Genomic DNA, 54,214 nt, shown 5'->3' on the forward strand with positions numbered 1-54,214 from the left:
GCCAGGTGCAGCTAAGTACACTGCGCAGCAGGCGTTAATGCGGAGAGATAAAATGGTGAGCAGTTGGCGTGTGCAACAAGCCGCGCGTGAAATTCGGGCGGGTGCAGTCATTGCCTACCCGACGGAAGCGGTCTGGGGCCTGGGCTGCGACCCTTGGAACGAGGACGCGGTGTATCGCCTGCTGGCGCTCAAGTCGCGGCCTGTGGATAAAGGGTTGATCCTGATTGCCGACAATATCCGCCAGTTCGATTTCCTGTTCGAGGACTTCCCCGAGGACTGGATCGACCGCATGGGCAGCACCTGGCCTGGCCCGAACACTTGGCTGGTGCCGCACCAGGACTTGTTGCCTGAGTGGGTGACGGGCCAGCACGATACCGTGGCCTTGCGCGTCAGTGACCATCCATTGGTACGCGAGCTGTGCGCGCTGGTCGGGCCGCTGATCTCCACCTCTGCCAACCCCGGGGGGCGCCCGGCGGCCAAGAGCCGGTTGCGGGTGGAGCAATATTTCCATGGCGAGCTGGACCTGGTGCTCGGTGGGGCATTGGGCGGGCGGAAGAACCCGAGTGTGATTCGCAACCTGATCACCGGAGAAGTGGTTCGGCCGGGTTGACGCGGTAGGCCCGGCGAGGGCTTAAAGCATTCGCTGGAGCTGATTCGCTGCCTGTGAGATCGCGCGCCGCCCGCGCGGCGCATCGCGAGCTGCGCTCCAACCGAAGGCAATTTGAGCTTGTCCAGCACCATAGAGTCTCCCACAGGTACTGTGCAATCCGCAGGATTGGCGCAATCCCTGTGGGAGTGGGCTTGTCCCGCGATGGGCCGGGCAGCGGCCCCCGGGGTTCAGGGCAGTAGAATCGTCGAGCCCACGGTGCGCCGCGCTGACAGCTCCGCCTGGGCCTTGGCCGCTTCGCCCAGCGGATAGCGCTGCTGGATATCCACAACCAGCTTGCCGCTGGCGATCATGCTGAACAGATCGTCGGCCATGGCCTGGGTGTTTTCGGCATTGTTGGCATACGTCCCCAGCGTAGGCCGGGTGACGTACAGCGAACCCTTCTGCGAAAGAATGCCCAGGTTCACCCCGGTCACTGCACCCGACGCATTGCCGAAGCTCACCATCAGCCCCCGTGGACGCAGGCAATCCAGCGAGGTCAGCCAGGTGTCGGCGCCCACGCCGTCATAGACCACTGCGCACTTCTGGCCGTCGGTCAGCTCCAACACGCGCTTGGCTACGTCTTCATGGCTGTAATCGATGGTCGCCCAGGCGCCCAGCGCCTTGGCTCGCTGGGCCTTTTCGGCCGAGCTCACGGTACCGATCAGCCTGGCGCCGAGGGCCTTGGCCCATTGGCAGGCCAGGGAGCCGACGCCACCTGCCGCGGCATGGAACAGGATGAAATCACCGGGTTGCACGGCATAGGTCTGCTTGAGCAGGTACTGGGTGGTCAGGCCCTTGAGCATCACCGCAGCGGCTTGTTCGAAGCTGATCGCCTCCGGCAGCTTGACCAGGTTGGCCTCGGACAGGGTGTGCACGTCGCTGTAGGCGCCCAGTGGGCCGCCGGCATAGGCTACGCGGTCCCCGACCTTGAGCCGGCCGACGCCTTCCCCGACCGCTTCGACCACGCCGGCGCCTTCGGTACCCAGGCCCGAGGGTAGTGAGGGTGGCGGATACAGCCCGCTGCGGTAGTAGGTGTCGATGAAGTTCAGGCCGATCGCGTGGTTGCGCACGCGCACTTGCCCTGGGCCGGGCGGGGCCGGATCGAACTGGACCAGTTGCAGGACTTCCGGGCCGCCGTGCTGGCTGAACTGGATACGCTTGGCCATCTCACACTCCGTTGTCGTCGGGATCGGAAAAGGCCTTCTATCGGACGCCTTTGCTTGATCGCCGTCAACTGCGGCGTGGCGGCTGCCGGTGGTATGCTAGCCGGCGAATTTTCCTCCGTTCCTTCCAGGTGACCCGATGACCAGCCGCACCGAGGCCGTGAAAGCCTACCTGCTCGACCTGCAAGACCGCATCTGCTCTGCCCTCGAAACGGAAGACGGCGGCGCCCGCTTCGTCGAGGACGCGTGGGTGCGCGAAGCCGGTGGCGGTGGCCGCACACGAGTGATCGGTGAAGGCAAGGTGATCGAGAAAGGCGGCGTCAACTTCTCCCACGTATTCGGTGCCGGCCTGCCGCCGTCTGCCAGTGCCCACCGCCCGGAGCTGGCGGGCCGTGGCTTCGAGGCCCTGGGCGTGTCGCTGGTGATTCACCCGCACAACCCGCACGTGCCGACCTCCCATGCCAACGTGCGTTTCTTCATCGCCGAGAAGGAAGGCGAGGAGCCGGTGTGGTGGTTCGGTGGCGGCTTCGACCTGACCCCTTACTACGGCAACGAAGAAGATTGCATCCACTGGCACCGTGTCGCCGAGCAGGCTTGTGCGCCGTTCGGTGCCGACGTCTATCCACGCTACAAGGCCTGGTGCGACCGCTACTTCCACCTCAAGCACCGTGGCGAACCCCGTGGCATCGGCGGGTTGTTCTTCGACGACCTGAACGAGTGGGACTTCGACACCTGCTTCGCCTTCATCCGTGCGATCGGCGATGCCTACATCGAGGCCTACCTGCCCATCGTCCAGCGCCGCAAGGACACGCCGTACACTGCCCAGCAGCGTGAATTCCAGGAGTTCCGCCGCGGGCGCTACGTGGAGTTCAACCTGGTCTACGACCGTGGCACCCTGTTCGGCCTGCAATCGGGCGGCCGCACCGAGTCGATCCTTATGTCGCTGCCACCGCAGGTGCGTTGGGGCTACGATTGGAAGCCCGAGCCGGGCAGCGAGGAAGCGCGCCTGACCGAGTACTTCCTGCAAGACCGCGACTGGCTCGGCCAGTAAGCCCTGTGCCACCCCGAGGAACCCCCATGGACCAGTACGTCGTATTCGGCAACCCCATCGGCCACAGCAAGTCGCCATTGATCCACCGTCTGTTCGCCGACCAGACCGGTCAGGCCTTGGAGTACAGCACTCTGTTGGCGCCGCTGGATGATTTCAGCGATTGCGCCCGTGGGTTCTTCAAGCAAGGCAGCGGTGCCAACGTGACCGTGCCGTTCAAGGAAGAGGCCTACCGCCTGTGCGACAGCCTGACGCCACGGGCCCGGCGTGCCGGCGCGGTCAACACCCTGACCAAGCTCGCCGACGGTACTCTGCAGGGTGACAACACCGACGGCGCTGGCCTGGTGCGCGACTTGACGGTCAACGCCGGGGTCGAGCTGGCCGGCAAGCGTGTCCTCATCCTTGGCGCCGGTGGCGCCGTGCGAGGCGTGTTGGAGCCGATCCTGGCGCACAAGCCGCAATCGCTGGTAATCGCCAATCGCACCGTGGAGAAGGCCGAACAACTGGCGCGTGAATTCGATGAGCTGGGGCCGGTGGTCGCCAGTGGCTTTGCCTGGTTGCAAGAGCCGGTGGATGTGATCATCAACGCCACGTCGGCGAGCCTGGCCGGCGAGTTGCCGCCGATTGCCGAGAGCTTGGTCGAGGCCGGGCGCACCGTGTGCTACGACATGATGTATGGCAAAGAGCCGACACCGTTCTGCCAGTGGGCGAGCAAGCTGGGTGCGGCCAAGGTGCTGGATGGGTTGGGCATGCTGGCCGAACAGGCAGCCGAGGCGTTCTTCATTTGGCGTGGGGTACGGCCTGACACGGCGCCTGTGCTGGATGAACTGCGGCGGCAATTGGCGCGTGGTTGAGTTTGCCATGTCAGGGGTTAAAATGCGGGAAAAAGTATAAGTAGCGTCAGGATTTTTCTATAGCCCGTAGAGAAATATTGGCTATCCATTGGTTTCCTCATACTTGTAAGAGTACTTCGTTATTTTGCGTCATGGTTGACTAGGGGCTCATCTAACTGAGGAGTCCTTTGATATGAATGCAACGCTCAACCAAGCAGTAACCGTCGACTTCGACAACTTCCCCAATACCCACATTTCGGTGGGCGAGGAACTGGACCTGGGTTACTTCATCGTTCGTCATATTTCCAGCAAAACAAACGCGAAAATCGGCGTTGAACGGGCTAACGTGCAAGTTGCCGGGATGGCCGAAGGGCAGGCGCTGATTTTGGCCAAGAGCCAAAGTGGCGATGCGCAAGAAACACATATTGAAATGAAGTACAAAGTTTCTTCCATCCGCTTTGCACTGACTGAACTTCATTTCGAGGCCACGATTGGTTTCTATAATGGCAATGTTTGCCTTGAAACGCGGACACTGGGTTCCGGAACTGGCCGCCGTCGCTGGATCGATTTCGAAGCACCGGTGGGCCAGCGTCTGACGCGTATGGAAATTACGGTCAAGGACCATACCTATATCGACTTCGTCACACTGAATATCCACCACGACAATGCCTGAGCGTTACGAACATTCCTGATTTGCACGGATTGAGGCTATATCAGTAGCCCCCATCGCGGGACAAGCCCGCTCCCACAAGGGCCATTGCTTCACTTGTGGGAGCGGGCTTGTCCCGCGATGGGTTCACTCCTCGAACCGGATCGGACACAAAGCTGCCCCTTCCAGTTTCTGCAGCTCTTCGATCACCTGCGGCCGGGCACGATGCAGGGTCAGGCTTCCCCCATTGCGCTTCAGCCGTCGCGCCTCCCGGTGCAGCATGTCCACCCCGGAATAGTCGATGAAGTTGATTTGCCGCGCATCGACGACCACATTCGGCCCCTGGCAGCGTTGCAGGCGCACCTGCAGGTAATGCGCGGCGCCGAAGAAGATCGAGCCGCCTACCTTCAGTACATCCGTCTCCCCTTCCCGGCTCTGTTGCACCCGCGGCCGCGAGGTGCGTTTCAGGTAGAAGAACAGCGAGGCCAGCACGCCGGCGTAGATTGCTGTCTGCAACTCCAACAGCAGCGTGGCGGCGGCGGTCAGCGCCATGACCAGGAATTCCGAGCGGCTGACCCTGAACAGCGAGCGGATGGCCCGATGGTCCACCAGCCCCCAGCAGATCAGCAGGATGCTGCCGGCCATGGCCGGGATGGGCAGATGGGCGATCAGCCCGGCCCCGGCCACGGCGAACAGTGCCACCCACAGCGCCGAGAACACCCCAGCCAGTGGTGAGCGGGCGCCGGCGTCATAGCTCAGCCCCGAGCGGGTGAAGGAGCCTGAGGACAGGTAGCCGGAGAAAAACGCCCCAACCATGTTCGACAGGCCCTGGGCGCGGATTTCCTGGTCGGCGTCGATCAGTTGTTCGGAGCGTGCCGACAACGAACGGGCGATCGACAGGCTGGTGACCAGCCCCAGCATGCCCACCGCCACGGCACTGGGCAGCAGGCGCAGGATCAATTCGAGGTCCAGCAGCGGCAAGGGGCTCAGCGGCGGCAGCTGGCCGATGAACGCCGGTACCCGCTGTACATGGTCGAAGATGCCGGGCAGCAGCCAGGCGACCAGGCTCACCAGCACCAGGCTGATCAACAGGCTGGGCCAGCGCGGGCGCCAGAGCTTGAGCGCGATCCCGCCCAGCAATGTGGCCAGGCCTAGGGCCAGTGACGGCAAGTCGACCTCGCCGGCGTGCGCGAGCAGGTCCTGCAGGGTGCGCAGCGCCGTGGCCTGGCTCGGCAGGTCCATGCCCAGCAGGTTCGGCAATTGGCCCAGGGCAATGACCACCGCAGCGCCCAGCGTGAAGCCGAGTACCACCGAGTGGGAGACGAAATTGACCAGTGCGCCGAAGCGCAGCAGGCCCAGCAGCAACTGGAACACTCCACCGAGGAAGGTCAGTAGCAGGACCAGGGTGATGTAGTCGTCGCTGCCGGCCAGGGCCAGCGAACTGACGCTGGCGTAGAGCACGATGGAGATGGCGGCGGTCGGGCCACAGATCAGGTGCCAGGAGGAACCCCACAGGCATGCCACCAGTACCGGGACGATGGCGGCGTACAGGCCGTACTCGGCCGGCAGGCCGGCGATCAGGGCGTAGGCGATCGATTGTGGCAAGGCGAGGATCGCGCCGCTCAGGCCGACCAGCAGGTCCTGGCGCAGGCTACGGCCCGATTGGCGGGGGAGCCAGGAGAGGAAGGGCAGCAGGTGGGTCAGGCGGGGCATGGGCGATACAAATTCCTGAAGTGTTCATCAGCCCCTGTGGGAGCGGGTTTACCCGCGAAGCGACCGGCGCGGTGCATGGCACCGGCTTTGCCGGTACTCGCGGGCAGATCCGCTCCCCACAGGGGCATGTGCCGTAAAGAATCAGAGTCTAGCTTTTATGGCCTCCAAGGCATTACCACCCGCCTTGGTGGTCACCCCGGCCAACCAACCGTCCAGCACGTGCGGATGTGCCTTCACCCAGGCCTTGGCCGCTTCGTCGAAGCTGACCTTTCTATCCACCACCTCGGCCATGATGCTGTTCTCCATGTCCAGGCTGAAGCTCAGGTTGCCCAGCAGCTTCGCTGCATTCGGGCAGGTCTGTGGGTAACCGTTGCGCACCAGGGTATACACGTCACCTTTGCTGCCGAACCACTTCTCCCCGCCGGTCAGGTAATGCATTTTCAGCTTCACGTTCATCGGGTGCGGGGTCCAACCGAGGAAGGTGATGAACTGTTGTTTCTGTGTGGCCCGCTGCACCTGGGTGAGCATCGCCTGTTCGCTGGACTCCACCAGCTTCCAGTCACCCAGGCCGAACTCATTCTTGTCGATGATCTCCTTGAGTGACAGGTTGGCCGGCGCGCCTGAGCCGATGCCATAGAGCTTCTGGTCGAACTGGTCGGCATGTTTCTGCAGATCGGCGAAATCCTTTACACCGGCGTTCCAGACGTAGTCAGGCACTGCCAGGGTGAACTCGGTGCCCTGCAGGTTGCGGGCCAGGCGCTGGACATCGCCGCTGGCGACGAACTTGTCATGGAAGCCTTGCTGGGCGGGCATCCAGTTGCCGAGGAAGGCGTCCACCCGGCCATCCTTGAGGCCACCATAGATGATCGGCACGGCCAGGTTGTCGATCTTCACCCGGTAGCCGAGCCCTTCCAGGAGCAGGCGGGCGATGGCGTTGGTAGTGGCGATATCGCTCCAGCCAGGGTCGGCCATCTTCACGGTGGTGCATTGGGCATCGCTGTCGGCGTGGGCCGTGATGGCGGCCAGGCCCAAGGCCAGGGCGATCACGGTTGTGGAGAACTTCTTCATGGCGGCCTCTCTACTCAATCCAGGGGTGCGGGCTGTGGATAACGTGCCTTGCGCTCGAGGTCGTCGAGATCGATGTGGTTGCGCATGTACTGTTGGCTGGCATCCACCCATGGTTGGTGGTCCCAGCTCTTCAGCTTGCCGATGGCCAGTGCCTCGGCCACCAGGCGACGGCGCCGTTGGCTGGCCAGTACTTGCTCGCGCAGGGCGGGAATGTCCCAGCGTTGGCGGGCTTGATCGACAAATGCCTGCAGCAGCGCCTGGTGGTCCGGGCTGCCGGTGAGGTTCTCCCGCTCATGCGGGTCGCGGCTCAGGTCATAGAGTAAACAGGGGTCGTCTTCGCTGTACACAAACTTGTAGGGGCCACGGCGGATCATCATCAACGGGCCGACCGTGCCTTCGGCCATGTACTCCCCGATCACCTCGTCGTGCCCGCCCTGCCCCTGCAGGTGGCCGAGCAGCGAACGGCCATCGAGGTGCAGGTCTTTTTCCACTTCGCCGCCGGCCAGTTCCACCAGGGTCGGCAGCAGGTCGCAGGTGGACACGGCCGCGCTCACCCGTGCCGGGCCGAAGCGCTTGGGCGCGTGGACCAGCAGCGGCACCCGGGCCGACATCTCGAACCAGTGCATCTTGTACCAGAGCCCGCGCTCGCCAAGCATGTCGCCATGGTCGCCCGAGAAGACGATCAGGGTGTCGTCGGCCAGGTCGCATTCCTCGAGGGTCTGCAGCAGCTTGCCGATGTTGTCGTCGATATAGCTGCAGGCGCCGAAGTAGGCACGGCGAGCGTCGCGGATCTTGTGCGCGGGCAGCGGTTTGTCCCATAGGTCGTAGACCTTGAGCAGGCGTTGCGAGTGGGGGTCCTGTTCATCCTGGGCCAGGACCTCGCCCGGCAGGGGAATATCCACGCCTTCGTAGAGATCCCAGTAGGGCTTGGGAATGGTGTAGGGGTCGTGGGGGTGGGTCATGGACACGGTCAGGCAGAATGGCCGGCCATCGCCTTCGCGCACATGGTCGTAGAGGTACTGGCGGGCCTTGAACACCACCTCCTCGTCGAAATCCAGCTGGTTGGTACGCACGCAAGGGCCTGCCTGCAGCACCGACGACATGTTGTGGTACCAGCTGGGGCGCTGGTCGGGTGCGTCCCAGTTCACCGCCCAGCCGTAGTCGGCCGGGTAGATGTCGCTGGTCAGCCGCTCTTCATAGCCATGCAACTGGTCGGGGCCGCAGAAGTGCATCTTGCCCGACAGCGCGGTGCGATAGCCCAGGCGGCGCAGGTAATGGGCGTAGGTCGGCACATCGGCTGGGAAGTCCGCCGCGTTGTCGTAGGCGCCGATGCGGCTGGGCAACTGGCCACTGACCAGGGTGAAGCGCGACGGTGCGCACAGCGGGCTGTTGCAGTAGGCGGCATCGAATACCACCGCCTGTTCGGCCAGGCGGCTCAGGTGCGGCATCCTGATCGGTGATGGGTTGTAGATCGGCAGCAAGGGCGCGGCCATCTGGTCGGCCATGATGAACAGGATGTTGGGTCGCTTCATGGTTGCGTTCCATCGTTGAAGGTTATGGGAACCGCTTGCGAATCAGGATGCGACCGTGGATAACATGGGTAAAGCCCATGGCGGGCAATGAGTGGGATTAGTTGCGCTTATGTTTGAACACCTTGCCGACCTGTCCCTGGACACGCTGCGTGTCTTCGAGGCCGCAGCGCGCCAGCGCAGCTTCACCGCGGCCGCGCTTGAGCTGGGCACCACCCAGCCGGCGGTGAGCCAGCAGGTCAAGCGCCTGGAGGCGCAGTTGGGCACGCGCTTGTTCGACCGGATCTACCGGGGTATCGAGCTGACCGACGCCGGCCAGTTGCTGTTCGAGCAGGTCCATCAAGGCTTGCAGGCCATGGAAGAGGGCATCGGGCAGGCCAGTGGGCGTGCCCAACGCGAGGTGTTGCAGGTGGCCACCGACTTTGCCTTCGCTGCCTTCTGGCTGATGCCGCGCTTGCCTCGGTTCCACCAGGCCTACCCCCAGGTGGACGTGAGCCTGGTGACGGGCGAGCGCAGCCAGGCCATGCTGCGACCGGATATCGACGTGGCGGTGCTGTTTGGCGATGGGCGCTTCCACCAGGGCGAGAGCAGATGGTTGTTCGATGAGGAGGTTTTTCCGGTCTGCAGCCCCAAGCTGATTCATGGCAAACCCACGTCAGCCGTGGCTTTGCAACGATTGCCCCTGCTCCATCTGCGTGGCGAGCAGGCCAGCCGTTGGTTCGATTGGGCGGGGGTGTTCCGTGGCCTGGGCGTGACCAGCCCGCCTCCGCCTGGGCAGTTGCGGTTCGACAACTACACCTTGTTGATCCAGGCGGCGATTGCCGGGCAAGGGGTGGCGATCGGCTGGCGGCATCTGGTGGATGGATTGGTGGACCAGGGATTGCTGTGTCGACCGCTGGAAGGCAGCCTGCGCTCTGAGCGCGGGTATTACGTGGTGTTGCCGCCACGCAAGCGGCGCGGGGCGTTGATCCAGCGGTTCGTGGATTGGCTGGAGGCTGAGCGGGGAGCGTGACTGGGCTGCTGTGCAGCCCATCGCCGGCAAGCCGGCTCCTACCGGTACTGCGCTGTTTTCAGAGACACCGCCATACCTGTGGTCGGGGCAAGCAATTCAAGACAGTTGCCTCCACGTGTCATGTGTACCGCCTTATTGTGGGAGCCGGCTTGCCGGCGATGAGATCAAGGCACGAAGTTAAGGTGTTCCCCCTGGTGCAGGTTCAGCTCCAACGCATCCACCATCCCCGCCGCAACCCGCGCCAATCGTTGCAAAGGCCCGGCCAGCCCGGGCTCCAGGGTTCCGTCGAGGTTGCGAAAGTGCTCGATGCCCAGCGCTGGCACCTCGTCGGGTGCATTCACCAGTGTCCAGCGCAGTGCACTGCGTTGCAGCAGGTCGACGATGTGGTCCATGCATTCACGCGCTTCATCGCTGTGCCTGGCTGGCTCATCCAGTACGTTGAAATCGCCCACCAGCATCAGCCGGCGTATAGTCGTGCGCTGCAGGCCGGCCACCAGGGCCTCGGTCATCTGCCGCTGGGCCGGCAGGTCGCCAGGGGCCAGCGCCGACAGCAGGGCGATCACCGCCGAACCGCCGGCCGTGCTCTGCTCGGCCTGGTAGGTATTTCCCAGCCCACCTATCTTGAAATGCAGGCCCGGGCGTGGGGCATGGCGGTTGAGATCGTCGACCACGGCCGTGACTTCGTGCTGGCGCGACAGCAGCTCCACAGCCAAGGCACTGCCCAGGCTGCTTTCGATCCCGAACAGGACCAGTTTGAACACTGGGGTTTCGGCATTTTTCACCAGATCACTCCCTCTGCTGGCAAGTGATCGTTTGACCCCTTTCAGGAGTAATCGTGCAAAGGATCAAGGGCTACCATGCCCACGTGTACTACGACGCATCGACCATGGCGCAGGCCCGGCAGTTGTGCGAGGAAGCGGCCCGGTTGTTTCCCGTGACCATGGGGCGCATGCACCAGAAGCCGGTCGGACCGCACCCGGACTGGAGCTGCCAGCTGGCCTTCGGGCCGGAAGTGGTGGGGGTGTTGTTGCCGTGGCTGGCGCTGTACCGCAAGGGGTTAGTGGTGTTCCTGCATCCGCTGACGGGGGATGAGCTGGCGGATCACCGGGACCATGCGATCTGGATGGGGGCCGTGCGGCCTTTGGACCTTTCGATCTTTGGGGGATAGTGGGGCCGCTTTGCGGCCCTTTCGCTGCGCAAGGCCGTTCCTACAGGAAGCGGTGATCGCCTGTAGGAGCGGCCTTGTGCCGCGATCGAGGGCGTAGCCCTCGCAATCAGCTGCGCGCCGAACGCACACCTTCGGCCAGCGCCGAGCACAGGCTCAGCACATCGTTCACGGCCTGCCCGGCATCCTTGGCCTGGGCGATCTTGTCCACCAGCGCCGAGCCCACCACCACACCATCGGAGAGCTTGGCGATGGCTGCTGCCTGTTCAGGCGTGCGAATACCGAAGCCCACGCTGATCGGCAGGTCGGTGTGGCGACGCAGGCGGGCGATGGCCTGCTGGACGTGCTCGGTGGTGGCGGAGCCGGCGCCGGTCACACCCGCCACCGAGACGTAGTAGACGAAGCCGGAGCTACGCTCGAGCACGCGCGGCAGGCGGGCGTCGTCGGTGGTCGGGGTGGTCAGGCGGATGAAGTCAATGCCGGCGGCCTGGGCCGGGGTGGCCAGCTCGGCGTCATGCTCCGGCGGCAGGTCGACGATGATCAGGCCATCGACGCCTGCTTCCTTGGCCTGTGCCACGAACTGCTCCACGCCGAAGCGGTGGATCGGGTTGTAGTAGCCCATCAGTACGATCGGCGTGGTCTGGTTATCTACACGGAATTCGCGAACCATCTGCAGGGTCTTGGCCAACGTCTGGCCAGCGTCCAGGGCACGCAGGGTCGCCAGCTGGATGGCCACGCCGTCGGCCATCGGGTCGGTGAATGGCATGCCCAGCTCGATGACGTCGGCACCGGCTGCCGGCAAGCCTTTGAGGATCTGCAACGAGGCGTCATAGCCCGGGTCGCCCGCGGTGATGAAGGTGACCAGTGCCGAGCGGCCTTCGGCCTTCAGTTCGGCGAAACGTTGTTCAAGACGGCTCATGCCTGTTTCTCCTGGGCAGCCATATGGTTCATCACGGTTTGCATGTCCTTGTCGCCACGGCCGGACAGGCACACGACCATCAGGTGGTCCTTGGGCAGGTTCGGTGCGCGCTTGATCGCCTCGGCCAGGGCATGGGAACTCTCCAGTGCCGGGATGATGCCTTCCAGGCGGCAGCTGGTGTGGAACGCTTCGAGGGCTTCGTCGTCGGTGATGCTGACGTACTCGACGCGCTTCACTTCGTGCAGGTAGGCGTGCTCCGGGCCGATGCCCGGGTAGTCCAGGCCTGCCGAGATCGAGTGGGCGTCGGTGATCTGGCCGTCCTCGTCCTGCAGCAGGTAGGTGCGGTTGCCGTGCAGTACGCCCGGCACACCACCGTTGAGGCTGGCGGCGTGTTTGTCGGTGTGCACGCCGTGGCCACCGGCCTCGACGCCGATGATCTTGACGCTCTGGTCATCGAGGAAGTCGTGGAACAGGCCCATGGCATTGGAGCCACCGCCGACGCAGGCAATCAGGCTGTCCGGCAGGCGGCCTTCCTTTTCCTGCAGCTGGGCGCGGGTTTCCTTGCCGATGATCGACTGGAAGTCGCGGACCATCGCCGGATAAGGGTGCGGGCCGGCCACGGTGCCGATCAGGTAGAAGGTGTCTTCGACGTTGGTGACCCAGTCGCGCAGGGCCTCGTTCATGGCGTCCTTGAGGGTGCCGGTGCCGGCGGTGACCGGGATGATCTCGGCGCCCAGCAGCTTCATGCGGAATACGTTGGCCTGCTGGCGCTCGATGTCGGTGGCGCCCATGTAGATCACGCAGGGCAGACCGAAGCGCGCCGCGACGGTGGCGGTGGCCACGCCGTGCATGCCGGCGCCGGTTTCGGCGATCAGGCGTTTCTTGCCCATGCGCTTGGCCAGCAGCACCTGGCCGATGCAGTTGTTCACCTTGTGCGCGCCGGTATGGTTGAGCTCTTCACGCTTGAAGAAGATCTTGGCGCCGCCGCAGTGTTCGGTCAGGCGTTCGGCGAAGTACAGCGGGTTGGGGCGGCCGATGTAGTCGCGTTGGAAGTAGGCCAGCTCTTCGAGGAATTTCGGGTCGGCCTTGGCGGCCTCGTATTCACGGGCCAGGTCCAGGACCAGCGGCATCAGGGTTTCGGCCACGTAGCGGCCGCCGAACGAGCCGAACAGGCCGTTGGCATCAGGGCCGGCGCGGTATTGGGTCTGGGTCATGGGGCGCTCCAAGGCGTGATCTATGGTCGATGGGCTTTACTCTAACCACGACAAGGCCGGCTGAAAACCGATAAGATTGCGACAACTCGTCAGAAAAACTCACACGTCATGCGCCAGGATCTTCCGCCCCTCAACGCTCTGCGTGCCTTCGAGGCCACTGCCCGGCTCAACAGTGTCAGCCAGGCGGCTGAACTTCTGCACGTGACTCACGGGGCCGTGAGCCGGCAGTTGAAGGTGCTCGAAGAGCACCTTGGCGTGGCGCTGTTCGTCAAAGATGGACGCGGCATCAAACTCACAGATGCCGGTGTACGCCTGCGCGAGGCCAGCACCGATGCGTTCGATCGCCTGCGCAGCGTGTGCGCCGAGCTCAGCCGCGATGTCAGCGAGGCGCCCTTCGTCCTGGGGTGTTCCGGCAGCCTGCTGGCGCGCTGGTTCATCCCTCGGCTCGGGCGATTGAAGGCGGACCTGCCGGAGCTGCGCCTGCACCTGTCGGCAGGCGAAGGCGACTTGGACCCGCGCCGTCCGGGGCTGGATGCATTGCTGGTGTACGCCGAGCCGCCGTGGCCTGCGGATATGCAGGTGCATGTGCTGGTCGAAGAACGTATCGGCCCGGTGTTGAGCCCGCACTTTCCGGGGTTCGAACGGCTGCGCGAGGCGCCGGCCAAGGCCCTGCTCGACGAGGCCTTGCTGCATACCACCTCGCGCCCGCAAGCCTGGCCCACCTGGGCCGCGCAGCAGGGGCTCGACCCGGCGGCGTTGGCCTTCGGCCAGGCGTTCGAGCATTTGTATTACTTGTTGGAGGCGGCGGTGGCTGGTCTGGGCGTGGCCATCGCCCCGCAGCCGCTGGTGGCGGACGACCTGCGGGCCGGGCGCCTGAGCGCACCCTGGGGCTTCTCGCCGACGCACGCGGCATTAGCCCTATGGGTGCCCAGGCGCGCCGCGGACGGGCGCGCCGAGCAGTTGGCGCAGTGGCTGCGCAACGAGCTGGAACGACAAACGGTCTAGTGTCCTGTCTCGGAAATGCGTTCTCTTTTGGTGGTGCCCAGGACGTCGCCCAAAGTGAACAGCTTATTTCCGAGACTGGACACTAGTTGCGCTTGCACATCAACCAGGCGGCCAGCAGGCCAAGGGCGCCGATGGCGACGCCGGCGGTGGTCCAGGGGTGTTCCTGGGCATAGTCGCGGGTGGCGATACCGGTCTGGCGGGTGCGGGTCTTCACTTCCTCATAGGCATCGCCGAGCAGCGTGCGCGAATGCTTGAGCGCATTCTCGGCGTTGCTGCGAATCGCCTTCATGGATTTCTGCGACTCTTCCGAAGCATCGTGCTTGAGGTGTTCGAGGGTCTTGAGCAGGCTTTCGATCTCCGCTTCCATGCTTTCCAGCGACGCTTTACGCAGCGAGTTATAGGCCATGATGACTCTCCTTCGCGGTGGTTGGGCTGTAAGGGGTGCGACTGTGCAGCGAAGCGAAAGTGCGATCGAACTTTCCTGCATGGCGATGGTTCGCAGGTAAACCGGGCCTGCGCTGCTAGGCTCAATCTCACACGCCAACCAAGGAGAGCGCTCATGTCCGATCACCACACCTACAAGAAGATCGAGCTGGTCGGTTCCTCGCCCACCAGCATCGAGGACGCGATCAACAATGCCCTGGCCGAAGCCGGCAAGAGCATCAAGCACCTGGAATGGTTCGAGGTGGTCGATACCCGTGGGCATATCCGCGACAACAAGGCGGCGCACTTCCAGGTCACGCTGAAGGTCGGCTTCCGTATCGCCAACAGTTGAAACAAGGCCGGGCTGGCCTGGCCCGGCGAGATGGGGTAAAGGTTTGTGGGTGCCAGTCCTGGATTGGCGCCCTGTACTTTTTTGATCTGAACAAGGAAAGCGATCGATGAAGAAACTGCTGTGGGCGATGGGCCTGGTGGCGCTGGCGGGCAGCGCGCAGGCGGCGGGCAAGCCGTGCGAGGAGCTCAAGGCCGAGATCGATGCCAAGCTCCAGGCCAAGGGCGTTACCGGCTATGTGCTGGAGATCGTCGACAAGGGCGCCGGAGGTGGAAAGGTGATCGGCAGTTGCGAGGGCGGTACCAAGGAGATCGTGTACCGCCGCGAGTGATCGGTGGCGCTTGGGGCCCAATCGCTGGGCAAGCCCGCTTCCTCGAGGATACGACCCCTGGGAGCGGGCTTGCCCCGCGACCGACGGCGCAGCCGTCGTCTACTCGTGTTTCAAGGCCTGCGCCAACAGCTCATACGACCGTACCCGGTCCGCATGTTCGTACAGGTCGCAGGTGAATATCAGTTCATCCGCCCCGGTCTGCTCCAGCAGCACCTCGACCTCGGCCCGTACCTTCTGCGGGCTGCCGATCATCGCCAAGCCCAGGAAGCTGCCCACCGCATCGCGTTCATGGGGCAGCCACAGGCCGTCCATGCTCGGCACCGGTGGGCGCTGCATCAGGCTCTGGCCACGAATCAGTGCCAGGATGCGCTGGTACACCGACGTCGCCAGGTATTCGGCCTTTTCGTCGGTCTCGGCTACGACCATGGGCACGCCGAGCATCACGTAGGGCTTGTCCAGTACCGTGGAAGGCTTGAAGTGGTCGCGGTAGATGCGGATCGCCTCGTGCATATAGCGCGGGGCGAAATGCGAGGCGAAGGCATAGGGCAACCCGCGCATGCCCGCCAGCTGGGCGCTGAACAGGCTGGAGCCGAGCAGCCAGAGCGGCACGTCGGTGTCGTGGCCCGGCACCGCAATGACCTTCTGGTCCGGCGTGCGTGGGCCCAGGTAGCGGGACAGCTCTTCGACGTCGTCCGGGAAGTCGTCGGCGCTGCCGGAGCGTTCGCGACGCAAGGCGCGGGCCGTCATCTGGTCAGAGCCCGGTGCGCGACCCAGGCCCAGGTCGATACGCCCAGGGTAGAGGCTTGCCAGTGTGCCGAACTGCTCGGCGATCACCAGGGGCGCATGGTTGGGCAGCATCACACCGCCGGCGCCGATGCGGATGCGCGAGGTGCCACCTGCCAGGTACCCGATCAGTACGGACGTGGCCGAGCTGGCGATGCCGTCCATGTTGTGGTGCTCGGCCACCCAGAAACGGTTGTAGCCGAACCGCTCGGCATGTCGGGCCAGGTCCAGGGAGTTGCGCAGGGCCTGGGCAGGGCCGCCATCGGCGCGTACCGGTACCAGGTCGAGAGTGGATATCTTCAGGTCACGCAGGTGCGTCATGGGTGCCTCCGCAGAAAGGTTGGCCGTGGGGCCTTGGATTCTCTGTATGGGCACTTTTCGGGGTTTCAATGCTAGGCGTCAGATTCAGCTGAACTTGCTGTAAGCCTGAACCTCAGAACCCATAGGTACCCACCCTACGACAGGAGGCAACATGAAAAAGACAGCATCGGCGATCTGGCAAGGCGGGTTGAAGGATGGCAAGGGATCGCTCTCCACGGAAAGCGGTGCACTCAAGCAGAACCCCTATGGCTTCAACACCCGTTTCGAAGGCTCGCCAGGCACAAATCCGGAAGAGCTGATCGGCGCGGCCCATGCCGGCTGCTTTTCCATGGCACTGTCGATGATGCTCGGCGAGGCGGGCTTCACCCCCGAGCGTATCGACACCATTGCCGAGGTCAGCCTGGACAAGCAGCCGGACGGTTTCGCCATTACGGCCGTGCACCTGACCCTCAAGGCCAAAGTGCCTGGGGCGAGCGATGCGCAGTTCCAGGAAATCGCCAACAAAGCCAAGGCCGGCTGCCCGGTGTCGAAGGTGCTGAACGCGACGATTACCCTGGACGCCACCCTGCTTTCCTAGGCGGCGCAACAGGAGCGGTTTCCTGTAGTCTAATGGGCGTTGGCAGCCCGACTGCCTTTTCAGGAGCCGTTCCATGATCCGCGTTGCAACCGCCGTGCTGGTCTCCTTGCTGGCTACGGCAGCCATGGCCGCGCCCAAGCCGTGCGAGGAACTCAAGGCCGAAATCGAGGCGAAGATCCAGGCTGCGGGGGTCACGTCCTATACCCTGGAGATCGTGCCCAACAGTGAAGTCCGCGATCAGAACATGATCGTCGGCAGCTGCGATGGTGGCACCAAGAAGATCATCTACCAGAAGAACGACCAGTGACCCGAGCCCGTTTTATCGGCGGTAGACCCCGCTCCCATTGGTTCGTGGGAGTGGGTATGGCCATGAAGGCTGCCGCTCACGGAATGCAGAACACCTGGCTCGGCTCGTTCACCACCACCTTGCGGCTGGCATCGAACAGCAATACCTGTGGCTGCATCACCGGTGCCCGCGCCTCCAGGCGATAGCGCTCGCCTGCCTTGAAGTCATCGAAGCGTACGGTGAGGTAGCAAGTGCGCTCGGTAGGGTCGGTGCTGAAGCCGCCCGAATACACTTCGTAGTCGAAGCGTACCACCAGCTCGTGCCGACCTGGGGTGACCTGGAAGTAGCGGCCATCCTCCAGCCGCTGGCCGTCCAGGCGGTCGGCCATGATGGTCCTGCCAGGCGTGATGGTGTAGAGGTCGACCCAGGCCTGCTTGGGATCGACGGGCGGCAAGGGGCTGGCGCAAGCCCCCAGTGCACTGAGGGCGATCAGCATCATGGGCTGGCGCATGGCGAAACTCCCGCTCGCGGTTTACAGGCTTTAAGCATAGCGCCGTCAGGCCCGCGTTGTCGTGAAACTCTTGGGTTTCAGGTGCGCTGGCAACCGGCTGGCATGCCCTGCCCCACCAGCTTCTGCTGCTGGTCATAGAGTTTGACCCAGGGGCGGAAACCGATGCTGCCGGCCTGCAGCTGGTAGCGTTGGCCGGCACTGAAGTCCTTGAACGTCAGGTTCAGCTGGCAGTCGCGCCACAGCGGTTCGTCCACTGGGCCGATATTGCTCGGCGCCACCGCGAACTGGTAGCGCACGGTGAGCTCATGGTTGCCAGGCTGGACTTCGAAATAGCGCTTGTCGGCCCAGTCGCGTTCGTCCACCTGCACGGCATGCAGCGAGGTGTTGTCGTAGGGGGCAAGGTCGATCCAGGCCTGGTTGGGGTCCGGGTCGGGCAGCGTGGAGCAACCGGACAGCAGCACGAGCGTGCCGACGGCAATCAGTGAACGCATGGCGAAACTCCCCCCTGGCGAGATAGTCTTGGACCGCACTGGCCGTGAGCGAGATAGACAGCCCTGATGTTTCGACTTTTTCTTTTGCAGCGCTCAAGCCATGGGCCTCTCGACCGCATTTTCTGGCGTTTGGTTCCCGTGCTGGCGGTCTTCCTGCTGAACGGTTGCTCCAGCATCGGCTACTACGGTCAGTTGGCCGAGGGGCAATGGCAACTGTTGCGGGCGCGACAGCCTGTGGCGCAGTTGCTGGACGACCCTTCCCTAGGCGGTCCATTGCGCCAACGTCTGGAGCATGCCGAACAGGCCCGGCAGTTCGCCAGCGAACGGTTGAAGCTGCCGGACAACCGCAGCTATCGGGTCTATGCCGATCTAGGGCGGCCCTACGTGGTATGGAATGTCTTTGCGACACCTGAGCTCTCGTTGCAGCCGGTCACCCATTGCTTCCCGATCGCCGGTTGCGTGGCCTACCGGGGCTATTACCGGCAAGGCGCCGCCCGCGGCGCGGCAGCGTTGATGCGCCAGGAGGGGATGGACGTGTATGTCGGGGGCGTGGAGGCCTATTCGACTCTGGGCTGGTTCGACGATCCGATCCTTTCCTCGATGGTTGCCTGGGGCGATGAACGCCTGGCCGCGGTGATCTTCCACGAGCTGGCGCACCAGCGCGTCTATGTAAAGGACGACACTGAGTTCAATGAGTCGTTCGCCACCTTCGTGGAACAGGAAGGATCGCGGCAATGGCGCGTGGCGCGCGGGCTTCCAGCGATTCGGGATGACCCGGCGCGCCAGCGCGAGCAGTTCGTTCGGCTGGTGCTGGACAGCCGTTCGCGCTTGCAGGCGATCTATGCCGGACCGTTGAACGAGGCTGGCAAGCGGGCGGCCAAGCAGGCGGAATTCGAGCGCTTGCGGCGTGAGTATCGGCAGTGGCGTGATGGGCCTTGGAAGGGGGATGGGCGTTACGATGCGTGGATGTATGGGCCTATGAACAATGCCAAGCTGCTGCCGTTCGGCTTGTATGACCAATGGGTGCCGGGGTTTGCGGCGTTGTTCGAGGATGTGAACGGCGATTGGGGCGAGTTCTATCAGCGGGTCGAGGCGTTGGGGCGGTTGCCGACTACGGCGCGCAAGGCTGAGTTGGCGCGGTTGGCTGGTCGGGGGTGAAGGGGGCCGCTTTGCGGCCCATCGCCGGCAAGCCGGCTCCCACAGGATTGCGCCGCGCTCAAGACTTGCGAAATCCCTGTGGGAGCCGGCTTGCCGGCGATAGGACCGGGCAAGCAACTCAAGACAGTTGCTCTCGTCTCTGGCATGCCAGCGATGGGTTGCGCAGGAGTCAGGCCTGGAAAAACGCCTGGTGCAACTGCGCCAACGTGTCGAAATGGAATGCCGGCGCCTCGGCCATCAGCTCTTCGCGGCTGCCAAAGCCATAGCCCACCGCCACTGCTTGCAGCCCATTGCTGCGCGCGCCGATCAGGTCATGCTTGCGATCACCGATCATCAGGGTCTGCGCTGGGTCCAGTCCTTCCTCGTCCAGCAGGTGGCGGATCAACTCGACCTTGTTGGTACGGGTGCCATCCAGTTCGCTGCCGTAGATCACCTTGAAATGGTGATCGAACGCGAAGTGCCGGGCGATCTCGCGGGCGAACTCCCAGGGTTTGGAGGTGGCGATGTACAGCGTGCGGCCTTGACCATTCAGAGCCTCGAGCAGCTCCGGCACACCGTCGAACACCAGGTTCTCGTACAGGCCGGTGACCCTGAAGCGTTCGCGGTAGAAGTTCACCGCGTCCCAGGCCTTGGCCTCGTCGAAGTGGTAGAACTGCATGAAGGCCTGCAGCAAGGGTGGGCCGATGAAGTGCTCGAGGCGGGCCAGGTCCGGCTCGTCGATACCCAGTTTGGCCAGGGCGTACTGGATCGAACGGGTGATGCCCAGGCGCGGGTCGGTCAGGGTGCCGTCGAGGTCGAAGAGGATGTTCTGCTGGTGCATGGTGTTCTCGGTATCTATGAGCCGTTGCGCTCCTGCAAGCGCGTGGTGTGGCTATCGGTCGTAGCCTTCGGCCAGGTGCTGGTCCTTGAGCTTGACGTAGTTGGCTGCGCTATAGGGGAAAAACGCACGTTCCTTGTCGGTCAGCGGGCGTGCCTGCTTCACTGGGCTGCCCACGTACAGGTAGCCGCTGTTCAGGCGCTTGCCCGGCGGTACCAGGCTGCCGGCGCCGATGATCACTTCGTCCTCGACCACCGCGCCATCCATGATGATGCTGCCCATGCCGACCAGAATGCGGTTGCCCAGTGTACAGCCGTGCAACATGACTTTGTGACCGATGGTCACGTCGTCGCCGATCAGCAACGGGAAGCCCTCCGGGTTGAACGGCCCGGCATGGGTGATGTGCAGCACGCTGCCATCCTGCACGCTGGTGCGTGCGCCGATGCGGATCCGGTGCATGTCGCCGCGCACCACAGTCAGCGGCCAGACCGAGCTGTCCTCGCCGATCTCGACGTCACCCAGCACCACTGCCGAACGGTCGACGAAAACCCGTGGTCCAACTTTGGGAGTGTGTTGCTGAAAGCTTCGAATGGCCATGATAGCGCCCCTCTTGAATGCCGATAGGCGGGCTGCCTGCTGCGGTCGGCGTCGATTGTAATTAAGATGGTCCCGTGTTTCCTCCTGCCAAGGTATCTAAACCGTGAGTGCGAACAACCCGCTTCTGCAGTCCTACGATCTGCCGCCCTTCTCGGCGATCCGAGCCGAACATGTGCTGCCGGCGATCGAGCAGATCCTGGCCGACAACCGCAAAGCCATTGCAACGATCCTCGAACAGCAAGGCAAGAATCCGACTTGGGCCGGCCTGGTGCTGGCCATGGATGAACTCAACGATCGCCTGGGCGCGGCCTGGAGCCCGGTCAGCCACCTCAATGCGGTGTGCAACAGCAAAGAGCTGCGCGAGGCCTACGAGTCCTGCCTGCCGGCCCTGAGCGCCTATTCCACCGAACTGGGGCAGAACCGCCAGCTGTTCGAAGCCTACCAGGCCCTGGCCAACAGCCCGGAAGCCGCCGGCTTCGACGCGGCCCAGAAGACCATCATCGACCATGCCCTGCGTGACTTCCGCCTGTCGGGTATCGACCTGCCGGCCGAAAAGCAACAACGCTACGCCGAGGTGCAAAGCCGCCTCAGCGAGCTGGGGAGCCGTTTCTCCAACCAGTTGTTGGATGCCACCCAGGCCTGGACCAAGCATGTCAGCGACGAGGCGCAGCTCGACGGCCTGCCCGACTCGGCCAAGGCGCAGATGGCCGTCGCCGCCCAGGCCAAGGGCCTGGATGGCTGGCTGATCACCCTGGAATTCCCCAGCTACTACGCGGTGATGACCTACGCCACCGACCGCGCCCTGCGCGAAGAGCTCTACGCCGCCTACTGCACCCGCGCCTCGGACCAAGGCCCGAATGCCGGCCAGTTCGACAACGGCCCGGTGATGAGCGAGATCCTCGACCTGCGCCAGGAGCTGGCCGAGCTGCTGGGGTACCCGAACTACGCCGAACTGAGCCTGGCTACCAAGATGGCCGAGTCCAGCGACCAGGTGTTGAGCTTCCTGCGTGACCTGGCCAAGCGCAGCAAGCCGTTCGCCGCCCAGGACCTGGAGCAGCTCAAGGCCTATGCCGCAGAACAAGGCTGCCCCCAGTTGTCGAGCTGGGATGCCGGCTTCTACGGCGAGAAACTACGCGAGCAGCGCTACAGCGTGTCGCAAGAGGCCCTGCGGGCCTACTTCCCGATCGACAAGGTGTTGTCGGGGCTGTTCTCCATCGTCCAGCGCCTGTACGGCATCGAGATTGCCGAACTCAAGGGCTTCGACACCTGGCACCCGGACGTGCGCCTGTTCGAGATCAAGGAAAACGGCCAGCACGTGGGCCGCTTCTTCTTCGACCTGTATGCCCGCGCCAACAAGCGCGGCGGTGCGTGGATGGACGGGGCCCGCGATCGTCGGCGCACGGCAGCCGGCGCCCTGCAAAGCCCGGTGGCGAACCTGGTGTGCAACTTCACCCCAGCCGCACCCGGCAAGCCTGCGCTGCTGACCCATGATGAAGTCACCACCCTGTTCCACGAGTTCGGGCACGGCCTGCACCACTTGCTCACCCGCATCGAGCATGCCGGCGTTTCCGGCATCAACGGTGTGGCCTGGGATGCAGTGGAGCTGCCGAGCCAGTTCATGGAGAACTGGTGCTGGGAGCCTGAAGGCCTGGCGTTGATTTCCGGCCACTACGAGACCGGCGAGCCTTTGCCCCAGGACCTGTTGGACAAGATGCTGGCGGCCAAGAACTTCCAGTCGGGCATGATGATGGTGCGCCAGCTGGAGTTCTCGCTGTTCGACTTCGAACTGCATGCCAACCATGGCGACGGCCGCAGCGTGCTGCAGGTACTCGAAGGGGTGCGTGACGAGGTTTCGGTGATGCGCCCGCCGGCCTACAATCGTTTCCCCAACAGCTTCGCCCATATCTTCGCCGGCGGTTATGCGGCGGGCTACTATAGCTACAAGTGGGCCGAAGTACTCTCGGCCGATGCTTTCTCGCGCTTCGAGGAAGAAGGCGTGCTCAACGCCGAGACTGGCCGCGCCTTCCGCGAGGCGATCCTGGCTCGTGGCGGTTCCCGCGAGCCGATGGTGCTGTTCGTCGATTTCCGCGGTCGCGAGCCTTCCATCGATGCATTGCTGCGCCATAGCGGCCTGACCGAGGACGTGGCGGCATGAGCGAGGTACCTGTGACCAAGACCAAGAAGCGCTTCATCGCCGGGGCTGTGTGCCCGGCGTGCAGCGAACCCGACAAGCTGATGATGTGGAACGAGGACGGCGTACCGCACCGCGAGTGCGTGGCCTGCGGCTTCACCGACACCCTGAACGAACAGGGCCTGTCGGTGCCCACCGAGCTGGGCACCCGGGTCAACCACCTGGCGCCCAAGGCGGCACCGGCCAAGGTGCAGACCGTGCAGTTCTTCCCCAATCCGAAGCTGAAGAAACCGGCCGAATAAGGCCATCGCGCCACCCGGTCTGGGCTGCGGTGGCGCGTATCTGCACAGGCAGGTGGTAGTTATGCGGCCACCTGTTCTGGGCTTTGCGTTCCATGCTCGCGTTGACTATCAGCCGAACAGGAACCTCCTATGCAAGCCCGCAACCCCCTGTTGAACGAAAACCGCTCGCCCATCGATTACGACAGCGTGACGCTCGAACATGTGAAGTCGGCGCTCGATACGGTGATTGATGCCTACGAAACCGGTCTGGCGCACGTACTGGATAGCCAACAACAGCAGCCCAGCTGGTATGGATTGGTCTTGGCGATGGACAACGTCATAGCCGATCTGCAGGCGGTCGTCTTTGCCACTTTGCCATTGACCGTAAAAGGCGATGCGTGGAGTGCGGCCTTTGGCGAAGGGTATGGTCAGGCGCAGCGTCTGTTCATCGACAACCGCCGGAACAAGCCGCTGCATGCGCTCTATGAACGCTTGGCCACGGACCAGCCCAGCCTGGATGTCTATGAAAAAGCTACGCTGCGCAGGATCCTTCTGGAGTACCGCCTGGCCGGTGTGCATCTGGATGCGCAGCAAAACGCCACGCTGGCGCAGCTGGAAGATGACATCAACGAACAAGTCGGTGGCTTCTATCAGACGCTCGATGAAACGAGTGAGCGATCGAGCATTCAGATCAAGGACGAGGCGCGCCTGGAGGGGGTGCCCCAGCGACTGCGCAACCTCATGGCCCAGCAAGCCAAGGATGCCGGCCTGAAGGGCTGGAAGATTCTCTGCAATGAACGCAACGCCGATGCCATCCTCGAATTTGCCGATGATCGGAGCCTGCGCGAGGCCGTCTACACGGCCTACCATTCCCGGGGTGTTCATCCGGATGAGCAACAAGACAATGGCAACCGACTGCAACAGCTGGCGCTCTTGCGGGAGCAAAAAGGGCAACTGATCGCGAACACCAGCTACGCGCAACTGATGGTGCAGGGCAAGGCTGCGGGCAGCGTCGAGCCTGTTCGTCAGTTGCTCCAGACACTGGCGCAAAAGCTGCGACCCGCCATGCTCAAGGCCCGCGCCGACGTCCAGCGCCTGGCTGCGGAGCACAATCTGGATGCAGCCCAACCGTGGGACATCAGGTACCTGAGAGCCCGCAATCAGGCCATGAACAGTGAAACGCTGCGCGGCTACTTCACCCTGGACAAGGCGGTGCAAGCTCTGGTCGATCTGGCCGAACGGGTCTTTGACCTGACGCTTGTGCCCTGCTCTTCCTCGGCATGGCATCCCAGCGTGCGCGGTTTCACCGTGCGCCAGGACGGCATGGAAGTCGGCACGCTGTACCTGGATGTCCTCAGGTATCCGGGCAAGCAAGGCAGTGTCCACACCATTGCCATGCGTCATCGGCGTCGGGACGAGGAAGGACGTACACATGGCGCTTCGGTGATGGTGGTCAGCGACGGTGAGCCAGGGATGGGTGATGAACCCTCCCTGCTCGATCATCTGGCCCTGCGCAAGCTGTTCCACGAGTTCGGTCATGGCCTGCACCTGCTGCTGATGCCCGCCACCAACCATGTGCTCTCCGATCCGAACAGAGCAGGTTCCGATGCCCAGGAGTTCTTCGGCAAGTTTCTTGAGCGCTGGCTGTGGAACGCGCATTACCTGGTGGATATCTCCAGCCACTACCTGACCGGTGAACCGCTCACGCTCGAGCAGGCTCGGTCGGTACTGGCCAACCTGCGCGAGGCTCAGCTGGAAAAGTGTGCCTTCGACGTGAGCATGGCGTTGTTCGATCTGGAGCTGCACAGCTCGCCCAGTGATGGCAAGAGCGTGCAGGAGCGACTGTTGGAATGTCGCGAACGCTGCGGATGCTGGCCTCTGGCGAGTTTCGAGAAGCCGGCGCACGCGTTCGACTATCTGGTGGCCGGTTACGAGGCGGGCTATTACAGCTACGTCTGGGGCGAAGCATATGCCATCGATATATTCACCCACTTCGAAAAATGGGGGTTGCTCGACAACAGGGCGGGCAAGCGCTTTCGGGCGGCATTCGCCAATTGGGCCAATGCCAAGACGATACCTGAGGGATGTGAGGATTTTCTGGGGCGCCCCATGCAAATCGAGGCGATGCTGGGCTGGTACGGCCTCGAATGAGGCGCATTGGCTGACGTAAGGCGCTGGAACGAAGGAACCTACAGCTGTACTGTATATAGATACAGTAAATGGAGCCTGCGATGTTTTCTCCAGCGCCGCAAAAGGGTCGGGGCACGACCCATAATCCGCTCAATCGCTTCTCCCCCAGCCATTCGACTGCGGAAGACGATGGTTGGTATCAGGACGTGCCTGTGACCCAAGGCACTGAGATCCGTATCGAGACCGCCAAGACCATCATCACCCGCAACACCTCGCCCGACCTGCCCTTCGACCGCTCGATCAACCCCTACCGGGGTTGCGAGCACGGTTGCATCTACTGCTACGCTCGCCCCAGTCATGCCTACTGGGACCTCTCGCCCGGTCTGGACTTCGAGACCAAGCTGATCGCCAAGACCAACGCCGCCCAGGTGCTCGAGCAACAGCTGCGCAAGCCAGGCTACGTCTGTGCGCCCATCAACCTGGGCTCGAACACCGACCCCTACCAGCCCATCGAACGGGAGCAACAGTTGACCCGGCGCCTGCTGGAAGTCCTGCTGCGCTTTCGCCACCCGGTCACCATCGTCACCAAAGGTTCGCTGGTCCTGCGCGACCTCGATCTGTTGGCCGAAATGGCCAGCCAGCGGCTGGCCCGGGTGATGATCAGCCTGACCACGTTGGACGACGATCTCAAGCGCACCTTGGAGCCGCGGGCCGCATCGCCCAAGGCGCGGTTACGGGCCATTCGGGTGTTGCGCGAGGCAGGCGTACCGGTGGGTGTGTTGTGCTCGCCGATGATTCCGATGATCAACGACAGCGAACTGGAGCATTTGCTTGAGGCAGCCAGCCAAGCCGGTGCGCAGAGTGCGGCCTACATGATGCTGCGCCTGCCGCTGGAGGTCGCGCCGCTGTTCGAACAATGGCTGCACGATCACTACCCGCAACGGGCTGCCCATGTGCTCAGCCTGATCCGTCAGAGCCGAGGGGGTGAGTTGTACGACAGCCGTTTTGGTTCGAGGATGCGCGGCGAAGGGGTCTTCGCCGAGCTCTTGGCGCAGCGGTTCGCCAAGGCCATGCGCCGGTTGGGGTTCGAGGGGCGGGAGGCGCAGGCGCTGGATTGCACCGCATTCTGCCCGCCGGGTGGGCAGATGGCGTTGTTCTGAGTGGTTGGGGCCGCGCTGAACTACATAACAGCCCCGAGAGGTCAAAAAGCCATCCCTAGTCTGGCTCATGGCAACCGATATTTTTCTTCCAGGCTATTGGCGGTTGATGCTTTTTTGCTATTATCGATTTCCCGCCTTTAGAAGCTGGAACGCCCGTTCTAGAGCCTTCAAATTCAGTTTCAGTTAAGTTTTCCACGGTAGCGTGAGCGCACAGAGATTGTGATGAATGGCCTGTGCCCGGCATCTAACGCCCTGCATAACCAGAATCTTTACCCGGTAAACTGGAACTTACCCTACACACCGTCAAGAGGATGAATCATGCCCGTCAAGGACCCATCCAAGGTCGTCCCGGCTGCACCCGCCGAAAGTGCCGATGCTGCCCTGAAGCATATCGTCGACGGCTTCCTGCGGTTTCACCATGACGTCTTCCCCGAGCAGCAGGAGCTGTTCAAGAAGCTCGCCACCGCGCAGACGCCGCGCGCCATGTTCATTACATGCGCCGACTCGCGCATCGTCCCCGAGCTGATCACCCAGAGTTCACCCGGCGACCTGTTCGTGACCCGTAACGTAGGTAACGTCGTACCGCCCTATGGGCAGATGAACGGCGGCGTATCCACGGCCATCGAGTACGCCGTGCTGGCCTTGGGCGTGCATCACATCATTGTCTGCGGCCATTCCGATTGCGGCGCCATGCGAGCAGTGCTCAACCCCAACTCGCTGGAGAAGATGCCCACGGTCAAGGCCTGGCTGCGCCACGCGGAAGTCGCCCGCACCGTGGTCGAGGACAACTGCTCCTGCGGCAGCGAGCACGAGAGCATGCAGGTGCTGACCAAGGAAAACGTCATCGCCCAGTTGCATCACCTGCGCACCCACCCCTCGGTCGCCTCGCGCCTGGCGGCCGGCCAGCTGTTCATTCACGGTTGGGTCTATGACATCGAGACCAGCCAGATCGAAGCCTATGACGCCGCCAGCGACAGCTTCCTGCCGCTGAGCGCCGACCAGCCGATCCCCTGCGCTACACCGAGAGGCCGCTACTAAGCGGCCCACACCTCGCCGTAACGTTTCGCCGACCGGCCGCACCCGCTGAGGGTGGGGCCAGTTGTCGGCTGCCTTGAATTCCCCTGACTGCCTTGCCGGTTTGCCGGCGGTCCGCGCCTGCGCGCGTGTCGGGGTTCCCTGTGCCTGCGGCTGGCGGACTGGCCGCGTATCGAGAAAGGAGCTTCATGGTGAACAAGACACAGATCAAAGCGGCCCTGCCGCGTGAGTTGTTGGCATCGGTAGTGGTCTTTTTGGTGGCCCTGCCCTTGTGCATGGGCATTGCGATCGCTTCAGGCATGCCACCGGCCAAGGGGCTGATCACGGGCATCATCGGTGGCATCGTGGTCGGCTTCCTCGCGGGCTCGCCCTTGCAGGTCAGCGGCCCGGCCGCGGGCCTGGCGGTGCTGGTATTCGAGCTGGTGCGCCAGCATGGCATGGCCATGTTGGGCCCGATCCTCTTGCTCGCTGGCCTGTTGCAGCTATTGGCCGGACGCCTGCGCCTGGGCTGCTGGTTCCGCGTCACTGCCCCTGCCGTGGTGTACGGGATGCTCGCCGGAATCGGCGTGCTGATCGTATTGTCCCAGGTGCATGTGATGTTCGACAGCGCGCCCCAGCCATCTGGGGTGCAGAACCTGCTGGGCTTTCCGGCGACGGTGGCTGCGGCCCTGCCGCTGGAGAATGCGGGTAATGGCTGGCAGGCTGGCGCCCTGGGCCTTGGGACCATCGCCTTGATGTGGAGCTGGGAGCGCTGGCGCCCACAGCGCCTGCGTTTCATTCCCGGGGCCTTGCTGGGAGTGGCGGCGATGACCGCCGTCAGCCTGTGGCTGGCCCTGCCGGTGAACCGTGTGCAGGTGCCGGCGGACCTCTCCGAAGCCATTGACTGGCTGCGCCCGGACGACTTGTTGAAGCTGGCCGACCCTGGCCTCCTGGTCGCCGCCTTCGCCCTGGCCTTCATCGCCAGCGCCGAAACCCTGCTCTCGGCCGCCGCGGTGGACCGCATGCACAGTGGCCAACGCTCGGACTTCGACCGTGAACTGTCGGCCCAGGGGCTAGGCAACATGCTCTGCGGTGTGCTGGGCGCGTTGCCGATGACCGGGGTGATTGTGCGCAGCTCGGCCAACGTCCAGGCCGGTGCCCAGACGCGTTGGTCGGCGATTTTCCATGGCGTGTGGCTGCTGGCTTTCGTGGTGGCGCTCAGCAGCGTGCTGCAGCAGATCCCCGTGGCCAGCCTGGCCGGCGTGCTGGTGTATACCGGCATCAAACTGGTGGATTTCAAGGCGTTCCGAGGGTTGGGCCGGTACGGCCGTATGCCGATGTTCACCTATGCGGCCACGGCGCTGGCGATCATCTTCACCGACCTGCTGACCGGCGTGCTGCTCGGGTTCGCCCTGACCTTGCTGAAACTGGCGCTCAAGGCGGCGCGGCTGAAGATCAACCTGGCTACCCTGGAAGAGCCAGGGCACATGGAGCTGCGGCTCAGTGGCGCCGCGACCTTCCTCAAGGTGCCGGCGTTGACCCAGGTGCTGGAAACCGTGCCGCAAGGGACCACACTGCACGTGCCGTTGGGCAACCTGAGCTATATCGACCACTCCTGCATCGAGCTGCTGGAGGACTGGGGGCGCAGCAATGCAGCCAAGGGTTCTCGCTTGGTGATCGAGCAGCACAGGCTCAAGCGGCGAGTCGAGGGGCGCCTGCGCACGACGGCGGGTATTGGGGCTTGATGCAAGAGGGCCGCTTTGCGGCCCGTTCGCGGGTAAACCCGCTCCCACAGGGTTAACGCTGGCGCTGTGGGAGCGGGTTTACCCGCGAATGCGTCAGGCCGGCTGGCCGAGCTCCACGCCCAGTTGACGGGACAGGCATGGCCAGCGCTTCCAGGCGGCGCCGGTCTCGGGGCTGCAGAGTTTCTCTCGGTAGGCTTCCACCGACTCGACGGCGAAGCTTTCGTCATCGAGCATCTGGTCCACCGAATGGTGCACCACTTCATCGAGCTGGTTGGCAAAGGTTTCGCCGATCAGCTGATGGGCGATCAGGTTGGCCACGGTGGTATCCACCGGGATCAGCGGCTGCTGGAAGTGGCGGATGTACAGGTCGTTGACTTCTTCGACCAGGCGATGGGCCAGGTAGGCTTCGTCCAGCAGGCAATCCAGGCCGACATGGCCTTGCATGACGCTGGGCGGTTGCAGGAAATAGGTTTCGGCGATTTTCAGCACCGGCGTGATCTGTGACTCGATGCCAGCTTCGCGGGCCACGTCATGGGCGGCCTCCAGCAGCTCTGGAACCTGGTCGATGTAGGCGCTGACGAAACGCGCCAAGGTACCCTGGGCATCCTGCTCGGGCAGATGGATCGAAGGATGCAGATGCGGCAGTTGTTGTTCCAGACGCTGTTTCAGTTGGCCAGTCTGGCCCTCGTGTTGATGGGCGTGGGTGATCTGCTCGCGGACAGCAGCGATGTTCATGACAACTCCAGGGACAAGGCGTTACAAACGGAAGACACTAAATTAGCTCGGTTGTGAGAATGCCTAAGACGCATTTGTTATAACCCTGAGGCACGTTTGCCAGTGTGGTTATATCAATGTGCCATCATTTTGCTCCACCCCAATAACCGCAAGGCTTTCAAACGATTGCGTGAATCGATGAAGTTGATTTCATGGTGGTCGTTGCGTGCCGTTGGTCGCTGTCTATACTCCCGGTGAACGTGATTCGTTGATGAGGCCCGACTGCCGTTTGCAGGGGCTCGGTCGTCGAAGCCAGGCAGTCTTGGCCACCCACCCCTCCTTAGCCGTAAGGTCGTCCACGCCTCCGGGACAACAAGAACGATAAGGGGAACCCGCAATGATGCGACATCCACATGTCTGGATGGGCCTCCTGTTGTGGTTGGTGTTTGGCCAGGCGCATGCCGCCTGGACCGTGAACATGGCGCCGGGGGCGACGGACGTTTCCAACGCCGTGTTCGACCTGCACATGACCATCTTCTGGATCTGCGTGGTCATCGGCATCGTCGTGTTCGGTGCGATGTTCTGGTCGATGGTCATCCACCGCCGCTCCACGGGCCAGGAGCCTGCGCATTTCCACGAGCACACCTGGGTGGAAATCCTCTGGACGGTGGTTCCCTTCCTGATTCTCGTGGCCATGGCCATTCCGGCCACCAAGACCCTCATCGACATCTACGATGCCAGCGAGTCGGACATCGATATCCAGGTCACCGGCTACCAGTGGAAGTGGCACTACAAGTACCTGGGCCAGGACGTGGAATTCTTCAGCAACCTGGCCACGCCCGCCGAACAGATCCACAACCAGGCCCCCAAGGACGAGCACTACCTGCTCGAAGTCGACCAACCGCTGGTACTGCCGGTCGGGGCCAAGGTGCGTTTCCTGGTGACGGCCGCCGATGTCATCCACTCTTGGTGGGTGCCGGCCTTCGCGGTCAAGCGTGACGCCATCCCCGGCTTCGTCAACGAGGCCTGGACGCGTATCGAAAAGCCCGGCATCTATCGCGGCCAGTGCACCGAGCTGTGCGGCAAGGACCACGGTTTCATGCCGGTGGTGGTCGAGGTCAAATCCAAGGCCGACTACGACACCTGGCTCGGCGAGCGCAAGGCCGAGGCGGCCAAGCTCAAGGAGCTGACCAGCAAGGAGTGGACCCTTGAAGAGCTGGTCGAACGAGGCGACAAGGTCTACCACACTACCTGCGTGTCCTGTCACCAGGCCGAAGGCCAGGGCCTGCCACCGATGTTCCCGGCGCTCAAGGGCTCGAAGATCGCCACCGGGCCCAAGGAAGACCACCTGAACATTGTTTTCCACGGCAAGCCAGGCACTGCCATGGCCGCGTTCGGCAAGCAGCTGTCGGAAGTCGACATCGCCGCCGTGGTGACCTACGAGCGCAACGCCTGGGGCAACAACAAGGGTGACATGGTCACGCCGAAGGACGTGCTGGCGCTCAAGCAGGCAGAAGGCCAATGAACCGGGCCGAAGGGTATTCCCGCGCCAGCCACCGGATTGCAGGAGACAGGACATGAGTGCAGTGATCGACGACCACGCCCAAGGCCACGACCATGCCCACGGCCCGGCCAAGGGCTTGATGCGCTGGGTGCTGACCACCAACCACAAGGACATCGGCACGATGTACCTGTGGTTCGCCTTCGCCATGTTCCTGCTTGGCGGCTCCTTCGCCATGGTGATCCGTGCCGAGCTGTTCCAGCCCGGACTGCAGATCGTGGAACCGGCGTTCTTCAACCAGATGACCACCATGCACGGCCTGATCATGGTGTTCGGTGCCGTGATGCCAGCCTTCGTCGGCCTCGCCAACTGGATGATCCCGCTGATGATCGGCGCGCCGGACATGGCCCTGCCACGGATGAACAACTTCAGCTTCTGGTTGCTGCCGGCGGCCTTCCTGTTGCTGGTCTCGACCCTGTTCAGCCCCGGCGGCGGGCCGAACTTCGGCTGGACCTTCTACGCCCCGCTGTCGACCACCTATGCTCCGGCCAGCGTGACCTTCTTCATATTCGCCATCCACCTGATGGGCATCAGCTCGATCATGGGCGCCATCAACGTGATCGCCACCGTACTCAACCTGCGCGCACCTGGCATGACCTTGATGAAGATGCCGCTGTTCGTCTGGACCTGGCTGATCACCGCGTTCCTGCTGATCGCGGTGATGCCGGTGCTGGCCGGCGTGGTGACCATGATGCTGATGGACATCCATTTCGGCACCAGCTTCTTTAGTGCGGCTGGGGGCGGCGACCCTGTGCTGTTCCAGCACGTGTTCTGGTTCTTCGGCCACCCCGAGGTGTACATCATGATCCTGCCGGCGTTCGGCGCGGTCAGCTCGATCATCCCGGCGTTCTCGCGCAAGCCGCTGTTCGGCTACACCTCGATGGTCTATGCCACCGGCGCCATTGCCTTCCTGTCGTTCATCGTCTGGGCCCATCACATGTTCGTGGTCGGCATCCCGGTGGTGGGCGAGCTGTTCTTCATGTACGCCACCATGCTGATCGCCGTACCTACAGGGGTGAAGGTGTTCAACTGGGTCAGCACCATGTGGGAGGGCTCGCTGACCTTCGAGGCGCCGATGCTGTTTGCCATCGCCTTCGTCATCCTGTTCACCATCGGTGGGTTCTCCGGTCTGATGCTGGCCATCGCCCCGGCGGACTTCCAATACCACGACACCTATTTCGTGGTCGCCCACTTCCACTACGTACTGGTGCCGGGGGCGATCTTCGGCATCTTCGCCTCGGCCTACTACTGGCTGCCGAAATGGACCGGGCACATGTACGACGAAACCCTGGCCAAGCTGCATTTCTGGCTGTCGTTCATCGGCATGAACCTGGCCTTCTTCCCCATGCACTTCGTGGGGTTGGCCGGCATGCCGAGGCGCATTCCGGACTACAACCTGCAGTTCGCCGACTTCAACATGGTGTCGTCGATCGGTGCCTTCATGTTCGGCGCAACGCAGATCTTCTTCCTGTTCATCGTCATCAAGTGCATCCGCGGTGGCGCGCCGGCACCGGCCAAGCCCTGGGATGGCGCCGACGGGCTGGAGTGGTCGGTGCCTTCGCCGGCGCCCTACCACACCTTCCAGACCCCGCCGGAAGTGAAGTAGGGCCGGGGTTATGAACGGCCTCTCGCTCAAGCGCCTGGTCACGCGCCTGCTGATGCTGACGGTGGTGATGTTCGCCTTCGGCTTCGCCCTGGTGCCGATCTACGACGTGATGTGCAAGGCGTTCGGCATCAACGGCAAGACCGGCGGGCAATACGAGGGCAGCCAGGTCAGCGACCCGACGCGCACGGTGCGGGTGCAGTTCATGTCGACCAATGCCAGCGACATGGTCTGGGAGTTCCACGCCACGGCCGACCAGCTGGAGGTCAACCCTGGGGCGGTCAACCAGATGGTCTTCGTGGCTCGCAACCCGACCGACAAGCCCATGAGCGCCCAGGCGATCCCCAGTATCACGCCAGCCGAGGCTGCGGCGTACTTCCACAAGACCGAGTGCTTCTGCTTCACCCAGCAGGTGCTGCAGCCAGGCGAACGCATCGAGATGCCGGTGCGGTTCATCGTCGACCGCGACCTGCCGGCCAGTGTGAAGCACCTGACACTGGCCTACACCTTGTTCGACATCACCGCTCGCCACCCGCCGGTCGCCCATGTCGCGGCCCAGGACGACCAGGGCGCCCGTTAAGGGAAGGAGAACAGCAATGGCAAGTCACGAGCACTACTACGTCCCGGCGCAGAGCAAGTGGCCGATCATCGCGACGATCGGCATGTTCATCACGGTGTTTGGCCTGGGTACCTGGTTCAACGACCTCAAGGCCGGCCACCCCGAGTCCCATGGGCCGCTGATCTTTTTCATCGGCGCGCTGTTCTTGGCCTACATGCTGTTCGGCTGGTTCGGTGCGGTGGTCAAGGAGAGCCGTGCCGGGCTGTATAGCGCACAGATGGACCGCTCGTTCCGCTGGGGTATGAGCTGGTTCATCTTCTCCGAGGTGATGTTCTTCCTGGCGTTCTTCGGCGCGCTGTTCTACGTGCGGGTGCTGGCCGGGCCTTGGCTGGGTGGCGAGGGGCACAAGGGCATCGCCCATATGCTCTGGCCGACGTTCGAGTTCGCCTGGCCGTTGCTGCACACACCGGACCCGAAGCTGTTCCCGCCACCGAAAGAGATCATCGACCCGTGGCACCTGCCGCTGATCAACACCATCCTGCTGGTGAGCTCCAGCGTGACGGTGACCATCGCCCACCATGCGTTGCGCAACAACCATCGCGGCACGCTGAAGCTGTGGCTGGGGCTGACTATCCTGCTGGGCCTTTCGTTCCTTGCGTTGCAGGCCTACGAGTATCACGAGGCCTACACCGAGCTGGGGCTGACGCTGGGCTCAGGGATCTACGGCGCGACTTTCTTCATGCTCACGGGATTCCACGGTGCCCACGTGACCTTGGGCACGCTGATCCTGATCGTGATGTTCTGCCGCGTGCTGCGCGGGCATTTCGACCCGGACAAGCACTTCGGTTTCGAAGCGGCGAGCTGGTATTGGCACTTCGTGGATGTGGTGTGGGTGGGGCTATTTATCTTCGTGTATGTGCTTTAGGCCTGTGCCGGCGATAGGGCCGCAGCTGGGCCACATGGTCAGAAGGGGGCGTGGGAGACCAGCTGGCCGCTGATCAGGCCCCAGGCCACCAGGGCGATGGTCAAGGTGGCCAGGGTGACACGCACGGTGAGGGCCTTGAGCAAGCGGGTCGACTGGTCGTCGTCCTTGACCAGGAACACCAGGCCGCTGAACAGGCTGGCGATGGTGGCCAACAGCATCAGGACAATCGCGGCCTTGAGCATGGCGAAACTCCGGGGGGATGCAGTGATGAACATCAGTATAGCGATCGGCCTGGCGAGGCCGCAGTGAGGCCGTTTCGCCCAGGCGTGGTACCAACTCTGGTGGTGCTCGCACTACTGCCAGGGCTGATCGCGCTCGGCTGTTGGCAACTGGGGCGTGCCGACGAGAAGCGGGCTCTGCTGGCCATCCATGCCGAGCGCCGTGTCGAAGCGCCACTGGCCAGCGGTCAGCTGGCGCAGGTACCTGACCCAGCCTACCGTCGCGTGCACCTGTACGGACGCTTCGACGGCGAGCACAGCCTGCTGTTGGATAATCGTATGCGCGATGGCCGGGCTGGCGTCGAGCTGCTGCAACCCTTCCATGACCAGGCGTCCGGGCTGTGGCTGCTGGTCAATCGCGGTTGGTTGCCCTGGCCGGACCGCCGCGAGCCCGTGCAATTCGACACACCCGCCCAGGCCCTGGCCCTAGACGCCGCGGTCTATGTCGCTCCCGGCGCCACCTTCCAACTGCACCCCGACCCGGTGGGCGGCCAATGGCCGCACCTGCTGACCGCCATCGACCCGGCCCGGCTGTGGCAACAACTGGGGCGTGAAGGTTTCGCCCATGAACTGCGTCTGGAGCCAGGCCCCGCCAGCTATCGACTGGACTGGCCGGTGGTCGCCATGGGCCCGGAAAAGCACCTGGGCTACGCCGTGCAGTGGTTTGCCCTGGCCACGGCACTGGTGCTGCTCTTCCTCTATTTCGGCTGGCATGACAAGAAAAAGGAGAACGACCATGGGCGCCGCAACGAGTCCACTGGACATGCCTGAACGCGGCAAACCCCGTGCGCGCGGGCGTTTGCAACTGATCCTGATCCTGCTGGTGGTGCTGGGGCCGATGATCCTCGCCACCAGCATGTACAAGCTCAAGTTCTGGGTGCCGGACGGCCGCAGCTATCACGGCCAGATGATCGGCAACGGCCAGGGCCGCAGCGATATCGGCATCGACGCCCAGGAGACGCGCTGGCAACTGCTGGTCAGTGCGCCGTCGGCCTGTGCTGCGGATTGCCAGCAGCTGGTGTACCTGGCGCGGCAGATCCAGATCGGCCTGGGCCGGGATGCCGCCCGTGCCAGCCATGCACTGGCCACGGCGCAACCGTTGGCAGCCGACTACCAAGCCTTGCTCGGCCGTGAGTACCCGCAGTTGCAGCGCTATTCGCTGGATACCCAGCGCTACGGCCAGAACGTCAGTACGCCCGGCCCGCAGCTGTGGATCGTCGACCCCCATGGCAACCTGGTGCTGCGCTACGACTCCAAGGTCAACGGCAAGCATGTGCTCGACGACCTGCGGCACCTGCTCAAGCTGTCCAACATCGGCTAGGAGGCCCCCATGGCCAGACCCGGATACCGCCTCGCTGTGTTCGCCACCCTGCTGGCACTGCTGGTCGTCCTGCTCGGTGCCTATACTCGCCTCACCCACGCCGGCCTCGGCTGCCCGGACTGGCCGGGTTGCTACGGTTTCATCGGCGTGCCCAAGACCGAAGCGCAGCTTGCCCATGCCGAGCTGCGCTTCCCGGACCATCCGGTTGAGCAGGACAAGGGCTGGGCAGAGATGGTCCATCGCTATTTCGCCGGCACCCTGGCGACAGTGATCGCCCTGCTGGCGTTCCAGGCCGTGCGCCGCCATGCCCGCGATGGCCAGCCCTATCGCCTGCCGCTGCTGTTGCTCGGTGTGGTGCTCGCCCAGGCGGCGTTCGGAATGTGGACGGTCACGCTCAAGCTCTGGCCCCAGGTGGTCACGGCCCATCTGCTGGGGGGCTTTACCACGCTGAGTTTGTTGTTCTTGTTGTCGCTGCGCCTGTCTCGGGCCTTTGCGCCATTGCCCAAGCTGCCCCTGAGCCTGCGTCGGATCGCGGCGCTGGCCTTGCTGGTGGTGATCGGGCAGATCGCCCTGGGGGGTTGGGTCAGCGCCAACTACGCGGCGGTGGCCTGCATCGACCTGCCGACCTGCCATGGCCAGTGGTGGCCAGCGGCGGATTTCAGCAACGGTTTCCACCTGACCCAGCACGTAGGGCCCAACTACCTGGGCGGGCAACTGGACAGCGATGCGCGCACGGCCATCCACATCAGCCACCGCCTCGGTGCCCTGATGGTGGTCGCGGTACTGCTGATGCTCAGCTGGAAACTGCATCGCAATGGCCTTACCGCGCTGGCGCGCCTGGTGTTGCTGGCGCTGGCTGTGCAGGTGGGCCTGGGCATCAGCAACGTACTGCTGCACCTGCCCCTGGGCGTTGCGGTGGCACACAACGCCGGTGGCGCCCTGCTGCTGCTGTGCATGGTGTTGGTCAACTACCGCATCCGTGTGGTCGACAAGGTCCGCGTGGGCCACGGCTGGCGCCTGACACCGGTGGCTGGCGTGGCGATCACTCCACAGATGAGGCATGAGTCGTGGCGACGCTTCTAGATCAAGGCCGGCGACAGGCCAGCTGGCGCGACTACCTGGAGCTGACCAAGCCGAAGGTGGTGGTGCTGATGCTGATCACATCCCTGGTGGGCATGTTCCTCGCCACCCGCGCCGGCGTGCCCTGGACCGTTCTGGTGTTCGGCAACCTCGGCATCGCGCTGTGCGCAGGTGGAGCCGCGGCGGTCAACCATGTGCTGGACCGGCGCATCGATGCATTGATGGCGCGTACCCACAAACGCCCGCTGGCCGAGGGCCGGGTCGCACCAGTGCCGGCGCTGGCGTTCGCCCTGGCCCTGGCGTTGCTGGGCATGGCAGTGCTGCTGGTGTTCACCAATGCCCTGACCGCCTGGCTGACGCTGGGCTCTCTGCTGGGTTATGCGGTGATCTACACGGGCTTTCTCAAGCGGGCCACGCCCCAGAACATCGTGATCGGCGGCCTGGCGGGCGCGATGCCGCCCTTGCTCGGTTGGGTGGCGGTGAGCGGGCATGTCAGCGCCGAGCCGCTGCTGCTGGTGCTGATCATTTTCGCCTGGACACCCCCCCATTTCTGGGCCTTGGCCATCCACCGCAAGGAAGAATACGCCAAGGCGGATATCCCCATGTTGCCGGTGACCCATGGCGAGCGCTATACCAAGCTGCACATCCTGCTCTATGCCTTCGTGCTGCTGGCGGTGAGCCTGCTGCCGTTCGTCATCCACATGAGCGGCCTGCTGTACCTGGCCTGTGCCCTGGCGCTTGGCCTGCGCTTTGTCCGTTGGGCCTGGGTGTTGTACCGTGGCACCCAGCCGCACGCCGCGATCGGCACCTTCAAGTACTCCATCGTGTACCTGTTCCTGCTGTTCATCGCGCTGCTCCTGGACCACTATCTGTTGCCGAGCCTATGACCCGAACCCAGAAAACCGTCTTCATCCTCGTTGCCGTGGTCGCCCTGATCCTCGGGCTGACCGTCAACAAGGTACTCAATGATCGCGGCCAGGCGAACCCGGCCGAGCTGATCGATGCTGGCATCATTCTCCTGCCGCAGAGCCGTACCGTGCCGGACGTGAAAATGACCGACCAGGATGGCCAGCCGGTGGCGCTGGACGCGCTCAAGGGCAAATGGTCGCTACTGTTCTTCGGCTACACCTACTGCCCGGACATCTGCCCGACCACCCTGGCCCAGCTGCGTCAAGTGAAGAGCGAGCTGCCTAAGGAGACGGTCGACCGTCTGCGGGTGGTGCTGGTGAGCGTTGACCCGAACCGGGACACGCCGAACCAGCTCAAGCAGTACCTGGGATATTTCGACAAGGATTTCGTCGGGGTGACGGGGTCGATCGAGGATACCCAGGCGCTGGCCAATGCCTTGAGCATTCCGTTCATCCCGGCCGATACCAGCAAGCCTGGGTACACCGTGGATCACAGCGGCAACCTGGCGATCGTCGGGCCGGACGGGCGCCAGCGTGGCTTCATTCGCGCGCCGGTTAACAATCAGAAACTGGTGGCGCAACTGCCAGGGCTGGTCAAGCGCGATTGAGTCCAAACACATCGCGGGGCAGCGCCGAACCTGTGGGAGAGGGCTTGCCCCACGATGGGGCCGCGCAAGGCGGCCCCTCTGGATATCGGCTCAGAACGCCGGAATCACCGCACCTTTGTACTTCTCGGTGATGAACTGCTTCACCTCTGGCGAATGCAGGGCATCGGCCAGTTTCTTCATGGCGGCGGAGTCCTTGTTGTCCGGGCGGGCCACTAAGATGTTCACGTACGGCGAGTCGCTGCCTTCAATGACCAGGGCGTCTTTTTCCGGGTTCAGCTTGGCTTCCAGCGCATAGTTGGTGTTGATCAGTGCCAGGTCGACCTGGGTCAGTACACGCGGGATGGTGGCCGCTTCCAGCTCGCGGAACTTCAGATTCTTGTCGTTGCTGGTGATGTCTTTAACGGTCGACAGGATGTTCTTGTTGTCCTTGAGTTTGATCACGCCGGCCTTGTCCAGCAGCAACAGGGCACGGCCGCCGTTGGTGGCGTCGTTGGGGATGACCACGGTGGCGCCGGACGGCAGCTCGTCGAGCTTCTTGATCTTGCTGGAGTAGGCGCCCAGCGGCTCCAGGTGCACGCCGGCGACGCTTACCAGCTCGGTGCCCTTGGCCTTGTTGAATTCGTCCAGGTACGGCTGGTGCTGGAAGAAGTTGGCATCCAGGCGCTTTTCCGCAACCTGTACGTTGGGCTGGATGTAGTCGGTGAATTCCTTGACCTTCAGCTCCACGCCTTCCTTGGCCAGTTGCGGCTTCACGAAGTTGAGGATCTCGGCGTGGGGTACCGGGGTGGCCGCGACGGTCAGGGATTCGGCGTTGGCCGAGAAGGCCGCGACAGCGGCGACAACAGCAAGCAGTTTCTTCATTGATCACTCCTTGTGAGGGCCGCGACGGCCCCCGAACGGGTCGGCCAGGCCGACCCCATTGGGGTTACTTACGGGAAAAATGCACCACCAGTTTGTCGCCGACACTCTGCAGGACTTGAACCAGGATCAGCAGCAGCACCACGGTGACCACCATCACATCGGTCTGGAAACGCTGGTAGCCGAAGCGGATGGCCAGGTCGCCCAGGCCGCCAGCACCGACCACACCGGCCATGGCGGTGTAGGACACCAGGGTGATGGCGGTGACGGTGATGGCCGCAAAGATGCCCGGGCGGGCCTCTGGCAGCAGGGCACTCATGATGATCTGGCGAGTGGTGGCGCCCATCGACTGGGTGGCTTCGATGATGCCACGGTCCACTTCACGCAGGGCCGTTTCCACCAGCCGCGCGAAGAATGGCGTGGCGCCCACCACCAAGGGTGGGATGGCGCCGGCGACACCGAGCGAGGTGCCGGTGATCAGCACGGTGATCGGGATCATGACGATCAGCAGGATGATGAACGGCAGCGAGCGCAGGATGTTCACCACCAGCGACAACAGCGCGTACACGCCCTTCTGTTCGAACATCTGCCGCGGGCCGCAGAGGAACAGCAGCACGCCCAGGGGCAGGCCCAGCAGCACGGTGAAGAACAGCGAGCCGAACAGCATGATCATGGTGTCGATTGTGGCCAGCCAGATTTCGGCCCAGTCGACGTTGGCGAAGAAATTCAGGGCGTCCATCAACGCAGTACCTCCATATGAACATCAGCTGCCTTGAAGCGCGCGAACGCCGCTTCCATGTCGCCGCCGGTGACGGCGAGCGTGAGCTGCCCATAGGGGACGTCCTTGATGCGGTCGATACGCCCGGCCAGGATGCTGTAGTCCACGCCGGTCTCGCGGGCCACGGTGCCCAGCAGTGGTGCGTAGGTGGCGTCGCCCTGGAAGGTCAGGCGCACGATGCGGCCCGGTACATGGGCGAAGTCGTCGCGCTGCTCGCTCTCGTCGACCTGCTCGTCTTCCTGGACGAAACGCTTGGTGGTCGGGTGCTGTGGGTGCAGGAACACATCCGCCACCGGGCCCAGCTCGACGATCTGCCCGGCATCCATCACCGCCACGCGGTCGCAGACCCGGCGGATCACGTCCATCTCATGGGTGATCAGCACGATGGTCAGCTTCAGCTCGCGGTTGATCTCGGCCAGCAACTGCAGGACCTGCCCGGTCGTCTGCGGGTCGAGCGCGCTGGTGGCCTCGTCGCACAGCAGGATCTTGGGGTTGGTGGACAGCGCACGGGCGATGCCGACGCGTTGCTTCTGGCCGCCGGAGAGCTGGGCCGGGTACTTCTTGGCGTGGTCCGAAAGGCCCACGCGGGCCAGCAGTTCGACCACGCGCTTGTCGATCTCGGCGCGCGACAACTCGCCAGCCAGGGTCAACGGCAGGGCCACATTGTCGGCCACGGTCTTGGAGGCCAGCAGGTTGAAGTGCTGGAAGATCATCCCGACCTGCTGGCGGAAGCGGCGCAACTGGTTGGCATCGAAGGCGGTGACATCCTCGCCGTCGACGATGATCTTGCCGCCGGTGGGCGCTTCCAGGCGGTTGATCAGGCGCAGCAAGGTGCTCTTGCCGGCGCCGGAGTGCCCGATCAGGCCGAACACCTGGCCATTTTCGATGGCCAGGCTGGTCGGATTGAGGGCGGGAATATCCCTACCGCCGACGCGGTAGGTCTTGTGGACATTTTGAAACTCGATCACTGAGCGAACCTTGTGGGGCGCATGGAATTTGGGTCAGCGGTAAGCCGGGCCGCGCATTTTAGCCTGTTCCCATAGTTGTTCTTAGCATTTATTTCGACTTCAACCAATCCGTTGGGCATAACGCGACAACCGGTAATCCGATTGAACGCTCGCGAACGGCTGCCAGTCACTACTTGAACGAGCCCGAACGGGCCGCCTGTAGACAGCTGAGGAGAGCCGACCATGTCCAGCAAGACCCCGGATTCGCCCAAGGAAAGCCAACTCGCGGGCACCCACACCCCCGATCGCGCCAACACCAACGCCAAGCTGCAAAGCCTGGAGGATGTACGCCGCGACGCCACCGGCCAGGCCTTGCGCACCAACCAGGGGGTGAAGATCGCCGATAACCAGAACACCCTGAAAGCTGGCGCGCGTGGGCCTTCGCTGCTCGAAGACTTCATCATGCGCGAGAAGATCACCCACTTCGACCATGAGCGCATACCCGAACGCATCGTCCATGCCCGCGGGACCGGCGCCCATGGCTACTTCCAGAGCTATGGCTGCCATGCGCAGCTGACCAAGGCCGGGTTCCTGCAGGACCCGGAAAAGATCACCCCGGTATTCGTGCGCTTCTCCACGGTACAAGGGCCGCGCGGCTCAGGCGATACGGTGCGCGACGTACGTGGCTTCGCGGTGAAGTTCTATACCGACGAAGGCAATTTCGACCTGGTGGGCAACAATATGCCGGTGTTCTTCATTCAGGACGCGATCAAGTTTCCTGATTTCGTCCACGCGGTGAAGCCCGAGCCGCACAATGAGGTCCCCACCGGCGCCTCGGCCCACGACACGTTCTGGGACTTCGTCTCGCTGGTGCCGGAATCGGCGCACATGGTGATGTGGGCGATGTCCGACCGCGCCATCCCGCGCAGCCTGCGAATGATGGAGGGCTTCGGCGTGCACACCTTCCGCCTGGTCAATGCCCAGGGCGAGGCGACTTTCGTCAAGTTCCATTGGAAACCGCGCCAGGGCGTGCATTCGGTGCTCTGGGACGAAGCCCAGAAGCTCGGTGGCAAAGACCCCGACTTCCATCGTCGTGACCTGTGGGAAGCCATCGAGACCGGCGACTATCCCGAATGGGAGCTGGGTGTACAGATCGTCGCCGAGGCGGATGAGCACGCATTCGATTTCGACCTGCTCGACCCGACCAAGATCATCCCCGAGGAGCTGGTGCCGGTGACGCCGCTGGGCAAGATGGTGCTCAACCGCAACCCGGACAACTTCTTCGCCGAAGTCGAACAGGTTGCGTTCTGCCCGGGCCACATCGTGCCGGGCATCGACTTCACCAACGACCCGCTGCTGCAGGGTCGGTTGTTCTCCTACACCGACACCCAGCTCAGCCGCCTCGGTGGGCCGAACTTCCACGAAATCCCGATCAACCGACCGATCGTGCCCAACCATAATGGCCAGCGCGACGCCATGCACCGCATGACCATCGACAAAGGCCGAACCTCCTACGAGCCCAACTCCATCGATGGCGGCTGGCCCAAGGAAACGCCGCCGGCCGCACAGGATGGTGGTTTCGAGAGCTACCAGGAACGTATCGATGCGCACAAGATCCGCCAGCGCAGCGACTCGTTCAGCGATCATTTCTCCCAGGCGCGGCTGTTCTTCCAGAGCATGAGCCCTACCGAGCAGCAGCACATCATCAAGGCCTACAGCTTCGAACTGGGCAAGGTGGAGCGTGAGGCCATCCGGGCTCGGGAAGTCAACGAAATCCTGGCCAATATCGACCTGAAGCTCGCCGCTGCGGTGGCCGCCAACCTGGGCCTGCCCGCGCCCACGGCCGGTACCGTGCAGGTCAAGGGGGCGACGCCGGCACAGTCTCCGGCCTTGAGTCAAATGAACCACCCTGGCCGTGTCGGCATCAAGGGGCGCAAGGTCGCCTTGCTGGTGGCCGATGGTGTCGATGGTGCGGATGTCGATCGGCTGGTCAAGGCGTTCGAGGCCAAGAGTGCGCGCATCCTGGTATTGGGGCCGACCTCGGCGCCGGTCACCACCGCCCAGGGCCAGACGTTGCCGGTGGATGCCTCAATGGAAGGCATGCCGTCGGTAATGGTAGATGGCCTGTGGGTGCCGGCTGGCAAGGCGGCGCTGGAGACGTTGGGCAAGAGCGGCCTGGCCAAGCACTACCTGCTCGAAGCCTACAAGCACCTCAAGCCGATGGGGCTGGCGAGTGACGGCAAGGCGTTGCTGGATACGCTGGGGCTCAAGGAGGATACGGGCCTGCTGCTGGGCAATGACCAGGCGGCGGTGGATGGCTTCGTGAAGGCGCTGGAGCAGCACCGGGTATGGGCACGCGAGGCGATGGCCGAGGCGATTCCGGCGTGAAGGCCGGGGCAGGGCGCTTTCCGTAGGCAAGCACCCTGCCCCTGTGGGAGCATTTGTCTTGAGATTATGCCTGGGGCCGCTACCCGCCCCTTTCGCGACACAAGGCCCCTGCCACAGAACCTCCGCAAAATCAGATGGTGTAAAACACCCCTGACTCGTCAGGACCGATGCGGAACCAGCACCACCTGGGCCGGCAGCGCACGCTGGATCTCATGCCGCTGCTTGAGCTCGAACCCGCTGTCGAGCTTGTGCACGCGCTTGTGCAGCAAGGTCTTGAGCCATGGCGCGTCGTCTTTGCGTGGGACCTGGAACACCACCTCGCACTGGTAGTTCACCACGTCGGCGGCGATGTCATCCAGCTGGCGGCGCATGGCGCGAATATCGGTGGTCTTCAGAGCCACCACGGTGCTGGGGGCGCTCGGGTCGAGCACGCGGGCCTTGGGCTTGGCCTCGGCCGCCTTCAGCGCAGCTTCTGCTTTCTCCAGCTCGGCCCTGCGTGCCTGGGCCACGGCATCGCCACCGGTGACCGCCGGTGCCTGAGGCATCAGCGCGCGCGCGCGGGCCAGTGCGACGGCGGCGGCATTGACATCACCTTTTTGCAATACGATCTGGCTGCGCTGCAGGTAGGCCTCGGCCAGTTGGCGCTGGTAGGGCTCCAGGCGCGCATCACCGGGCGACTGGGCCTGCAGGGCTGACAGCTGGTCTTCGGCGGTGGCCAACTCGTTGCTGGCGATACTCTGTTGCAATGCCTGCCAGGCATCGACCTGGGCCGGTGCGGCCGGTCCGGTCGGGGTACTGGAACAGGCCGCCAGGAACAGGGAAAACGCGACAACAAGCAGAAAACGGGAGGCGAACGGCTTCATTCCTGCGACTCTCTATTTGCGCAAAAAGCGAGCAAGTCTACACCCAGGTGCGCACGCTCGAAAATAAGTCTTACAGACCCTTTACCCACGAAAAGGTTGCAGATGTACCTGCATGACCACCCTGAATTTTTCAGCGTTTGGGCAACGCCAGGCTCAGCAAGAATAGCACTGCGGCGCAGACCACGATCGATGGACCGGCCGGGGTGTCCTTGAACCAGGACATGGCCAGGCCGCCGCAGACTGCGACGACGCCCAGCAGGCTGGCACCCAGGGCCATCTGTTCGGGCGAGCGGGCGTGACGTTGTGCCGCGGCCGCAGGAATGATCAGCAGCGAGGTGATCAGCAGCACGCCAACGATCTTCATGGCCACGGCGATCACCACGGCGATCAGCAGCATCAGCGCCAGGCGCAGGCCGGTTACCGGCAGCCCCTCGACCATCGCCAGCTCCTCATGCACGGTCACTGCCAGCAACGGCCGCCACAAGGCGGCGAGCAGCAGCAGGACCAAGGCGCTGCCGCCCAGGATCCAGGCCAGGTCGGTGGGGCTGATGGCCAGGAGGTCGCCAAACAGGTAGGCCATCAGGTCGATGCGTACATCGCGCATGAAGCTCAGGGCCACCAGGCCCAGTGACAGGGTACTGGGTGCGAGGATGCCAAGCAGGGTGTCGGAGGCCAGGGGCTGACGTTGCTGCAGGGTGACCAAAAGGATGGCCAGCAGCAGGCAGCCGACGGTGACCGCCAGCGCCGGGCTGATGTCCAGCGCCAGGCCCAGGGCCACGCCGAGCAACGCGGCGTGGGACAGGGTATCGCCGAAATAGGCCATGCGCCGCCACACCACGAACGAACCCAGGGGGCCAGCCACCAGCGCCAGGGCCAGGCCCGCAAGCAAGGCGTAGAGAAGAAAATCAGCCATGCTTGCAGTGCTCTCCGTGAACATGGGTGCCGGGGGCTATCACCGAGCCGTGCAAGTCGTGGCGGTGATCGTGATGATGGTGGTAGACGGCCAGGCTCGGGGCGTTCTGGCCGAACAGCTCGACGAAGGCCGGATCGCCGCTGACCTGCTCCGGGTGGCCCGAACAGCACACATGGCGGTTCAGGCAGACCACCTGGTCTGTGGTGCTCATCACCAGATGCAGGTCGTGGGATACCATCAGGACGCCACAGCCATGGCGGTCGCGCAGACGGGTGATCAGGCTGTACAGTTCGGCCTGGCCGGCCACGTCGACGCCCTGCACGGGTTCGTCGAGCACCAGCAGCTCCGGTTCACGCAGCAATGCACGGGCCAGCAGCACGCGTTGCATCTCGCCGCCGGAGATGGTCTGGATGGGGCTGTCGATGACCTGCTCGGCGCCCACTTCCTGCAACGCGGCCAGCGCTGCGGCGCGGTCGACACCCGGCACCAGGCGCAGGAAACGCAGCACGGACAGCGGCAGGGTGGCATCCACCTGGATTTTCTGCGGCATGTAGCCGATGCGCAACCGGGGCTTGCGCCAGACCTTGCCACGGTGCGGCTTGAGCAGGCCGAGCACGGCGCGCACCAACGTGGTCTTGCCGGCGCCGTTGGGGCCGATCAGGGTCACGATCTGGCGCGGGGCTACCGACAGGTCGATGCTATCGAGCACCGCCTCGCCGGCGAAGGTGACCCCGACCTGCTCGAGGCGGATCAGCGCGTCGCTCATGCTTGCCCCTGGCAGTTGCCACACAGGCCGACCACCTCGACGGTTTGCGTCTCGACGGTGAAGCCCACGCCCTTGGCGCTGCTGACGATGGCGTCGCTGATGCTCTCCTGCTCCAGCTCGATGGCGACGTGGCAGTGGCGGCAGATCAGGAACTGCCCCTGATGCGCGTGCTCGGGGTGACTGCAGCCGATGAAGGCATTGAGCGAGGCGATGCGGTGTACCAGGCCATTCTCCAACAGGAAGTCCAGGGCGCGGTACACGGTTGGCGGTGCGGCGCGGCGGCCGTCCTGCTCGCTCAATACCGCGAGGATGTCGTAGGCGCCCAGCGGTTTGTGGCTCTGCCAGACCAACTCCAGCACACGCCGGCGCAAGGCGGTCAGGCGCAGCCCCTGGCGGTTGCACAGGGTATCGGCTTCGGCCAGCGCACTGTGGACGCAGTGGGAGTGATCGTGTGGACGGTTGGCCAGCGGCGTGATGGACATGGGCAGCGACGGTTCTGGATGGAGACGTTATTATGTTACTCCTTTCTGGCTCGCCGAGTATTCATCGTGTCCCGATTGCTAGCTCTTTTTGTCGCTTTCATCGCCTTCTCGGCCCATGCCGAGGTGCGCGTGCTGACCAGTATCAAACCCTTGCAGCAGATTGCCGCGGCGGTCCAGGACGGGGTGGGCAGCCCGGAAGTATTGCTCCCGCCTGGCGCTTCGCCGCATCACTACGCCTTGCGCCCTTCCGATGTGCGGCGTGTCGCCGAGGCCGACCTGCTGTACTGGATCGGCCCGGACATGGAAAGCTTCCTGCCTCGCGTGCTCAAGGGGCGCAGCAAAGCAAACGTGGCGGTGCAGTCGCTCGAAGGCATGCATTTGCGTCACTTCGGCGAAGGTGGCGAAGCCCATGAGGAAGACCACGACGACCATGACCATGATCATCGCCCGGGCAGCCTCGATGCACACCTGTGGTTGGCGTCGGCCAATGCACGGGTGATCGCGGCGAAGATGGCCAGCGATATGGCTGCCGCCGACCCGGCCAATGCCGCCCGCTACCAGGCCAACCTCAAGGCCTTCGTCGCGCGCCTGGACGCCCTCGACCAGCGCCTGCAGGCCCGCGTCGCCGGCATCAAGGGCAAGCCCTACTTCGTGTTCCACGAGGCGTTCGACTACTTCGAGGCGGCCTATGGCCTGGCCCATGCCGGGGTGTTCAGCGTGGCCTCGGAAGTGCAGCCGGGCGCACAGCATGTCGCGGCCATGCGCAAACGCCTGCAGGAAGTGGGCAAGACCTGTGTGTTCAGCGAGCCACCGCTGCGTCCGCGCCTGGCCGAGACCCTGACGGCCGGCCTGCCGGTGCGGTTGGCCGAGCTCGACGCCCTGGGCGGGAACGACCCTGTGGATGCCAAGGGGTATGAGCGGTTGCTGGAGAAGCTGGGCAATGACCTGGCGGGGTGCCTGGAACAGCTGTAAATCGATGGAGACCTTTTCGCGGGGAAACCCGTTCCCACAGGGATAGCGCACATTTCGAGGCTGGCGCTGTGGGAGCGGGTTCACCCGCGAAGAAGCAGACGAGGTCAGAGGGCGAACGGCAGGCTCAGCGCCACCTGCTGGCGCTGCGCCAGACGCACCTCGAACTCGCTCGGGTCATGGATCATCACGTCCATCCCGGCGAACGCCTGGGCCGCGATCAGCCGCGACAGCCAGAAGCGCACGCAGCCTACGCGCAGCATGACCGGCCATAGCTCGGCCTCGGCAGCGGTGAACGGGCGCAGCGCTGCATAGGCCGCCAGCAGTGCCTGGGCGCGGGGCACGTCGATGCCGCCGGCTTCGTCCAGGCACCAGTCGTTCACGGTGATGGCGATGTCATACAGCATCGGGCCTGAGCAGGCGTTGTAGAAATCGATCAGGCCTGTCAGGTGCGTGCCTTCGAACATCACGTTGTCGCGGAACAGGTCGGCATGCAGGTTGGCCCGTGGCAAGGCCAGGATCTGCGCCTTGTGCGCAGTGATCTCATCCAGTGCCGGCGTCAACAGCGCGGCCTGCGCCTGGCTCAGGCCCGGCAGCAGCTGCGCACCGGAGGCGAGCATCCAGTCCAGGCCGCGGTCGGTGCGGCGTTCGATGATGCGCTCGCGGGTAGCCAGGTGAATGTGCGCCAGCAGCTCACCCACCTGGGCGCAGTGCTGATTGTTCGGCGCCTTGATGTGCTTGCCCGACAGCCGCGGCTGCAGCAGCGCAGGCTTGCCGCACAGCTCGCGCAGGCCTTGGCCGTTGCGGTCGCGCACGGCGTAGGGCACCGGCATGTTGGCATCGTGCAGCACGTCGAGCAGCTCGATGAAGAACGGCATGTCTTCGGCCGGCCCGCGCTCGATCAGTGTGAGGACGAACTCCCCTTGCTCCAGGCTGATGAAGAAATTGCTGTTCTCGGTACCGGCGGCGATGCCCTGGAAGTCGAGCAGGCGGCCCAGCTCGTATGGCGCCAGAAAGGTTTCCAGCTCAGGCCGGGTCACGGGGGTGAAGACTGACATGATGAAAAGAAGCCCATGCGGGCACTCCCACCCGGAAGTGCCTGGTTGATAAGAACGGTACGCCTCAGATTACCACTCGAAGATCTTCCAGGACGGAATCAGCATGTCCGGCTGGTCGGAACGAATGAAATTACCTTCGGAGCCATCGGCGCGTACCAGGAAATAAGGCTTGCCGTGCTTGGGCGTCACCTTGATCGCATACAGGAAGCCGTTCTGCCGGTACTCCTGGATGGTTTTGTCGCCTTCCGTGCGAATGGTCACATCGGGATCAGCCGATGGGGCGTCTTCCGCCGCCAGGGTGACGACCGGCATGGTGGCCAACAGACCGAGCAGTAACAGGCGATTGAGTGTACGCATGATAACCTTGTCCCTTTGTCGTCAATTGTTCCCGCTATTCTAGCGCCGGACCTGCCGAAAAGGTTGATTCTCCTCATGAGCCAAGCGCCCCTCGTCCTGGTGGACGGTTCCTCCTACCTCTACCGCGCCTTTCATGCGCTGCCGCCGCTGACCACGTCCAAGGGCATGCCCACCGGTGCGGTCAAGGGCGTGCTGAACATGCTCAAGAGCCTGCGCAAGCAGTATCCGGACAGCCTGTTCGCGGTGGTCTTCGACGCCAAGGGCGGCACCTTCCGCGATGCCATGTTCGCCGAATACAAGGCCAACCGCCCCAGCATGCCTGACGACCTGCGGGTGCAGATCGAGCCGCTGCATGCCAGCGTCAAGGCGCTGGGCTACCCACTGCTGTGCGTCGAAGGGGTCGAGGCCGACGATGTCATCGGTACCCTGGCGCGCAGCAGCGCGGCCCTGGGCCGGCCAGTGGTCATCTCCACCGGCGACAAGGACATGGCACAGCTGGTGGACGGGCACATTACCCTGGTCAACACCATGACCGGTAGCGTCCTGGACGTGGCTGGCGTGCACGAGAAATTTGGTGTCGGCCCGGAACACATCATCGACTTCCTGGCCCTGATGGGCGACAAGGTCGACAACATTCCCGGCGTGCCTGGCGTTGGCGAGAAGACCGCAGTCGGCCTGCTGACCGGTATCGGCGGCGGCCTGAGCGAGCTGTACGCCAACCTGGACAAGGTACCGGCCCTGCCGATCCGCGGCGCCAAGGGCCTGCCGGCCAAGCTCGAGGAGCACCGTGACGCAGCGTTCCTGTCCTATGAGCTGGCGACCATCAAGGTCGATGTGCCGTTGGATATCGAGGTCGAGGCGCTGGTGTGCGGCGAGCCCGACCGTGAAGCCCTGCTGGCGCTGTACACCGAGATGGAGTTCAAAAGCTGGATCGCCGAGGTGCAGCGCGACGCCGCCCAGGCGGGCGAGGCCATTGCCCCGCTGGAAGCGCCGCAGGCCAAGGCCGAACCCAAGTACGAGACGATCCTCGACCAGGCGCGCTTCGAGGTCTGGCTGGCCAAGCTGCGCCAGGCACCGTTGTTCGCCTTCGACACCGAGACCACCAGCCTGGACGCCCAGCAGGCGAAGCTCGTGGGCCTATCGTTCGCGGTCGAACCCCACGAAGCCGCCTACGTGCCGCTGGCCCATGACTACGAAGGCGCGCCTGCCCAGCTGGACCGTGACAGTGTGCTGCTGGCACTCAAGCCGCTGCTGGAAGACCCTGCCAAAGGCAAGATCGGCCAGAACGCCAAGTACGACATCAACATCCTGGCCAATTGCGCCATCGGTGGCGACCCGACCCAGGGTATCCAGATGCGGGGCGTGGCCTACGACACCATGCTCGAGTCCTACGTGCTCGACTCCACCGCCACCCGCCACGACATGGACAGCCTGGCGCTCAAGTACTTGGATCACAGCACCATCGCCTTCGAGGACATCGCCGGCAAGGGTGCCAAGCAGCTGACCTTCAACCAGATCCCATTGGACAAGGCCGGCCCCTACGCTGCCGAGGACGCCGACATCACCCTGCGCCTGCACCATGCCCTGCAGGCACGCCTGGCCAAGACGCCCAGCGTGCAGCCGGTGCTGATGGACATCGAGATGCCGTTGGTACCGGTGCTGGCCAAGATCGAGCGCCAAGGCGCACTGGTCGATGCTGCGTTGCTCAAGGTGCAGAGCACCGAGCTGGGCGTGAAGATGGCAGAGCTCGAGCGCACGGCCTTCGCCCTGGCGGGCGAGGAATTCAACCTGGGCTCGCCGAAGCAGCTCGGGGTGATCCTTTACGACAAGCTGGGCATGCCGGTGCTGAGCAAGACCGCCAAGGGCCAGCCCTCCACCGCCGAGGCCGTGCTCGCGGAGCTCGCCGAGCAGGACTACCCGCTGCCGACGGTTTTGATGGAGTACCGCTCCCTGAGCAAGCTCAAGAGCACCTACACCGACAAGCTGCCGGAGCAGATCAACCCGCGCACCGGGCGTATCCACACTTCCTACCAGCAGGCCGTGGCTGCCACCGGGCGTTTATCTTCCAGCGACCCGAATCTGCAGAACATCCCGGTGCGTACGGCCGAGGGACGGCGCATCCGCCAGGCATTCGTCGCCAGCCCCGGCTACAAGTTGCTGGCCGCCGACTATTCACAGATCGAGCTGCGCATCATGGCCCACCTGGCCAAGGACGAAGGTTTGCTGCACGCCTTCCGCAACGACCTGGACGTGCACCGCGCCACCGCCGCCGAAGTTTTTGGCGTGCCGCTGGAGCAGGTGACCACCGACCAGCGCCGCAGCGCCAAGGCGATCAACTTCGGGCTCATCTATGGCATGAGCGCCTTCGGCCTGGCCAAGCAGATCGGCGTGGACCGCAAGCAGTCCCAGGACTATATCGATCGGTACTTCGCTCGCTACCCAGGCGTGCTGGCCTACATGGAACGTACCCGTGCCCAGGCCGCCGAGCAGGGCTTCGTCGAAACCCTCTTTGGCCGGCGCCTGTACCTGCCGGACATCAACGCGAAGAACCCGGCACTGCGCAAGGGCGCCGAGCGCACGGCGATCAACGCGCCGATGCAGGGCACCGCAGCGGACATCATCAAGCGCGCCATGGTGGCAGTGGACAACTGGCTGACCGACAGCGGCCTGGACGCGCGAGTGATCCTGCAGGTGCACGACGAACTGGTGCTGGAAGTGCGTGAGGACCTGGTCGAGCAGGTGAAGGAACAGATCCGCCCGTATATGAGCAACGCCGCGCAACTGGATGTTCCGCTGCTGGTGGAAGTAGGTGTTGGTTCGAATTGGGACGAAGCTCACTGAATCGGAGCCTGAAGGCAGGGTAGGATCTGCGACGTGGTGTCGTGGATCCGCTAAGGCTCAGTGCCAGGGGTTCTCAAGTTTCATGAAACTATCGCAAATAGTTTCCAAGGCTTTGGAACTAAACCGGTGAACCGGGACTCAGAGTAACTGAATGGCTGGTGAAGCCTTTCGATGCTCCTATGTTGTGTTAAGTGTTGGCAGATACCCGGACCCCGCCCTAGCGGTCCGGACTTGAACCCCGAACTTCTCCCTCCCCATACGAAGTCCGGGGTTTTTTTTGCCCGGAATTTGACTTATGGCTTGTAGAGAACCCTGTAGGAGCGGGCTTACCCGCGAATGCGATGTCGGATGCACCGCCGCATTCGCGGGTAAACCCGCTCCTACAAGTTACGAGCAAACCTTCAAATGACTGGCTTGTCTTCCAGCTCCATCCACTCGGCCAGCACGCCGTAGGCTTCTTCCAGGCCCATGCGCTTGGGGGCCGAGAACAGCTGGATGGTCACCCCGTCGCCCCAGCCCTTGCGGATTTCCGATTGCACCTTGAGCAGCGTGTTCTTGGCCGCGCCGAAGGTGAGTTTGTCGGCCTTGGTCAGCAGGATGTGCATGGGCATGGCGCTGGCCTTGGACCAATCGAGCATCATCTTGTCGAAATCGGTCATCGGGTGACGCACGTCCATCAACAGGATCACCCCGCGCAGACACTCGCGGCTGCCCAGGTAGGCCTCCAGGTGATGCTGCCAGTGCTGCTTGAGCGGAATCGGCACTTTTGCATATCCGTAGCCCGGCAGGTCGACCAAACGCCGTTCATCGTCCAGACTGAAGAAATTCAACAACTGAGTGCGACCCGGGGTCTTGGAGGTACGCGCCAGGCTGGCATGGGTCAGGGTGTTGAGGGCGCTGGATTTGCCGGCGTTGGAACGGCCGGCGAAAGCCACCTCGTAACCCTGGTCTTGAGGGCATTGTTCGACCTTGGCGGCGCTGAGGGCGAATTTGGCTTTCTGGCAGAGGCCGAGGATGGGGTTTTTGACTTGCATGGGATATCCGATGTGGGTGTTGCCAAGGCCCGCCATTCAGGCACTGGGCGCGGCAAGCGGTGTCGTTTCCGTTTGGATGGCGGAAGTATATAATGCCCCAGTTTTTGTGTGCGCATTATCCCGGCGTAGGGTGATGTGCATGGGGTGTCGAACAATAGCTCGCGCATCAGAACGCAGCGCGGCCCCCAACCCTGAAAGGTCGTTGCGCATGGCGAAATGGCTGCTTGCTGTCGGTTTGTTCCTGCCGATTTTCAGCGCTCAGGCTACACAGGATCCCGAGGCGTTGTACAACCGCACCTGTGCGGCCTGTCACGCCGGCCAGTTGCCCCAGGCCCCTAAACAGGGAGACCGGGCAGCATGGGAACCCAGGCTGGCGCAAGGCATGGAGACACTGGTGGCACATGTTACCCAGGGTTTCAAGGCTATGCCGCCGCGTGGATTGTGCATGGATTGCAGTAACGAGGACTACCGCAACCTCATCCTCTGGATGAGCGGCAGCCCCGATACATAACATTTCACCCCTAGCCGTGTTGGATTAGCTGATGAACAAACTATTCGTGAGTCTGCTGTTGACCATGGGTGTCGCAGGTGCGGCCAATGCTGCGCAACCCATCAAAGGCGATGCTGCTGCCGGCCAGGCCAAGACAGCTGTCTGTGGAGCCTGCCACAACCCCGATGGCAACAGCTTGGCGCCGAACTTCCCCAAACTCGCCGGCCAAGGCCAGCGCTACCTCGAAAAACAACTGCACGACATCAAGTCCGGCAAGCGCACCGTGCTGGAAATGACCGGCATGCTGGCCAACTTCAGCGACCAGGACCTGGCCGATATCGCTGCCTATTTCTCCAGCCAGAAAGGCAGCGTCGGCGCAGCCGATCCGAAACTGGTCGAGCGTGGCCGGGCGCTGTTCAACGGCGGAGACCTGGAGAAAGGCATGCCGGCCTGCACGGGCTGCCACTCGCCGAACGGCGCTGGCATCGCCCTGGCCGGTTTCCCGCACCTGGGCGGCCAGCATGCTCAGTACGTGGCCAAGCAGCTCACCGACTTCCGTGAAGGCAACCGCACCAACGACGGCGATGCCATGACCATGCGTTCGATCGCCAGCAAGCTGAGCAACAAGGACATCGAGGCCTTGGCCAGCTATATCCAGGGGCTGCACTGAGGCCTGTGGGGTCCTATCGCCGGCAAGCCGGCTCCTGCAAGGCTGGCGTTGTACCTGTGGGAGCGGCTTTACCCGCGAACCGGCCCATGCATTAACATTCGGTTAATGCTGTGCGGCAAAGATGAAAGGGCGGCTCGGGCCGTCCTTTTTTCCGTCCGTAGCCGTACACTA

At 63.6% G+C, this 54,214-nt stretch carries 58 protein-coding genes (1 of these 58 cut by a window edge); 33 read left to right on the forward strand and 25 right to left on the reverse strand.

All coding sequences use genetic code 11. The features are described from left to right. Positions 1–15, forward strand: the 3' end of a protein-coding gene (dprA, locus tag ACNFCI_RS04605; protein WP_084855231.1) for a DNA-processing protein DprA. 1,083 nt of this gene lie to the left of the window's left edge; 15 of the gene's 1,098 nt are visible here — the last part of the coding sequence; its start codon lies beyond the left edge, outside the window; its stop codon occupies positions 13–15. Between the two features lie 37 nt (positions 16–52). After that, positions 53–610: an L-threonylcarbamoyladenylate synthase gene (locus ACNFCI_RS04610; protein WP_084855230.1), complete on the forward strand. Its 558-nt coding sequence runs from the start codon at positions 53–55 to the stop codon at positions 608–610. Positions 611–837: 227 nt separating this feature from the next. Here the strand turns inward: ACNFCI_RS04610 and ACNFCI_RS04615 are convergent, their stop codons facing one another. Continuing rightward, on the reverse strand, positions 838–1,815 hold the full coding sequence (locus ACNFCI_RS04615) for an NADPH:quinone reductase (RefSeq protein ID WP_368828709.1): 978 nt from the start codon (positions 1,813–1,815) through the stop codon (positions 838–840). A gap of 136 nt (positions 1,816–1,951) precedes the next feature. Between ACNFCI_RS04615 and hemF the strand changes: the two genes are divergently transcribed. The 3 genes from hemF to ACNFCI_RS04630 all read left to right on the forward strand — a co-directional run bounded on the left by hemF (position 1,952) and on the right by ACNFCI_RS04630 (position 4,366). Beyond that, positions 1,952–2,863, forward strand: a complete 912-nt coding sequence (gene hemF, locus ACNFCI_RS04620; RefSeq protein ID WP_368828708.1) for an oxygen-dependent coproporphyrinogen oxidase — start codon at positions 1,952–1,954, stop codon at positions 2,861–2,863. A 26-nt stretch (positions 2,864–2,889) separates the two neighbouring features. Beyond that, positions 2,890–3,714 carry a shikimate dehydrogenase gene (aroE, locus tag ACNFCI_RS04625; RefSeq protein ID WP_084855227.1) on the forward strand — a complete coding sequence of 275 codons (825 nt, stop codon included), beginning with the start codon at positions 2,890–2,892 and terminating at the stop codon, positions 3,712–3,714. A 172-nt stretch (positions 3,715–3,886) separates the two neighbouring features. After that, positions 3,887–4,366, forward strand: a complete 480-nt coding sequence (locus ACNFCI_RS04630; protein ID WP_368828707.1) for a hypothetical protein — start codon at positions 3,887–3,889, stop codon at positions 4,364–4,366. A 123-nt stretch (positions 4,367–4,489) separates the two neighbouring features. Here ACNFCI_RS04630 and ACNFCI_RS04635 read toward each other — a convergent pair whose 3' ends face one another. From ACNFCI_RS04635 to betC, 3 genes are all read right to left on the reverse strand, one after another. Then, a complete protein-coding gene (locus ACNFCI_RS04635; RefSeq protein ID WP_324817679.1) occupies positions 4,490–6,055 on the reverse strand; it encodes a SulP family inorganic anion transporter in 1,566 nt (521 codons plus the stop codon). A gap of 141 nt (positions 6,056–6,196) precedes the next feature. Then, complete coding sequence (gene choX, locus ACNFCI_RS04640) at positions 6,197–7,123, reverse strand: choline ABC transporter substrate-binding protein (RefSeq protein WP_084855224.1); 927 nt, start codon at positions 7,121–7,123, stop codon at positions 6,197–6,199. 14 nt (positions 7,124–7,137) lie between these two features. Further along, positions 7,138–8,655 carry a choline-sulfatase gene (gene betC / locus ACNFCI_RS04645; protein WP_368828706.1) on the reverse strand — a complete coding sequence of 506 codons (1,518 nt, stop codon included), beginning with the start codon at positions 8,653–8,655 and terminating at the stop codon, positions 7,138–7,140. Positions 8,656–8,764: 109 nt separating this feature from the next. Between betC and ACNFCI_RS04650 the strand changes: the two genes are divergently transcribed. After that, positions 8,765–9,664: a choline sulfate utilization transcriptional regulator gene (locus tag ACNFCI_RS04650; RefSeq protein ID WP_084855222.1), complete on the forward strand. Its 900-nt coding sequence runs from the start codon at positions 8,765–8,767 to the stop codon at positions 9,662–9,664. A gap of 164 nt (positions 9,665–9,828) precedes the next feature. Here ACNFCI_RS04650 and ACNFCI_RS04655 read toward each other — a convergent pair whose 3' ends face one another. Further along, complete coding sequence (locus ACNFCI_RS04655) at positions 9,829–10,446, reverse strand: NAD(P)-dependent oxidoreductase (protein WP_324818223.1); 618 nt, start codon at positions 10,444–10,446, stop codon at positions 9,829–9,831. Between the two features lie 53 nt (positions 10,447–10,499). On the opposite strand from ACNFCI_RS04655, the gene ACNFCI_RS04660 reads away from it, so the two are divergent. After that, positions 10,500–10,832, forward strand: coding sequence for a DOPA 4,5-dioxygenase family protein (locus ACNFCI_RS04660; protein WP_084855220.1), 333 nt, complete (start codon positions 10,500–10,502; stop codon positions 10,830–10,832). 106 nt (positions 10,833–10,938) lie between these two features. On the opposite strand, the gene trpA is transcribed toward ACNFCI_RS04660, so the two are convergent. Beyond that, the gene (gene trpA / locus ACNFCI_RS04665) at positions 10,939–11,748 is read right to left on the reverse strand and encodes a tryptophan synthase subunit alpha (protein ID WP_368828705.1); all 810 of its coding nucleotides are present in this window, start codon (positions 11,746–11,748) and stop codon (positions 10,939–10,941) included. Further along, a complete protein-coding gene (gene trpB / locus ACNFCI_RS04670; RefSeq protein ID WP_368828704.1) occupies positions 11,745–12,962 on the reverse strand; it encodes a tryptophan synthase subunit beta in 1,218 nt (405 codons plus the stop codon). The genes trpA and trpB overlap by 4 nt, the downstream gene beginning before the upstream one ends. Positions 12,963–13,070: 108 nt before the next feature. Here trpB and ACNFCI_RS04675 point away from each other — a divergent pair, with 108 nt between their 5' ends. Next, positions 13,071–13,967, forward strand: a complete 897-nt coding sequence (locus ACNFCI_RS04675) for a LysR family transcriptional regulator (RefSeq protein WP_368828703.1) — start codon at positions 13,071–13,073, stop codon at positions 13,965–13,967. Between the two features lie 82 nt (positions 13,968–14,049). Here the strand turns inward: ACNFCI_RS04675 and ACNFCI_RS04680 are convergent, their stop codons facing one another. Beyond that, the gene (locus ACNFCI_RS04680) at positions 14,050–14,373 is read right to left on the reverse strand and encodes a DUF883 family protein (RefSeq protein WP_084855216.1); all 324 of its coding nucleotides are present in this window, start codon (positions 14,371–14,373) and stop codon (positions 14,050–14,052) included. Positions 14,374–14,526: 153 nt separating this feature from the next. On the opposite strand from ACNFCI_RS04680, the gene ACNFCI_RS04685 reads away from it, so the two are divergent. Together ACNFCI_RS04685 and ACNFCI_RS04690 are read left to right on the forward strand one after the other, a co-directional pair. After that, positions 14,527–14,742 carry a dodecin gene (locus ACNFCI_RS04685; RefSeq protein ID WP_042121737.1) on the forward strand — a complete coding sequence of 72 codons (216 nt, stop codon included), beginning with the start codon at positions 14,527–14,529 and terminating at the stop codon, positions 14,740–14,742. Positions 14,743–14,848: 106 nt separating this feature from the next. Continuing rightward, complete coding sequence (locus ACNFCI_RS04690; protein ID WP_084855215.1) at positions 14,849–15,070, forward strand: DUF1161 domain-containing protein; 222 nt, start codon at positions 14,849–14,851, stop codon at positions 15,068–15,070. A 99-nt stretch (positions 15,071–15,169) separates the two neighbouring features. On the opposite strand, the gene ACNFCI_RS04695 is transcribed toward ACNFCI_RS04690, so the two are convergent. After that, positions 15,170–16,174 carry an LLM class flavin-dependent oxidoreductase gene (locus ACNFCI_RS04695; protein WP_416767510.1) on the reverse strand — a complete coding sequence of 335 codons (1,005 nt, stop codon included), beginning with the start codon at positions 16,172–16,174 and terminating at the stop codon, positions 15,170–15,172. A gap of 151 nt (positions 16,175–16,325) precedes the next feature. Between ACNFCI_RS04695 and ACNFCI_RS04700 the strand changes: the two genes are divergently transcribed. Both ACNFCI_RS04700 and ACNFCI_RS04705 read left to right on the forward strand, forming a co-directional pair. Continuing rightward, entirely contained in the window at positions 16,326–16,751 is a 426-nt protein-coding gene (locus tag ACNFCI_RS04700; RefSeq protein WP_084855213.1) for an OsmC family protein, read from the forward strand. Positions 16,752–16,824: 73 nt separating this feature from the next. After that, a complete protein-coding gene (locus tag ACNFCI_RS04705) occupies positions 16,825–17,058 on the forward strand; it encodes a DUF1161 domain-containing protein (RefSeq protein WP_084855212.1) in 234 nt (77 codons plus the stop codon). Positions 17,059–17,134: 76 nt separating this feature from the next. Here ACNFCI_RS04705 and ACNFCI_RS04710 read toward each other — a convergent pair whose 3' ends face one another. Beyond that, positions 17,135–17,548: a DUF2057 domain-containing protein gene (locus ACNFCI_RS04710; protein ID WP_224457509.1), complete on the reverse strand. Its 414-nt coding sequence runs from the start codon at positions 17,546–17,548 to the stop codon at positions 17,135–17,137. A gap of 77 nt (positions 17,549–17,625) precedes the next feature. After that, on the reverse strand, positions 17,626–18,039 hold the full coding sequence (locus tag ACNFCI_RS04715; RefSeq protein ID WP_324818202.1) for a hypothetical protein: 414 nt from the start codon (positions 18,037–18,039) through the stop codon (positions 17,626–17,628). A gap of 84 nt (positions 18,040–18,123) precedes the next feature. On the opposite strand from ACNFCI_RS04715, the gene ACNFCI_RS04720 reads away from it, so the two are divergent. Then, positions 18,124–19,197: an aminopeptidase gene (locus ACNFCI_RS04720; protein ID WP_368828860.1), complete on the forward strand. Its 1,074-nt coding sequence runs from the start codon at positions 18,124–18,126 to the stop codon at positions 19,195–19,197. Positions 19,198–19,366: 169 nt separating this feature from the next. On the opposite strand, the gene ACNFCI_RS04725 is transcribed toward ACNFCI_RS04720, so the two are convergent. Together ACNFCI_RS04725 and ACNFCI_RS04730 are read right to left on the reverse strand one after the other, a co-directional pair. Beyond that, positions 19,367–20,017, reverse strand: coding sequence for an HAD family hydrolase (locus ACNFCI_RS04725; RefSeq protein WP_324811947.1), 651 nt, complete (start codon positions 20,015–20,017; stop codon positions 19,367–19,369). A 51-nt stretch (positions 20,018–20,068) separates the two neighbouring features. Then, positions 20,069–20,611 carry a gamma carbonic anhydrase family protein gene (locus ACNFCI_RS04730; RefSeq protein ID WP_324811950.1) on the reverse strand — a complete coding sequence of 181 codons (543 nt, stop codon included), beginning with the start codon at positions 20,609–20,611 and terminating at the stop codon, positions 20,069–20,071. 103 nt (positions 20,612–20,714) lie between these two features. Between ACNFCI_RS04730 and prlC the strand changes: the two genes are divergently transcribed. The 6 genes from prlC to ACNFCI_RS04760 all read left to right on the forward strand — a co-directional run bounded on the left by prlC (position 20,715) and on the right by ACNFCI_RS04760 (position 29,072). Continuing rightward, entirely contained in the window at positions 20,715–22,766 is a 2,052-nt protein-coding gene (gene prlC, locus ACNFCI_RS04735) for an oligopeptidase A (protein WP_084855207.1), read from the forward strand. Continuing rightward, positions 22,763–23,044 carry a YheV family putative zinc ribbon protein gene (locus ACNFCI_RS04740; RefSeq protein ID WP_084855206.1) on the forward strand — a complete coding sequence of 94 codons (282 nt, stop codon included), beginning with the start codon at positions 22,763–22,765 and terminating at the stop codon, positions 23,042–23,044. The genes prlC and ACNFCI_RS04740 overlap by 4 nt, the downstream gene beginning before the upstream one ends. Positions 23,045–23,173: 129 nt before the next feature. Next, the gene (locus ACNFCI_RS04745) at positions 23,174–25,174 is read left to right on the forward strand and encodes a M3 family metallopeptidase (protein WP_368828701.1); all 2,001 of its coding nucleotides are present in this window, start codon (positions 23,174–23,176) and stop codon (positions 25,172–25,174) included. An 80-nt stretch (positions 25,175–25,254) separates the two neighbouring features. Beyond that, entirely contained in the window at positions 25,255–26,313 is a 1,059-nt protein-coding gene (locus ACNFCI_RS04750; protein ID WP_368828700.1) for a PA0069 family radical SAM protein, read from the forward strand. A 318-nt stretch (positions 26,314–26,631) separates the two neighbouring features. Continuing rightward, positions 26,632–27,351 (forward strand): carbonic anhydrase, encoded by a 720-nt coding sequence (locus ACNFCI_RS04755; RefSeq protein ID WP_084855203.1) that lies wholly within the window; start codon positions 26,632–26,634, stop codon positions 27,349–27,351. Between the two features lie 185 nt (positions 27,352–27,536). Next, positions 27,537–29,072, forward strand: a complete 1,536-nt coding sequence (locus ACNFCI_RS04760) for a SulP family inorganic anion transporter (RefSeq protein ID WP_416767512.1) — start codon at positions 27,537–27,539, stop codon at positions 29,070–29,072. A gap of 93 nt (positions 29,073–29,165) precedes the next feature. Here the strand turns inward: ACNFCI_RS04760 and ACNFCI_RS04765 are convergent, their stop codons facing one another. After that, positions 29,166–29,807 carry a hypothetical protein gene (locus ACNFCI_RS04765; protein ID WP_084855202.1) on the reverse strand — a complete coding sequence of 214 codons (642 nt, stop codon included), beginning with the start codon at positions 29,805–29,807 and terminating at the stop codon, positions 29,166–29,168. Positions 29,808–30,183: 376 nt separating this feature from the next. Between ACNFCI_RS04765 and coxB the strand changes: the two genes are divergently transcribed. From coxB to ACNFCI_RS04785, 4 genes are read left to right on the forward strand one after another with little or no spacing between them, the layout of a single operon-like run. Next, a complete protein-coding gene (gene coxB, locus ACNFCI_RS04770; protein WP_084855201.1) occupies positions 30,184–31,311 on the forward strand; it encodes a cytochrome c oxidase subunit II in 1,128 nt (375 codons plus the stop codon). A 52-nt stretch (positions 31,312–31,363) separates the two neighbouring features. Continuing rightward, positions 31,364–32,953, forward strand: coding sequence for a cytochrome c oxidase subunit I (gene ctaD / locus ACNFCI_RS04775; protein WP_324811963.1), 1,590 nt, complete (start codon positions 31,364–31,366; stop codon positions 32,951–32,953). A 10-nt stretch (positions 32,954–32,963) separates the two neighbouring features. Continuing rightward, positions 32,964–33,530 carry a cytochrome c oxidase assembly protein gene (locus ACNFCI_RS04780; protein WP_084855199.1) on the forward strand — a complete coding sequence of 189 codons (567 nt, stop codon included), beginning with the start codon at positions 32,964–32,966 and terminating at the stop codon, positions 33,528–33,530. A gap of 16 nt (positions 33,531–33,546) precedes the next feature. Beyond that, the gene (locus ACNFCI_RS04785) at positions 33,547–34,434 is read left to right on the forward strand and encodes a cytochrome c oxidase subunit 3 (RefSeq protein ID WP_324811967.1); all 888 of its coding nucleotides are present in this window, start codon (positions 33,547–33,549) and stop codon (positions 34,432–34,434) included. Positions 34,435–34,472: 38 nt separating this feature from the next. On the opposite strand, the gene ACNFCI_RS04790 is transcribed toward ACNFCI_RS04785, so the two are convergent. Continuing rightward, the gene (locus tag ACNFCI_RS04790) at positions 34,473–34,676 is read right to left on the reverse strand and encodes a twin transmembrane helix small protein (RefSeq protein ID WP_084855197.1); all 204 of its coding nucleotides are present in this window, start codon (positions 34,674–34,676) and stop codon (positions 34,473–34,475) included. A 63-nt stretch (positions 34,677–34,739) separates the two neighbouring features. Between ACNFCI_RS04790 and ACNFCI_RS04795 the strand changes: the two genes are divergently transcribed. The 5 genes from ACNFCI_RS04795 to ACNFCI_RS04815 are packed head-to-tail and all read left to right on the forward strand — an operon-like array spanning position 34,740 to position 38,629. After that, positions 34,740–35,483, forward strand: coding sequence for an SURF1 family protein (locus ACNFCI_RS04795; protein WP_084855196.1), 744 nt, complete (start codon positions 34,740–34,742; stop codon positions 35,481–35,483). Continuing rightward, positions 35,449–36,033, forward strand: a complete 585-nt coding sequence (locus tag ACNFCI_RS04800) for a hypothetical protein (protein WP_416767515.1) — start codon at positions 35,449–35,451, stop codon at positions 36,031–36,033. Before ACNFCI_RS04795 ends, ACNFCI_RS04800 begins: the two co-directional genes overlap by 35 nt. 9 nt (positions 36,034–36,042) lie before the next feature. Further along, positions 36,043–37,116, forward strand: coding sequence for a COX15/CtaA family protein (locus tag ACNFCI_RS04805; protein ID WP_324811974.1), 1,074 nt, complete (start codon positions 36,043–36,045; stop codon positions 37,114–37,116). Then, positions 37,101–38,000 (forward strand): heme o synthase, encoded by a 900-nt coding sequence (cyoE, locus tag ACNFCI_RS04810; RefSeq protein WP_084855193.1) that lies wholly within the window; start codon positions 37,101–37,103, stop codon positions 37,998–38,000. The genes ACNFCI_RS04805 and cyoE overlap by 16 nt, the downstream gene beginning before the upstream one ends. Next, positions 37,997–38,629: an SCO family protein gene (locus ACNFCI_RS04815; RefSeq protein ID WP_084855192.1), complete on the forward strand. Its 633-nt coding sequence runs from the start codon at positions 37,997–37,999 to the stop codon at positions 38,627–38,629. Before cyoE ends, ACNFCI_RS04815 begins: the two co-directional genes overlap by 4 nt. Before the next feature lie 90 nt (positions 38,630–38,719). Here the strand turns inward: ACNFCI_RS04815 and ACNFCI_RS04820 are convergent, their stop codons facing one another. From ACNFCI_RS04820 to ACNFCI_RS04830, 3 genes are all read right to left on the reverse strand, one after another. Then, on the reverse strand, positions 38,720–39,490 hold the full coding sequence (locus ACNFCI_RS04820; protein ID WP_084855191.1) for a MetQ/NlpA family ABC transporter substrate-binding protein: 771 nt from the start codon (positions 39,488–39,490) through the stop codon (positions 38,720–38,722). A gap of 64 nt (positions 39,491–39,554) precedes the next feature. Next, a complete protein-coding gene (locus ACNFCI_RS04825; protein WP_084855190.1) occupies positions 39,555–40,226 on the reverse strand; it encodes a methionine ABC transporter permease in 672 nt (223 codons plus the stop codon). Further along, positions 40,226–41,233: a methionine ABC transporter ATP-binding protein gene (locus ACNFCI_RS04830; protein WP_084855189.1), complete on the reverse strand. Its 1,008-nt coding sequence runs from the start codon at positions 41,231–41,233 to the stop codon at positions 40,226–40,228. The genes ACNFCI_RS04825 and ACNFCI_RS04830 overlap by 1 nt, the downstream gene beginning before the upstream one ends. A gap of 222 nt (positions 41,234–41,455) precedes the next feature. Here ACNFCI_RS04830 and katE point away from each other — a divergent pair, with 222 nt between their 5' ends. Then, positions 41,456–43,600 carry a catalase HPII gene (katE, locus tag ACNFCI_RS04835; protein WP_324811985.1) on the forward strand — a complete coding sequence of 715 codons (2,145 nt, stop codon included), beginning with the start codon at positions 41,456–41,458 and terminating at the stop codon, positions 43,598–43,600. A gap of 158 nt (positions 43,601–43,758) precedes the next feature. On the opposite strand, the gene ACNFCI_RS04840 is transcribed toward katE, so the two are convergent. The 4 genes from ACNFCI_RS04840 to zur all read right to left on the reverse strand — a co-directional run bounded on the left by ACNFCI_RS04840 (position 43,759) and on the right by zur (position 46,624). Next, on the reverse strand, positions 43,759–44,463 hold the full coding sequence (locus ACNFCI_RS04840; RefSeq protein ID WP_368828699.1) for a PA5502 family lipoprotein: 705 nt from the start codon (positions 44,461–44,463) through the stop codon (positions 43,759–43,761). Positions 44,464–44,593: 130 nt separating this feature from the next. Further along, positions 44,594–45,376, reverse strand: a complete 783-nt coding sequence (znuB, locus tag ACNFCI_RS04845; RefSeq protein ID WP_084855186.1) for a zinc ABC transporter permease subunit ZnuB — start codon at positions 45,374–45,376, stop codon at positions 44,594–44,596. Further along, entirely contained in the window at positions 45,369–46,142 is a 774-nt protein-coding gene (gene znuC / locus ACNFCI_RS04850) for a zinc ABC transporter ATP-binding protein ZnuC (protein ID WP_084855185.1), read from the reverse strand. Before znuC ends, znuB begins: the two co-directional genes overlap by 8 nt. Beyond that, positions 46,139–46,624: a zinc uptake transcriptional repressor Zur gene (gene zur, locus ACNFCI_RS04855; protein WP_224457535.1), complete on the reverse strand. Its 486-nt coding sequence runs from the start codon at positions 46,622–46,624 to the stop codon at positions 46,139–46,141. Before zur ends, znuC begins: the two co-directional genes overlap by 4 nt. Positions 46,625–46,642: 18 nt before the next feature. Between zur and ACNFCI_RS04860 the strand changes: the two genes are divergently transcribed. Next, the gene (locus tag ACNFCI_RS04860; protein ID WP_324811988.1) at positions 46,643–47,596 is read left to right on the forward strand and encodes a zinc ABC transporter substrate-binding protein; all 954 of its coding nucleotides are present in this window, start codon (positions 46,643–46,645) and stop codon (positions 47,594–47,596) included. Positions 47,597–47,700: 104 nt separating this feature from the next. Here ACNFCI_RS04860 and ACNFCI_RS04865 read toward each other — a convergent pair whose 3' ends face one another. Continuing rightward, positions 47,701–48,651 (reverse strand): homoserine kinase, encoded by a 951-nt coding sequence (locus ACNFCI_RS04865; protein WP_084855182.1) that lies wholly within the window; start codon positions 48,649–48,651, stop codon positions 47,701–47,703. A 69-nt stretch (positions 48,652–48,720) separates the two neighbouring features. Further along, the gene (locus ACNFCI_RS04870) at positions 48,721–49,008 is read right to left on the reverse strand and encodes a DUF2782 domain-containing protein (protein ID WP_043207720.1); all 288 of its coding nucleotides are present in this window, start codon (positions 49,006–49,008) and stop codon (positions 48,721–48,723) included. A 75-nt stretch (positions 49,009–49,083) separates the two neighbouring features. Here ACNFCI_RS04870 and polA point away from each other — a divergent pair, with 75 nt between their 5' ends. Continuing rightward, on the forward strand, positions 49,084–51,849 hold the full coding sequence (gene polA / locus ACNFCI_RS04875) for a DNA polymerase I (RefSeq protein ID WP_368828698.1): 2,766 nt from the start codon (positions 49,084–49,086) through the stop codon (positions 51,847–51,849). Between the two features lie 401 nt (positions 51,850–52,250). Here polA and yihA read toward each other — a convergent pair whose 3' ends face one another. After that, positions 52,251–52,883: a ribosome biogenesis GTP-binding protein YihA/YsxC gene (yihA, locus tag ACNFCI_RS04880; protein ID WP_224457539.1), complete on the reverse strand. Its 633-nt coding sequence runs from the start codon at positions 52,881–52,883 to the stop codon at positions 52,251–52,253. 208 nt (positions 52,884–53,091) lie between these two features. On the opposite strand from yihA, the gene ACNFCI_RS04885 reads away from it, so the two are divergent. Together ACNFCI_RS04885 and ACNFCI_RS04890 are read left to right on the forward strand one after the other, a co-directional pair. Then, the gene (locus tag ACNFCI_RS04885) at positions 53,092–53,394 is read left to right on the forward strand and encodes a c-type cytochrome (RefSeq protein WP_084855180.1); all 303 of its coding nucleotides are present in this window, start codon (positions 53,092–53,094) and stop codon (positions 53,392–53,394) included. A 31-nt stretch (positions 53,395–53,425) separates the two neighbouring features. After that, positions 53,426–54,043, forward strand: a complete 618-nt coding sequence (locus ACNFCI_RS04890) for a c-type cytochrome (protein WP_084855179.1) — start codon at positions 53,426–53,428, stop codon at positions 54,041–54,043. Positions 54,044–54,214 lie beyond the last annotated feature (171 nt).

Source organism: Pseudomonas sp. NY15356 (assembly GCF_048068175.1).
Lineage (GTDB): Bacteria > Pseudomonadota > Gammaproteobacteria > Pseudomonadales > Pseudomonadaceae > Aquipseudomonas > Aquipseudomonas putida_K.

What these genes read in the sequence shown, in the direction of transcription:
- yihA (WP_224457539.1), bottom strand. Translation starts at nt 52,883, where the DNA reads ATGCAAGTCAAAAACCCCATCCTCGGCCTCTGCCAGAAAGCCAAATTC.
- ACNFCI_RS04680 (WP_084855216.1), bottom strand. Translation starts at nt 14,373, where the DNA reads ATGGCCTATAACTCGCTGCGTAAAGCGTCGCTGGAAAGCATGGAAGCG.
- ACNFCI_RS04745 (WP_368828701.1), top strand. Translation starts at nt 23,174, where the DNA reads ATGCAAGCCCGCAACCCCCTGTTGAACGAAAACCGCTCGCCCATCGAT.
- ACNFCI_RS04785 (WP_324811967.1), top strand. Translation starts at nt 33,547, where the DNA reads ATGGCAAGTCACGAGCACTACTACGTCCCGGCGCAGAGCAAGTGGCCG.
- choX (WP_084855224.1), bottom strand. Translation starts at nt 7,123, where the DNA reads ATGAAGAAGTTCTCCACAACCGTGATCGCCCTGGCCTTGGGCCTGGCC.
- ACNFCI_RS04750 (WP_368828700.1), top strand. Translation starts at nt 25,255, where the DNA reads ATGTTTTCTCCAGCGCCGCAAAAGGGTCGGGGCACGACCCATAATCCG.
- ACNFCI_RS04635 (WP_324817679.1), bottom strand. Translation starts at nt 6,055, where the DNA reads ATGCCCCGCCTGACCCACCTGCTGCCCTTCCTCTCCTGGCTCCCCCGC.
- ACNFCI_RS04865 (WP_084855182.1), bottom strand. Translation starts at nt 48,651, where the DNA reads ATGTCAGTCTTCACCCCCGTGACCCGGCCTGAGCTGGAAACCTTTCTG.
- ACNFCI_RS04790 (WP_084855197.1), bottom strand. Translation starts at nt 34,676, where the DNA reads ATGCTCAAGGCCGCGATTGTCCTGATGCTGTTGGCCACCATCGCCAGC.
- betC (WP_368828706.1), bottom strand. Translation starts at nt 8,655, where the DNA reads ATGAAGCGACCCAACATCCTGTTCATCATGGCCGACCAGATGGCCGCG.
- znuB (WP_084855186.1), bottom strand. Translation starts at nt 45,376, where the DNA reads ATGGCTGATTTTCTTCTCTACGCCTTGCTTGCGGGCCTGGCCCTGGCG.
- ACNFCI_RS04730 (WP_324811950.1), bottom strand. Translation starts at nt 20,611, where the DNA reads ATGGCCATTCGAAGCTTTCAGCAACACACTCCCAAAGTTGGACCACGG.
- ACNFCI_RS04630 (WP_368828707.1), top strand. Translation starts at nt 3,887, where the DNA reads ATGAATGCAACGCTCAACCAAGCAGTAACCGTCGACTTCGACAACTTC.
- ACNFCI_RS04860 (WP_324811988.1), top strand. Translation starts at nt 46,643, where the DNA reads ATGGAGACGTTATTATGTTACTCCTTTCTGGCTCGCCGAGTATTCATC.
- ACNFCI_RS04825 (WP_084855190.1), bottom strand. Translation starts at nt 40,226, where the DNA reads ATGGACGCCCTGAATTTCTTCGCCAACGTCGACTGGGCCGAAATCTGG.
- ACNFCI_RS04740 (WP_084855206.1), top strand. Translation starts at nt 22,763, where the DNA reads ATGAGCGAGGTACCTGTGACCAAGACCAAGAAGCGCTTCATCGCCGGG.
- ACNFCI_RS04885 (WP_084855180.1), top strand. Translation starts at nt 53,092, where the DNA reads ATGGCGAAATGGCTGCTTGCTGTCGGTTTGTTCCTGCCGATTTTCAGC.
- ACNFCI_RS04805 (WP_324811974.1), top strand. Translation starts at nt 36,043, where the DNA reads ATGGCCAGACCCGGATACCGCCTCGCTGTGTTCGCCACCCTGCTGGCA.
- ACNFCI_RS04675 (WP_368828703.1), top strand. Translation starts at nt 13,071, where the DNA reads ATGCGCCAGGATCTTCCGCCCCTCAACGCTCTGCGTGCCTTCGAGGCC.
- ACNFCI_RS04650 (WP_084855222.1), top strand. Translation starts at nt 8,765, where the DNA reads ATGTTTGAACACCTTGCCGACCTGTCCCTGGACACGCTGCGTGTCTTC.
- aroE (WP_084855227.1), top strand. Translation starts at nt 2,890, where the DNA reads ATGGACCAGTACGTCGTATTCGGCAACCCCATCGGCCACAGCAAGTCG.
- ACNFCI_RS04710 (WP_224457509.1), bottom strand. Translation starts at nt 17,548, where the DNA reads ATGCGCCAGCCCATGATGCTGATCGCCCTCAGTGCACTGGGGGCTTGC.
- ACNFCI_RS04840 (WP_368828699.1), bottom strand. Translation starts at nt 44,463, where the DNA reads ATGAAGCCGTTCGCCTCCCGTTTTCTGCTTGTTGTCGCGTTTTCCCTG.
- ACNFCI_RS04705 (WP_084855212.1), top strand. Translation starts at nt 16,825, where the DNA reads ATGATCCGCGTTGCAACCGCCGTGCTGGTCTCCTTGCTGGCTACGGCA.
- ACNFCI_RS04800 (WP_416767515.1), top strand. Translation starts at nt 35,449, where the DNA reads ATGGGCGCCGCAACGAGTCCACTGGACATGCCTGAACGCGGCAAACCC.
- ACNFCI_RS04755 (WP_084855203.1), top strand. Translation starts at nt 26,632, where the DNA reads ATGCCCGTCAAGGACCCATCCAAGGTCGTCCCGGCTGCACCCGCCGAA.
- ACNFCI_RS04700 (WP_084855213.1), top strand. Translation starts at nt 16,326, where the DNA reads ATGAAAAAGACAGCATCGGCGATCTGGCAAGGCGGGTTGAAGGATGGC.
- trpB (WP_368828704.1), bottom strand. Translation starts at nt 12,962, where the DNA reads ATGACCCAGACCCAATACCGCGCCGGCCCTGATGCCAACGGCCTGTTC.
- coxB (WP_084855201.1), top strand. Translation starts at nt 30,184, where the DNA reads ATGATGCGACATCCACATGTCTGGATGGGCCTCCTGTTGTGGTTGGTG.
- ACNFCI_RS04780 (WP_084855199.1), top strand. Translation starts at nt 32,964, where the DNA reads ATGAACGGCCTCTCGCTCAAGCGCCTGGTCACGCGCCTGCTGATGCTG.
- ACNFCI_RS04815 (WP_084855192.1), top strand. Translation starts at nt 37,997, where the DNA reads ATGACCCGAACCCAGAAAACCGTCTTCATCCTCGTTGCCGTGGTCGCC.
- zur (WP_224457535.1), bottom strand. Translation starts at nt 46,624, where the DNA reads ATGTCCATCACGCCGCTGGCCAACCGTCCACACGATCACTCCCACTGC.
- katE (WP_324811985.1), top strand. Translation starts at nt 41,456, where the DNA reads ATGTCCAGCAAGACCCCGGATTCGCCCAAGGAAAGCCAACTCGCGGGC.
- ACNFCI_RS04690 (WP_084855215.1), top strand. Translation starts at nt 14,849, where the DNA reads ATGAAGAAACTGCTGTGGGCGATGGGCCTGGTGGCGCTGGCGGGCAGC.
- ACNFCI_RS04760 (WP_416767512.1), top strand. Translation starts at nt 27,537, where the DNA reads ATGGTGAACAAGACACAGATCAAAGCGGCCCTGCCGCGTGAGTTGTTG.
- ACNFCI_RS04725 (WP_324811947.1), bottom strand. Translation starts at nt 20,017, where the DNA reads ATGCACCAGCAGAACATCCTCTTCGACCTCGACGGCACCCTGACCGAC.
- ctaD (WP_324811963.1), top strand. Translation starts at nt 31,364, where the DNA reads ATGAGTGCAGTGATCGACGACCACGCCCAAGGCCACGACCATGCCCAC.
- polA (WP_368828698.1), top strand. Translation starts at nt 49,084, where the DNA reads ATGAGCCAAGCGCCCCTCGTCCTGGTGGACGGTTCCTCCTACCTCTAC.
- ACNFCI_RS04820 (WP_084855191.1), bottom strand. Translation starts at nt 39,490, where the DNA reads ATGAAGAAACTGCTTGCTGTTGTCGCCGCTGTCGCGGCCTTCTCGGCC.
- trpA (WP_368828705.1), bottom strand. Translation starts at nt 11,748, where the DNA reads ATGAGCCGTCTTGAACAACGTTTCGCCGAACTGAAGGCCGAAGGCCGC.
- ACNFCI_RS04610 (WP_084855230.1), top strand. Translation starts at nt 53, where the DNA reads ATGGTGAGCAGTTGGCGTGTGCAACAAGCCGCGCGTGAAATTCGGGCG.
- ACNFCI_RS04685 (WP_042121737.1), top strand. Translation starts at nt 14,527, where the DNA reads ATGTCCGATCACCACACCTACAAGAAGATCGAGCTGGTCGGTTCCTCG.
- ACNFCI_RS04695 (WP_416767510.1), bottom strand. Translation starts at nt 16,174, where the DNA reads ATGACGCACCTGCGTGACCTGAAGATATCCACTCTCGACCTGGTACCG.
- ACNFCI_RS04870 (WP_043207720.1), bottom strand. Translation starts at nt 49,008, where the DNA reads ATGCGTACACTCAATCGCCTGTTACTGCTCGGTCTGTTGGCCACCATG.
- ACNFCI_RS04715 (WP_324818202.1), bottom strand. Translation starts at nt 18,039, where the DNA reads ATGCGTTCACTGATTGCCGTCGGCACGCTCGTGCTGCTGTCCGGTTGC.
- ACNFCI_RS04890 (WP_084855179.1), top strand. Translation starts at nt 53,426, where the DNA reads ATGAACAAACTATTCGTGAGTCTGCTGTTGACCATGGGTGTCGCAGGT.
- znuC (WP_084855185.1), bottom strand. Translation starts at nt 46,142, where the DNA reads ATGAGCGACGCGCTGATCCGCCTCGAGCAGGTCGGGGTCACCTTCGCC.
- hemF (WP_368828708.1), top strand. Translation starts at nt 1,952, where the DNA reads ATGACCAGCCGCACCGAGGCCGTGAAAGCCTACCTGCTCGACCTGCAA.
- ACNFCI_RS04615 (WP_368828709.1), bottom strand. Translation starts at nt 1,815, where the DNA reads ATGGCCAAGCGTATCCAGTTCAGCCAGCACGGCGGCCCGGAAGTCCTG.
- ACNFCI_RS04765 (WP_084855202.1), bottom strand. Translation starts at nt 29,807, where the DNA reads ATGAACATCGCTGCTGTCCGCGAGCAGATCACCCACGCCCATCAACAC.